At 57.3% G+C, this 56,395-nt stretch carries 56 protein-coding genes (2 of these 56 cut by a window edge); 37 read left to right on the top strand and 19 right to left on the bottom strand.

What is annotated here, in order from left to right; all coding sequences use genetic code 11:
• From AC2FFB_RS04145 to AC2FFB_RS04065, 17 genes are all read left to right on the top strand, one after another.
• A protein-coding gene (locus AC2FFB_RS04145; RefSeq protein ID WP_496688433.1) for a class I SAM-dependent methyltransferase crosses the window boundary here: on the top strand, positions 1-698 show its 3' portion. It extends 115 nt beyond the left edge of the window; only the last 698 of its 813 coding nucleotides appear in the window; its start codon lies beyond the left edge, outside the window; it ends in the stop codon at positions 696-698.
• Positions 699-865: 167 nt separating this feature from the next.
• A complete protein-coding gene (locus AC2FFB_RS04140) occupies positions 866-2,029 on the top strand; it encodes a phage portal protein (protein WP_496688431.1) in 1,164 nt (387 codons plus the stop codon).
• Positions 2,022-2,240: a GTA head formation protein, RCAP_rcc01685 family gene (locus tag AC2FFB_RS04135; protein ID WP_142633175.1), complete on the top strand. Its 219-nt coding sequence runs from the start codon at positions 2,022-2,024 to the stop codon at positions 2,238-2,240. The genes AC2FFB_RS04140 and AC2FFB_RS04135 overlap by 8 nt, the downstream gene beginning before the upstream one ends.
• 26 nt (positions 2,241-2,266) lie before the next feature.
• Entirely contained in the window at positions 2,267-2,812 is a 546-nt protein-coding gene (locus AC2FFB_RS04130; RefSeq protein WP_185956631.1) for an HK97 family phage prohead protease, read from the top strand.
• 35 nt (positions 2,813-2,847) lie between these two features.
• A complete protein-coding gene (locus AC2FFB_RS04125) occupies positions 2,848-4,026 on the top strand; it encodes a phage major capsid protein (RefSeq protein WP_281971923.1) in 1,179 nt (392 codons plus the stop codon).
• Between the two features lie 171 nt (positions 4,027-4,197).
• Positions 4,198-4,797 (top strand): head-tail connector protein, encoded by a 600-nt coding sequence (locus AC2FFB_RS04120; protein WP_496874528.1) that lies wholly within the window; start codon positions 4,198-4,200, stop codon positions 4,795-4,797.
• Entirely contained in the window at positions 4,794-5,132 is a 339-nt protein-coding gene (locus AC2FFB_RS04115) for a phage head closure protein (RefSeq protein WP_496693397.1), read from the top strand. The genes AC2FFB_RS04120 and AC2FFB_RS04115 overlap by 4 nt, the downstream gene beginning before the upstream one ends.
• A complete protein-coding gene (locus AC2FFB_RS04110; RefSeq protein ID WP_496751574.1) occupies positions 5,129-5,542 on the top strand; it encodes a DUF3168 domain-containing protein in 414 nt (137 codons plus the stop codon). The genes AC2FFB_RS04115 and AC2FFB_RS04110 overlap by 4 nt, the downstream gene beginning before the upstream one ends.
• Positions 5,543-5,562: 20 nt before the next feature.
• Complete coding sequence (locus tag AC2FFB_RS04105; protein WP_496688422.1) at positions 5,563-5,976, top strand: phage major tail protein, TP901-1 family; 414 nt, start codon at positions 5,563-5,565, stop codon at positions 5,974-5,976.
• A gap of 2 nt (positions 5,977-5,978) precedes the next feature.
• On the top strand, positions 5,979-6,299 hold the full coding sequence (locus AC2FFB_RS04100; protein ID WP_496688420.1) for a gene transfer agent family protein: 321 nt from the start codon (positions 5,979-5,981) through the stop codon (positions 6,297-6,299).
• Positions 6,296-6,505 carry a rcc01693 family protein gene (locus AC2FFB_RS04095; RefSeq protein WP_496688418.1) on the top strand — a complete coding sequence of 70 codons (210 nt, stop codon included), beginning with the start codon at positions 6,296-6,298 and terminating at the stop codon, positions 6,503-6,505. The genes AC2FFB_RS04100 and AC2FFB_RS04095 overlap by 4 nt, the downstream gene beginning before the upstream one ends.
• The gene (locus AC2FFB_RS04090) at positions 6,492-7,154 is read left to right on the top strand and encodes an RcGTA-type gene transfer agent tail tape measure protein (protein ID WP_496688416.1); all 663 of its coding nucleotides are present in this window, start codon (positions 6,492-6,494) and stop codon (positions 7,152-7,154) included. The genes AC2FFB_RS04095 and AC2FFB_RS04090 overlap by 14 nt, the downstream gene beginning before the upstream one ends.
• A gap of 15 nt (positions 7,155-7,169) precedes the next feature.
• Positions 7,170-7,802 (top strand): DUF2460 domain-containing protein, encoded by a 633-nt coding sequence (locus AC2FFB_RS04085; RefSeq protein WP_271947592.1) that lies wholly within the window; start codon positions 7,170-7,172, stop codon positions 7,800-7,802.
• Positions 7,802-8,689 (top strand): phage/gene transfer agent baseplate hub protein, encoded by an 888-nt coding sequence (locus AC2FFB_RS04080; RefSeq protein WP_496712863.1) that lies wholly within the window; start codon positions 7,802-7,804, stop codon positions 8,687-8,689. The genes AC2FFB_RS04085 and AC2FFB_RS04080 overlap by 1 nt, the downstream gene beginning before the upstream one ends.
• Positions 8,686-9,132 carry a C40 family peptidase gene (locus AC2FFB_RS04075; RefSeq protein ID WP_271947589.1) on the top strand — a complete coding sequence of 149 codons (447 nt, stop codon included), beginning with the start codon at positions 8,686-8,688 and terminating at the stop codon, positions 9,130-9,132. Before AC2FFB_RS04080 ends, AC2FFB_RS04075 begins: the two co-directional genes overlap by 4 nt.
• Complete coding sequence (locus AC2FFB_RS04070; RefSeq protein WP_496874527.1) at positions 9,133-13,095, top strand: baseplate multidomain protein megatron; 3,963 nt, start codon at positions 9,133-9,135, stop codon at positions 13,093-13,095.
• 5 nt (positions 13,096-13,100) lie between these two features.
• On the top strand, positions 13,101-13,397 hold the full coding sequence (locus tag AC2FFB_RS04065) for a DUF7742 family protein (RefSeq protein ID WP_496688410.1): 297 nt from the start codon (positions 13,101-13,103) through the stop codon (positions 13,395-13,397).
• On the opposite strand, the gene AC2FFB_RS04060 is transcribed toward AC2FFB_RS04065, so the two are convergent.
• Entirely contained in the window at positions 13,378-13,716 is a 339-nt protein-coding gene (locus AC2FFB_RS04060) for a TraR/DksA family transcriptional regulator (RefSeq protein ID WP_496874526.1), read from the bottom strand. The genes AC2FFB_RS04065 and AC2FFB_RS04060 overlap by 20 nt on opposite strands.
• Before the next feature lie 84 nt (positions 13,717-13,800).
• Here AC2FFB_RS04060 and cysE point away from each other — a divergent pair, with 84 nt between their 5' ends.
• Positions 13,801-14,610 (top strand): serine O-acetyltransferase, encoded by an 810-nt coding sequence (gene cysE / locus AC2FFB_RS04055; protein WP_142633207.1) that lies wholly within the window; start codon positions 13,801-13,803, stop codon positions 14,608-14,610.
• Between the two features lie 60 nt (positions 14,611-14,670).
• Here the strand turns inward: cysE and AC2FFB_RS04050 are convergent, their stop codons facing one another.
• The 5 genes from AC2FFB_RS04050 to AC2FFB_RS04030 all read right to left on the bottom strand — a co-directional run bounded on the left by AC2FFB_RS04050 (position 14,671) and on the right by AC2FFB_RS04030 (position 20,158).
• Positions 14,671-15,975, bottom strand: a complete 1,305-nt coding sequence (locus AC2FFB_RS04050) for a pyruvate dehydrogenase complex dihydrolipoamide acetyltransferase (protein WP_496712869.1) — start codon at positions 15,973-15,975, stop codon at positions 14,671-14,673.
• A 15-nt stretch (positions 15,976-15,990) separates the two neighbouring features.
• Positions 15,991-17,361 carry a pyruvate dehydrogenase complex E1 component subunit beta gene (locus AC2FFB_RS04045; RefSeq protein ID WP_271947583.1) on the bottom strand — a complete coding sequence of 457 codons (1,371 nt, stop codon included), beginning with the start codon at positions 17,359-17,361 and terminating at the stop codon, positions 15,991-15,993.
• Positions 17,362-17,376: 15 nt separating this feature from the next.
• Positions 17,377-18,366, bottom strand: a complete 990-nt coding sequence (gene pdhA / locus AC2FFB_RS04040; RefSeq protein ID WP_142633213.1) for a pyruvate dehydrogenase (acetyl-transferring) E1 component subunit alpha — start codon at positions 18,364-18,366, stop codon at positions 17,377-17,379.
• Positions 18,367-18,541: 175 nt separating this feature from the next.
• Complete coding sequence (locus tag AC2FFB_RS04035) at positions 18,542-18,841, bottom strand: FtsB family cell division protein (RefSeq protein ID WP_185956602.1); 300 nt, start codon at positions 18,839-18,841, stop codon at positions 18,542-18,544.
• A 126-nt stretch (positions 18,842-18,967) separates the two neighbouring features.
• Positions 18,968-20,158 (bottom strand): phosphoglycerate kinase, encoded by a 1,191-nt coding sequence (locus AC2FFB_RS04030; RefSeq protein WP_496874525.1) that lies wholly within the window; start codon positions 20,156-20,158, stop codon positions 18,968-18,970.
• A gap of 133 nt (positions 20,159-20,291) precedes the next feature.
• On the opposite strand from AC2FFB_RS04030, the gene AC2FFB_RS04025 reads away from it, so the two are divergent.
• A complete protein-coding gene (locus tag AC2FFB_RS04025; protein WP_496874524.1) occupies positions 20,292-20,798 on the top strand; it encodes a peptidylprolyl isomerase in 507 nt (168 codons plus the stop codon).
• Entirely contained in the window at positions 20,791-21,339 is a 549-nt protein-coding gene (locus AC2FFB_RS04020; RefSeq protein ID WP_142633219.1) for a peptidylprolyl isomerase, read from the top strand. The genes AC2FFB_RS04025 and AC2FFB_RS04020 overlap by 8 nt, the downstream gene beginning before the upstream one ends.
• A 59-nt stretch (positions 21,340-21,398) precedes the next feature.
• On the opposite strand, the gene aqpZ is transcribed toward AC2FFB_RS04020, so the two are convergent.
• Positions 21,399-22,085 carry an aquaporin Z gene (gene aqpZ, locus AC2FFB_RS04015; RefSeq protein WP_496874523.1) on the bottom strand — a complete coding sequence of 229 codons (687 nt, stop codon included), beginning with the start codon at positions 22,083-22,085 and terminating at the stop codon, positions 21,399-21,401.
• Between the two features lie 177 nt (positions 22,086-22,262).
• Between aqpZ and AC2FFB_RS04010 the strand changes: the two genes are divergently transcribed.
• The gene (locus AC2FFB_RS04010) at positions 22,263-23,036 is read left to right on the top strand and encodes a hypothetical protein (RefSeq protein ID WP_496693404.1); all 774 of its coding nucleotides are present in this window, start codon (positions 22,263-22,265) and stop codon (positions 23,034-23,036) included.
• Between the two features lie 77 nt (positions 23,037-23,113).
• On the opposite strand, the gene AC2FFB_RS04005 is transcribed toward AC2FFB_RS04010, so the two are convergent.
• From AC2FFB_RS04005 to AC2FFB_RS03990, 4 genes are all read right to left on the bottom strand, one after another.
• A complete protein-coding gene (locus AC2FFB_RS04005; protein WP_271947570.1) occupies positions 23,114-23,614 on the bottom strand; it encodes a bactofilin family protein in 501 nt (166 codons plus the stop codon).
• On the bottom strand, positions 23,604-24,929 hold the full coding sequence (locus tag AC2FFB_RS04000) for a M23 family metallopeptidase (protein WP_281994469.1): 1,326 nt from the start codon (positions 24,927-24,929) through the stop codon (positions 23,604-23,606). The genes AC2FFB_RS04005 and AC2FFB_RS04000 overlap by 11 nt, the downstream gene beginning before the upstream one ends.
• Before the next feature lie 210 nt (positions 24,930-25,139).
• Positions 25,140-25,976, bottom strand: coding sequence for a ferritin-like domain-containing protein (locus AC2FFB_RS03995; protein ID WP_496874522.1), 837 nt, complete (start codon positions 25,974-25,976; stop codon positions 25,140-25,142).
• Between the two features lie 65 nt (positions 25,977-26,041).
• Positions 26,042-26,503, bottom strand: a complete 462-nt coding sequence (locus AC2FFB_RS03990) for a peroxiredoxin (RefSeq protein ID WP_496688394.1) — start codon at positions 26,501-26,503, stop codon at positions 26,042-26,044.
• A 68-nt stretch (positions 26,504-26,571) separates the two neighbouring features.
• Between AC2FFB_RS03990 and AC2FFB_RS03985 the strand changes: the two genes are divergently transcribed.
• From AC2FFB_RS03985 to AC2FFB_RS03970, 4 genes are all read left to right on the top strand, one after another.
• Positions 26,572-29,955 (top strand): YhdP family protein, encoded by a 3,384-nt coding sequence (locus AC2FFB_RS03985; protein WP_496874521.1) that lies wholly within the window; start codon positions 26,572-26,574, stop codon positions 29,953-29,955.
• A 44-nt stretch (positions 29,956-29,999) separates the two neighbouring features.
• Entirely contained in the window at positions 30,000-31,046 is a 1,047-nt protein-coding gene (queA, locus tag AC2FFB_RS03980; protein ID WP_496688390.1) for a tRNA preQ1(34) S-adenosylmethionine ribosyltransferase-isomerase QueA, read from the top strand.
• A gap of 111 nt (positions 31,047-31,157) precedes the next feature.
• Positions 31,158-32,432, top strand: a complete 1,275-nt coding sequence (locus AC2FFB_RS03975; RefSeq protein WP_271947562.1) for an MFS transporter — start codon at positions 31,158-31,160, stop codon at positions 32,430-32,432.
• 108 nt (positions 32,433-32,540) lie between these two features.
• A complete protein-coding gene (locus AC2FFB_RS03970) occupies positions 32,541-33,119 on the top strand; it encodes a DUF924 family protein (RefSeq protein WP_142633241.1) in 579 nt (192 codons plus the stop codon).
• On the opposite strand, the gene AC2FFB_RS03965 is transcribed toward AC2FFB_RS03970, so the two are convergent.
• Positions 33,116-33,550 (bottom strand): hypothetical protein, encoded by a 435-nt coding sequence (locus AC2FFB_RS03965; protein ID WP_281994473.1) that lies wholly within the window; start codon positions 33,548-33,550, stop codon positions 33,116-33,118. The two genes, AC2FFB_RS03970 and AC2FFB_RS03965, sit on opposite strands and share 4 nt — an antisense overlap.
• A gap of 214 nt (positions 33,551-33,764) precedes the next feature.
• Between AC2FFB_RS03965 and lpdA the strand changes: the two genes are divergently transcribed.
• Complete coding sequence (gene lpdA, locus AC2FFB_RS03960; RefSeq protein WP_271947557.1) at positions 33,765-35,159, top strand: dihydrolipoyl dehydrogenase; 1,395 nt, start codon at positions 33,765-33,767, stop codon at positions 35,157-35,159.
• A 109-nt stretch (positions 35,160-35,268) separates the two neighbouring features.
• On the opposite strand, the gene AC2FFB_RS03955 is transcribed toward lpdA, so the two are convergent.
• Entirely contained in the window at positions 35,269-36,654 is a 1,386-nt protein-coding gene (locus AC2FFB_RS03955; protein ID WP_496693408.1) for a M20/M25/M40 family metallo-hydrolase, read from the bottom strand.
• Positions 36,655-36,978: 324 nt separating this feature from the next.
• On the opposite strand from AC2FFB_RS03955, the gene hemA reads away from it, so the two are divergent.
• From hemA to AC2FFB_RS03935, 4 genes are all read left to right on the top strand, one after another.
• Positions 36,979-38,202 (top strand): 5-aminolevulinate synthase, encoded by a 1,224-nt coding sequence (hemA, locus tag AC2FFB_RS03950; RefSeq protein ID WP_496693409.1) that lies wholly within the window; start codon positions 36,979-36,981, stop codon positions 38,200-38,202.
• Positions 38,203-38,330: 128 nt separating this feature from the next.
• Complete coding sequence (locus AC2FFB_RS03945) at positions 38,331-39,542, top strand: helix-turn-helix domain-containing protein (RefSeq protein ID WP_142633252.1); 1,212 nt, start codon at positions 38,331-38,333, stop codon at positions 39,540-39,542.
• Positions 39,543-39,612: 70 nt separating this feature from the next.
• A complete protein-coding gene (gene ispG / locus AC2FFB_RS03940) occupies positions 39,613-40,734 on the top strand; it encodes a flavodoxin-dependent (E)-4-hydroxy-3-methylbut-2-enyl-diphosphate synthase (RefSeq protein ID WP_496688384.1) in 1,122 nt (373 codons plus the stop codon).
• Positions 40,735-41,039: 305 nt separating this feature from the next.
• Positions 41,040-42,461 carry a pectate lyase family protein gene (locus AC2FFB_RS03935; RefSeq protein WP_496712875.1) on the top strand — a complete coding sequence of 474 codons (1,422 nt, stop codon included), beginning with the start codon at positions 41,040-41,042 and terminating at the stop codon, positions 42,459-42,461.
• Between the two features lie 39 nt (positions 42,462-42,500).
• Here AC2FFB_RS03935 and AC2FFB_RS03930 read toward each other — a convergent pair whose 3' ends face one another.
• Together AC2FFB_RS03930 and AC2FFB_RS03925 are read right to left on the bottom strand one after the other, a co-directional pair.
• Positions 42,501-43,259 (bottom strand): DsbA family protein, encoded by a 759-nt coding sequence (locus tag AC2FFB_RS03930; RefSeq protein ID WP_271947549.1) that lies wholly within the window; start codon positions 43,257-43,259, stop codon positions 42,501-42,503.
• Positions 43,256-44,638: a M48 family metalloprotease gene (locus AC2FFB_RS03925; protein WP_496693505.1), complete on the bottom strand. Its 1,383-nt coding sequence runs from the start codon at positions 44,636-44,638 to the stop codon at positions 43,256-43,258. Before AC2FFB_RS03925 ends, AC2FFB_RS03930 begins: the two co-directional genes overlap by 4 nt.
• On the opposite strand from AC2FFB_RS03925, the gene AC2FFB_RS03920 reads away from it, so the two are divergent.
• The 3 genes from AC2FFB_RS03920 to AC2FFB_RS03910 all read left to right on the top strand — a co-directional run bounded on the left by AC2FFB_RS03920 (position 44,637) and on the right by AC2FFB_RS03910 (position 49,672).
• Positions 44,637-45,800: a pyridoxal phosphate-dependent aminotransferase gene (locus AC2FFB_RS03920; protein WP_496874520.1), complete on the top strand. Its 1,164-nt coding sequence runs from the start codon at positions 44,637-44,639 to the stop codon at positions 45,798-45,800. The two genes, AC2FFB_RS03925 and AC2FFB_RS03920, sit on opposite strands and share 2 nt — an antisense overlap.
• Before the next feature lie 66 nt (positions 45,801-45,866).
• The gene (locus tag AC2FFB_RS03915) at positions 45,867-47,087 is read left to right on the top strand and encodes an N-acetylmuramoyl-L-alanine amidase (RefSeq protein WP_496676059.1); all 1,221 of its coding nucleotides are present in this window, start codon (positions 45,867-45,869) and stop codon (positions 47,085-47,087) included.
• Positions 47,088-47,182: 95 nt separating this feature from the next.
• The gene (locus tag AC2FFB_RS03910; protein WP_496688377.1) at positions 47,183-49,672 is read left to right on the top strand and encodes a penicillin-binding protein 1A; all 2,490 of its coding nucleotides are present in this window, start codon (positions 47,183-47,185) and stop codon (positions 49,670-49,672) included.
• Here AC2FFB_RS03910 and AC2FFB_RS03905 read toward each other — a convergent pair.
• On the bottom strand, positions 49,666-50,499 hold the full coding sequence (locus AC2FFB_RS03905) for an aminoglycoside phosphotransferase family protein (protein ID WP_496874519.1): 834 nt from the start codon (positions 50,497-50,499) through the stop codon (positions 49,666-49,668). The two genes, AC2FFB_RS03910 and AC2FFB_RS03905, sit on opposite strands and share 7 nt — an antisense overlap.
• Before the next feature lie 77 nt (positions 50,500-50,576).
• Between AC2FFB_RS03905 and prfB the strand changes: the two genes are divergently transcribed.
• From prfB to AC2FFB_RS03885, 4 genes are all read left to right on the top strand, one after another.
• Entirely contained in the window at positions 50,577-51,704 is a 1,128-nt protein-coding gene (gene prfB / locus AC2FFB_RS03900; protein ID WP_142633271.1) for a peptide chain release factor 2, read from the top strand.
• Between the two features lie 14 nt (positions 51,705-51,718).
• Positions 51,719-52,411, top strand: a complete 693-nt coding sequence (locus AC2FFB_RS03895) for a M50 family metallopeptidase (RefSeq protein WP_496693413.1) — start codon at positions 51,719-51,721, stop codon at positions 52,409-52,411.
• Positions 52,412-52,506: 95 nt separating this feature from the next.
• Entirely contained in the window at positions 52,507-53,901 is a 1,395-nt protein-coding gene (locus AC2FFB_RS03890; protein WP_496712884.1) for an amidase, read from the top strand.
• A 29-nt stretch (positions 53,902-53,930) separates the two neighbouring features.
• On the top strand, positions 53,931-54,710 hold the full coding sequence (locus tag AC2FFB_RS03885; RefSeq protein WP_496874518.1) for a DUF2189 domain-containing protein: 780 nt from the start codon (positions 53,931-53,933) through the stop codon (positions 54,708-54,710).
• A gap of 16 nt (positions 54,711-54,726) precedes the next feature.
• Here AC2FFB_RS03885 and AC2FFB_RS03880 read toward each other — a convergent pair whose 3' ends face one another.
• The 3 genes from AC2FFB_RS03880 to AC2FFB_RS03870 form a co-directional block, all read right to left on the bottom strand.
• Positions 54,727-55,431, bottom strand: a complete 705-nt coding sequence (locus AC2FFB_RS03880) for a helix-turn-helix domain-containing protein (protein WP_246097160.1) — start codon at positions 55,429-55,431, stop codon at positions 54,727-54,729.
• A 324-nt stretch (positions 55,432-55,755) separates the two neighbouring features.
• Positions 55,756-56,316 (bottom strand): acetolactate synthase small subunit, encoded by a 561-nt coding sequence (gene ilvN / locus AC2FFB_RS03875; RefSeq protein WP_142633282.1) that lies wholly within the window; start codon positions 56,314-56,316, stop codon positions 55,756-55,758.
• A 6-nt stretch (positions 56,317-56,322) separates the two neighbouring features.
• Positions 56,323-56,395, bottom strand: the 3' portion of a protein-coding gene (locus AC2FFB_RS03870; RefSeq protein ID WP_496691088.1) for a hypothetical protein. 320 nt of this gene lie beyond the right edge of the window; 73 of the gene's 393 nt are visible here — the last part of the coding sequence; its start codon lies off the right edge, out of view; the stop codon is at positions 56,323-56,325.

Here is a 56,395-nt window from a genome sequence, read left to right as displayed (position 1 = left end):
CCAAACCCAAAGCTGTTTTGGAGACCGCCGCAGGTAGCGGAGTAGTAACACGTGCGTTGGCCCCGCTGCTGAGCGACGAAATTCGTTATGTGGTTACTGATTTAAATCAACCGATGTTGGACAGAGCGTCAACGCAGCAACCGAAAGCCAATCGAATAGAATGGAAGCAGGCGGATGCGTTGGCGTTGCCCTTTGAGGCAAATACATTTGACGTTGTCTGTTGCCAGTTTGGGGTGATGTTTTTTCCTGACAAAGTAGCTGGTTACAAAGAAGCCCTTCGTGTTTTGAAGGATGGCGGGTGTTTTATCTTCAATGTTTGGGACAGTATCGAAGAGAATGAGTTTGCGCATAGCGTGACGAAGACGGCATCTCGGTTTTTCCCGGAAGATCCCCCAGTGTTTTTAGCAAGAACGCCCCATGGGCACGGCAATATTGATTCAATTGTCGATGATCTTAAGGAAGCTGGTTTTACGGATATCGAAACACTGACCATTTCCGAGCAAAGCCGAGCGAGCAATCCGCAAGCTCCGGCAGTGGCTTACTGCCAGGGGACACCGCTTAGAAATGAGTTGGAAGAACGTGCTGCGGGCTCATTGACTGAAATTACAGACGCCGCCGCCGCCGACATCGAAAAGCTGTTTGGTAAAGGGCCGGTGTCCGGCAAAATTCAGGGGCATGTTTTTCTTGCGAGACCGTAAACGCCAAATTGATTTTTCTACCCACTCTATTCGCTTCTGCGTTGTGAATTAGTAAGAATTCCAACCCGTTGCCCTACCCCCGTACGTTCTATTCCCGAGGCATAAACTTCTCTGCGTCATAACTCCTTTCAACAAGCCGGGCAGAGCGGCGGCAGAAAGGAGCACAGATGGTATTCGATTTCTTGCGTCGTGGATCGGCTGAGGCAGCACCTGAAGCGAAGGCGAGCGCGGCTGGGCCTGTGGTGGCGTGGCAGACGGGTGGACGCGTGGCGTGGAGCCCTCGGGATGCTGTGACGCTGACGCGGACGGGGTTTTCGGGGAACCCGGTGGGGTTTCGCTCGGTCAAGCTGATTGCCGAGGCGGCGGCGGCTTTGCCTCTGGTGCTGCAGGATCAGGCGCAGCGGTTCGATGTGCATCCGATCCTGTCGCTGATGCGCCGTCCGAATGCGGCACAGGGGCGGGCGGAGTTGATGGAGGCCCTGTTCGGGCAGTTGCTGCTGTCGGGGAATGCTTATGTTGAGGCTGTGCAGGCTGATGAGGGCCTGCCGGTTGAGCTGCATGTGTTGCGATCCGACCGAATGAGCGTGGTGCCGGGGGCGGATGGGTGGCCCAAGGCGTATGATTACGCGGTGGGCGGTAAAAAGCACCGGTTTGCGGCGGAGAACATCTGTCATATCAAATCGTTTCACCCGCAGGATGACCATTACGGGTTCTCGCCGATGCAGGCGGCGGCGATGGCGATTGATGTGCATAACAGCGCGTCTAGGTGGTCGAAATCGCTGCTGGACAATGCGGCGCGGCCTTCGGGGGCGCTGGTGTGGAAGGGCGGTGATGGCCATGGGGTGATGGCCGAGGATCAATTCCGGCGCCTTTCGGACGAGATTGAGCAGAACTATCGCGGGGCGCGCAATGCGGGTCGCCCGATGGTTCTGGAGGGGGGCTTGGATTGGAAGCCGATGGGTTTCTCGCCCTCGGACATGGAGTTTCAAAAGACTAAAGAAGCCGCCGCCCGCGAGATCGCGCTGGCCTTTGGGGTCCCGCCGATGCTGCTGGGGATACAAGGCGACGCGACCTATTCGAACTATCAGGAGGCCAACCGGGCGTTCTATCGCCTGACAGTGCTGCCTCTGGTGACGCGGGTGGCGGCGGCGGTGTCGGAGTGGCTGGCGGGTTTTTCCGGTGAGGAATTGGTGCTGAAGCCCGATCTGGATCAGGTGCCTGCGCTGTCGGCGGAACGGGACGCGCAATGGGCGCGGGTCAATGGGGCCGAATTCCTGAGCGATGCCGAAAAGCGCGCCTTGCTGGGGCTGCCGGAGCGTGCGGATGGCTGAAGGATATCCGCCATTCGATTGCGCGCCAGGCTTGCGGCTGGCCGCGCATGAGCGGGTGGCCGAGATCCAGCATGAACATCTGTGCAGGCGGCTGGATCAGATCGAAGAGATGATGGAGCGGCTGGAGAGGCGGTTGTGGCTGACGGTGTATGGCGTGGCAGCGGTGATCCTGGCGCAGGCGTTTCAGTCATTCCTTTCAGTAACACCATGAATTCAGCAGGTTACATGGAGAAGAATATGGATTTGGAGCATAAGTTCGCACGGTTCGGAGAGGGCCTTTCGGTGACCGAGGACGCGGTGATCGAAGGTTATGCCAGCCTGTTTGGACAGGTGGATCAGGGCAGTGACGTGGTGCAGAAAGGTGCGTATCGCGGTTCCCTTGAGGGGCTGGCTACAGCGGGCCAAAGGGTCAAGATGCTGTGGCAGCACGATCCGGCGCAACCCATCGGGGTTTGGGACGAGGTGCGCGAGGACGACCGGGGCCTGTGGGTCAAGGGCCGTCTGCTGAAAAGCACGCAAAAGGGCCGCGAGGCGGCCGAGTTGATCCGGGCGGGCGCAATGGATGGCCTGTCGATTGGCTATCGTACCAAGCGCGCCGTGAAGAATGACAAGGGCCAGCGGGTCCTGACCGAACTGGAGCTGTGGGAGGTGTCGCTGGTGACGTTCCCGATGCTGCCCAGTGCGCGGGTGGCGGCAAAGGGGGTGGACCCCGAGGCCGAGAACACCTGGCGCAGTATTGCCGAGGTGTTTGATCACGCCCGGCAGGAGCTGGCGCGAACCTAGCGCGCCGAAACCTCACCCCCAAAAAGGAAGTGCTGATGAGCAAGACCGAAACCCCGGCCTTGACCGGAGAGGGTGTGCCCCTGGTTCAGGAGGTGAAGCAGGCGATGACTGGCTTCGTGAACGAATTCAAGGGCCTCAAGGCTGAAGTTAAGACAAAATTGCAACAGACAGAAGAGCGACTGACCATGCTGGATCGTAAATCAACCATCGCGGCACGCCCGCATCTTGCGGCCTCAATCGAGGACGGCGCACCGCATCAGAAGGCCTTTGATGCCTATGTGCGTTCGGGTGAGGATGACGGCCTGCGTGGTCTTGAGATGGAGGTGAAATCCCTCTCGAGCGCTGTGAACAGTGACGGTGGGTACCTGATTGACCCGCAAACCGCCGAGATCATCAAATCGGTGCTGAAATCTACGGCCTCTATCCGCTCGATTGCTTCGATCGTAAATGTCGAGGCGAACTCGTTCGATGTTTTGATCGACCACACGGATGTCGGTGCGGGCTGGGCAGATGAAAATGCTGCGGCGAGCGAAACCAGCACCCCGTCGATTGACCGAATCTCGATCCCGCTGCACGAGCTGAGCGCACTGCCCAAAGCCTCGCAGCGACTGCTGGATGACAGCGCGTTCGATGTCGAGGGTTGGCTGGCCGGCCGTATCGCGGACAAGTTTGCACGCGCCGAGGCCTCGGCCTTTATCAACGGCGACGGTGCGGACAAACCCAAGGGTATTCTGAACCACGCCAAGGTCGACAACGATGTTTGGGATTGGGGTAACATTGGTTATGTCCCCACCGGCATCGATGGCGGTGTCGAGGCGGATGCCATTGTGGACGTGGTTTATGCGCTGGGTGCGCAGTACCGGGTCAACGGAACCTTCGTGATGAACTCGAAAACTGCTGGTCTGATCCGCAAGCTGAAAGACAGCGATGGCCGCTTCTTGTGGTCGGACGGTCTGGCGGCGGGTGAGCCGGCACGTCTGATGGGCTATCCGGTGCTGATCGCCGAAGATATGCCGGATGCGGGAACCGACAGTTTCTCGATTGCCTTCGGTGACTTCCAGGCGGGCTATACCATCGCCGAGCGCCCGGACCTGCGCGTATTGCGCGATCCCTTCAGCGCCAAACCGCATGTTCTGTTCTATGCGACCAAGCGCGTCGGCGGTGATGTCAGCGACTTTGCTGCGATCAAACTCGTGAAATTCGGCACCGCCTAAAGCGGGCTGAAACCCGGGGGGCCTTCGCCCCTCGGGGCGGCGGGCGCGGGTCGGGGTGAGACCCCTGCGTTGTCTAGCTGCTCCCCTCCGTCCGAGCAACGTGGGGCGGCGCGTGCCCGTCAATTCCTGAAGTTACGGCCCCGGAGGGGTCCGAGATTGCGGAGTGAATGGATGATGTTGATCGAAGAAACCGCCATCGCGGATGCGGCGCTGCCGGTGGATCAGTTCAAGGCGCATTTGAGGCTGGGAACAGGCTTTACTGGTGCCAGCGTGCAGGATGAAGTGCTCAAGGGCTTCTTAAGGGCGGCGATTGCTGCGATTGAGGCGCGTACCGGGAAGGTACTTATCACGCGTGAGTTTTCCTGGAGCCTTAACAGTTGGCGTGACCCTGCGGGCGAAGTGCTGCCTGTGGCGCCGGTCTCGACCATCAATACGGTCAGTTTGACGGATGCAGCGGGTACTGAAACCGCCGTTTCGTCTGACAGATACAGATTGGATCGCGATAGCCAGCGCCCGCGGATACGCCCTGCCGGGGCTGTCTTGCCCGCTATTTCGACCGGCGGATCCGTGAAGATCGCGTTTATCGCCGGTATTGCCGGGGAATGGTCAAACTTGCCGGCAGATCTTGGGCAGGCGGTTCTGTTGTTGGCCGCGCATTACTATGAATACCGGGATGAGACCACGTTGGGTGCCGGCTGTATGTCCTTTGGCGTGACCAGCCTGATCCAACGCTATCGTGTGGTTCGTTTTGGTGCAGGGGTGGCCCAATGAAGGCGCCCCGGCTGAATAGAAAACTGTTGCTTGAATCCTCTGTGCGCACCGCTGATGGCGCCGGTGGGTATCTGGAAACATGGGTCGCCTTGGGCTCGGTTTGGGCCGAAGTCACTGCGCGCAGCGGGTCAGAGAGAAATGTTGCAGGGTTGCCGGTTTCGCGTGTCGGCTACCGGATTGTGGTTCGTGGCACGCCAGAAGGATCGAGCATGCGCCCCTCGCCGGATCAGCGGTTTGCGGAAGGCACACGCCGTTTCGTTATCCGCGCCGTCGCCGAGCGAGACCCGCGCGGCCAGTACCTGATCTGCTTTGCGGATGAGGAGGTGGCGGTATGAGCTATGGCGTTTCAGCCGCGTTGCAGGCGGCAATCTACCAGAAATTGTCGGAAGACACACAGATCAGCACTCTTTCAGGTGGAGCGATCTATGACGCCGTTCCAGCGGGTTCAGTGCCGCAAACCTATGTGACGCTGGGCCCGGAAGAGGTGCGCGATGCCTCGGACCGATCGGGGACCGGTGCCGTCCATCGTTTCACGGTGTCTGTCGTGTCCGAAGCTGCCGGGTTCGGTGCAGCAAAAACGCTGGCGGGGGCGGTTTGTGACGCCTTGGACAGTGCGGGGCTGACCCTGGATCGAGGCCGATTGGTCGGGCTGTGGTTCGAACGTGCCTCGGCCCGTCGGACCGGAACGGGCGGCGCGATCCGCCAGATCGACCTGAGATTCCGCGCCCGCGTGGAAGACGATTAAGTAATCAACGGAGAGAGCAAATGGCTGCCCAGAACGGAAAAGACCTGTTGGTCAAAGTGGATATGAACGGCTCAGGCCTGTTCGAGACCATTGCGGGGCTGCGTGCCACGCGGGTCAGTTTCAACGCGGAAAGTGTCGATGTGACCAGCCTGGAAAGCCAGGGTGGCTGGCGCGAGCTTTTGTCTGGCGCGGGGGTCAAGTCGGCCTCGATTTCGGGCTCGGGCGTATTCAAGGACGCAGGAACGGATGAGCGCGCGCGACAGCTGTTCTTTGACGGTGAGACACCGGGTTTCCAGATCATCATCCCGAATTTCGGGATTGTTGAGGGTGCGTTCCAGGTGACCGGCATCGAATATGCGGGCTCTCACAATGGCGAAGCGACCTATGAAATGAGCATGGCAAGCGCCGGTGCTCTGACCTTTACGGCGCTGTAACGATGGCCAATCCGTGGACGGGAGAGGTGGCACTGACCATCGATGGAGAGCAACGGGTTCTGAAGCTGACGTTGGGCGCTTTGGCGGAACTGGAACGGGAGTTGGGCACAGGGACACTGGTTGAACTGGTGCAACGGTTCGAAGGCGGCGCCTATTCCAGCGGTGATGTTCTGGCGCTTATCGTCGCCGGGCTGCGGGGGGGCGGGGCCAATGTCACCCGCGCCGATCTGCTGAGTGCCGAGATTGAGGGCGGGCCAATGCACGGCGCACGTGCAGCGGCCGAGCTGTTGGCAAGGGCCTTCATGGTGCAGGGGCAGGCATGAGCGGGTTCGACTGGCCCGCATTGATGCGGGCCGGATACCTCAGCCTACGCCTGACACCGGATCAATTCTGGAGCCTTACCCCGGCCGAGTTGCGGCTGATGCTGGGGCAGGGCGCGGGCATGCCTTCGATGAACAGAATGGGTCTGGATGCGTTGCTGGCGGCCTATCCGGACAAGACAATAGGAGAGCGTGATGACGGATCGTGACGGGTTGGACGACCTGCAGGAGCGAGGCGAGGCGCTTGGCGACTCGTTGGGTGATGCGGCGTCGATGGCCGCGGCATTTGATGGGCAGATGAAGCGCATCAAAGCAGCCTTTGAGGAAACGGGCAAGGATGTTGCAACGCTGGAGCGTGGCATGTCCGGCGGCCTGCGGCGGGCGTTCGATGGCGTCGTGATGGACGGAATGAACCTTTCCGATGCGCTGGACGTTTTGAAGAACTCGATGATCCGCACCGCTTATTCTGCCGCGATCAAACCGGTCACGGATCATTTCGGCGGCCTTCTAGCCAATGGGATCGGAGGTTTTGTGAAGGGCATTCTTCCTTTTGCTGACGGCGGCAGTTTCAGTCAGGGACGGGTGATGCCCTTTGCCAACGGCGGAGTGATCAGCGGTCCAACCACGTTTCCAATGCGTGGCGGCACCGGGCTGATGGGCGAGGCTGGCCCCGAGGCCATCATGCCGCTGGCCCGCGGTACCGATGGGAAGTTGGGCGTGCGCATGTCTGGCGGAGGCTCTGCGGTGAACGTGGTGATGAACATCACGACCCCGGACGTGCAGGGTTTCCGTCGAAGCCAAAGCCAGATCGCGGCCCAGATGAGCCGCGCGCTGGGCCGTGGCAATCGCAATAGGTAGATCAAGGAGCAGACCATGAATTTCCACGAGGTGAGATTTCCGGCCAGCCTGAGTTTTGGTTCGGTCGGTGGGCCCGAGAGGCGCACGGATATTGTGACGCTGGCGAATGGGTTCGAAGAGCGCAATACCCCCTGGGCGCATTCGCGGCGTCGCTATGATGCCGGTCTGGGTATGCGATCCTTGGATGACATCGAAACGTTGGTCTCGTTCTTCGAGGCGAGGCAGGGGCAGATGTTTGGATTTCGCTGGAAAGACTGGTCCGATTTCAAATCCGGTGCGGCTACGGGCGAAGTTGCCCAAGGCGACCAGATCATTGCGGAAGGTGATGGCGTAGCGACAGAATTCCAGCTGGTAAAGACCTATTCCTCGGGTGGATTCAGTTATGTAAGGCCGGTCGTCAAACCCGTATTGGGAACCGTCCGCGTAGGCGTCGAGCAGGATGAGATGCGTGAAGGTGTCGACTTCGAGGTGGATCTGAACTCGGGGTTGGTCACGTTCTATTCGCCTCCGCCTGAACGGGTTGATATCACCGCCGGCTTTGAATTCGATGTGCCAGTGAGGTTTGACACCGACAAGATCCAAACAAGTGTCGCGAGTTTTCAGGCAGGGGACGTTCCGAACGTGCCAGTGGTCGAGGTGCGTGTCTGATGGCTGGTGACAAACAGGCCCTGCAGGCCCATCTGCAGAGCGGCCTGACAACGACCTGTCGGTGTTGGGCGATTACGCGCACAGACGGTGTTCAGCTTGGCTTTACCGACCATGACCTGAAGCTGAGCTTTGAAGGCCTGGACTTCAATGCAAGTTCGGGTCTGACGGCGGCCGCGATCGAGCAGGCAACGGGGCTGTCCATTGATAACTCGGAAGCAATGGGTGCGTTATCGGATGTCGCAGTAACCGAAGAGGATATCGAATCCGGTCGCTTCGACGGGGCCGAGGTGCGGGCATGGCTTGTGAACTGGGCCGATCCATCGCAGCGAATGTTGCAGTTCCGCGGATCAATTGGTGAATTGCGACGGGCAGGTGGGGCTTTTCATGCCGAACTGCGGGGCCTGACAGATAAGTTGAACCGACCTTTGGGCCGGATTTACCAAAAGCCCTGCACAGCCGTGCTGGGCGACAAGGCGTGCGGGTTCAACACCGATGCCCCGGGATATTCTGACGAAGCCGAAATCGTCGGTTTGACGGGGGGCAGTATTTTGCAGCTGCGAGGGGCGGAAACTCACCTTGAGGCATGGTTTGAACGTGGGCGGCTTGATGTGCTGACAGGCCGTGCGGCTGGGCTGTGGGGGGCGGTCAAGAAGGACCAAAAGACCGACACAGGTCGATCGGTCGTTCTGTGGTCTGCAATCAGCGGAGGATTGGCCGAGGGCGACAAGGTAAGGCTGACCGCGGGTTGTGACAAGCGCATGACGACCTGTCGTGCGAAGTTCAATAATATCAATAATTTCCAAGGTTTTCCTGACCTGCCTTCCGAAGATTGGGTGATGGCCGTTCCCAAGAACAACGGGGCGAACCGCGGAGGCAGCAGACGATGATCCCGATAAAGCAAAGCATTGTTGATGAGGCCCGAAGCTGGCTTGGTACCCCCTATGTTCATCAAGCTTCTGTCAAAGGGGTCGGGACAGACTGTCTGGGCCTGCTGCGCGGCGTATGGCGGGCGGTGCTTGGGCACGAACCTGAGGCCGTCCCGATCTATAGCATGGATTGGTCTGAACCACAGGGCGAAGAGCGTATGTGGGCCGCAGCACGCCGCCATCTTATCGAGAAAGACCCGGCATGGTTTTCTGTCGGAGACGTGTTGCTGTTTCGTATGCGGGAAAGTGGCGTTGCCAAGCATTTGGGGATTGTCAGCACCTGTCGAGACATCCCTCGGTTCATTCACGCTTATTCCGGACATGGCGTTGTTGAAAGCGCCCTGAGCGACCCGTGGCGACGGCGGGTCGTTTCTTGTTTTGAGTTCCCCACGGAGGATATCTAGATGGCGACGATATTACTGTCTGCGGCGGGTGCCGCTGTTGGCGGGGCCATTGGCGGGACGGTTGCGGGGCTGTCCATGGCAGTTATCGGCCGTGCCATTGGTGCCACTCTTGGGCGTGTCATCGACCAGCGTTTGATGAGCCAGTCGGTCATGGGCAGCGGCAGCGAAGTTGTAGAAACGGGCCGATTGGACCGTTTTCGCCTTACTCAGACGGGCGAGGGCGCCGCTGTCGCCAACATCTTTGGTCGGATGCGTGTCGGGGGGCAGGTTATCTGGGCTTCGGATTTTCTGGAAGCCCGCAGCACCAGCTCTACCACGCAATCGGTTGGGGGTGGCAAGGGATCCCCCAAGCAGCCCGAGGTTACAACGACCACCAACAGCTACAGCTATTCAGTTTCATTAGCGGTCGCGTTGGGCGCGGGGCAAATATCTGACGTGCCGCGTGTCTGGGCAGATGGCGAAGAGATTGAGCGCAGCAGTTTGAATATGCGCGTCTATCCTGGCACCGACGATCAGCTGCCCGATCCGTTGATCGAAGCAATCGAAGGTACTGGAAATGTCCCGGCCTATCGTGGCACCGCCTATATTGTGATCGAAGATTTGAAGCTGGGCGCTTTTGGAAACCGCGTCCCGCAGTTCTCGTTCGAGGTCGTGCGGCAAGAGCAGCCTGGTTTGCCTGATACCGAAAATTCCTTGTCACGTATTGTACGAGGCGTGGCGCTAATGCCTGGGACCGGTGAATATGCACTGGCGTCCCAGCAGGTGAATTACACAAAAGGCCGCGGCCGCAGTTGGGCGGCCAATGTGAATTCAACCTCTGGTTTGCCTGATCTCGTGACGTCCACACAAGCCTTGAAAAGTGAACTTCCGGGCTGTGAAGCCGCCTCTTTGGTTGTGTCCTGGTTCGGAAGTGATCTGCGATGCGGTCAATGCAAGATACAACCAAAGGTTCTGCAAAATGGTATCGAAGGCAAAAATATGTCCTGGGGTGTCGCGGGGCTGACAAGGGCAACCGCCCAAATCGTTCGTCAGGAAAATAACGAGCCCGTCTATGGCGCGACACCAGCGGACGCGTCGGTCATTCAAGCGATCCAACACCTTAAGCAAGAGGGGAAGCGGGTCATGTTCTACCCGTTTATCCTGATGGATCAGATCGGTGGAAACGGATTGCCCGATCCGTGGTCAGACGCCAGCGATCAGCCCCACCTTCCCTGGCGCGGTCGCATCACCCTGAGCGTTGCGCCTGGGCGGGACGGGTCTCCGGACCAGATGGCTGAGGCCGATGTTCAGGTGTCCGATTTCTTTGGTCAGGCGCGAGCGGATGATTTTGTTATCGGAAACGGCACGGTTTCCTATTCTGGCCCGCAGGAATGGGGGTTGTGCCGATTTATTCTTCACTACGCTGCCTTGTGTAAGGCGGCAGGTGGGGTGGACTCCTTCTGTATCAGTTCGGAAATGCGCGGTCTTACCCAGATTCGTGGCCTAAACGGATTTCCGGCCGTTGAGCAGCTGCGCGTTTTGGCAGGGCAAGTGCGTAGTATTCTGGGGCCAGACACAAAGATCGGTTATGCGGCGGACTGGAGCGAGTATTTCGGCTACCAGCCAAATGATGGCAGTGGGGATCGCTACTTCCACCTCGATCCGCTTTGGGCGGATGACAACATAGATTTCGTCGGTATCGACAACTACATGCCTCTGTCCGACTGGCGGGACGGTGAAGATCACGTGGATGCGGATGCCGGCGCAAAATCCATCTACGATCTTTCCTATCTGCGTGGGAACATCGAAGGTGGCGAAGGCTATGACTGGTATTATGCCTCGCCCGAAGAAGAGGCGGCACAAATCCGTACGCCGATCGGAGATGGTTCACATAACGAGCCGTGGATCTGGCGTTATAAGGACATTCGCAACTGGTGGTCACAACCGCATCACGAGCGAATCAATGGTGTGCGTAGCGATAACCCGACTCTTTGGTTGCCAGAGTCCAAGCCCATCTGGTTCACTGAGCTCGGTTGTGCGGCAGTAGACAAAGGCACCAACCAGCCCAACAAGTTTCTAGACCCTAAATCTTCAGAATCCGGGTTGCCGAAATATTCAAACGGGCTTCGGGACGACTTTCTGCAGACGCAATACCTCAGGGCGGTTCTTGGCTATTGGTCGGACGCAGATATCAATCCAGTTTCATCCAGCTATGGCGGCCCGATGGTGGACGTGTCCAATGCCTATGTCTGGGCGTGGGATGCGCGGCCCTATCCGACCTTTCCAAACCTGCGCAGCCAGTGGAGCGATGGGGCCAACTATGCCCGCGGCCATTGGCTTAATGGGCGTTCCGGCTCACGAACGCTGGCCTCTGTTGTAACCGAGCTTTGCCATGCTGCCGGTGTTACCGAGATTGATGTCTCGGGCCTTTACGGTTCCGTTCAGGGCTATGCGGTTGAACAGGTTTCGGATGCCCGTTCGGCATTGCAACCGCTCATGCTGCGGTATGGTTTCGATGCGCTTGAACGCGAAGGAAAGCTGATCTTTCAGATGCGGGATGGCGCACGTGCCCTGACCCTGAATGAAGAGCAGTTGGCCATCACTTCGGACATTGACGGACACGTGGAATATCGCCGCGAGGCTGAGGCGGAAATGTCTGGCCGTGTCAGGCTGCGCTTTGTTCAGTCTGATGCTGACCATGAAATAGCCTCGGAAGAGGCTGTGTTGCCTGATGATGAAACCCATTCGGTATCGGTAAATGAGATGCCGTTGTCCATGACGCGGGCCGAGGGGCGTCAAACGGTGGAACGCTGGCTGAGTGAGGCGCGTGTCTCGCGTGAAACGGCTAGGTTTGCATTACCGCCTTCGCTTTTGAATGTCGGGGCAGGGGATGTTGTGCGGCTGGTCAGTGGTGGGCAGGACGCGCGCTATCGCATTGACAGGCTTGAACAGGTCGAAATGCAACTGGCCGAGGCTGTCAGGATCGAGCCCGGCGTTTACACACCGCCAGATGCCCCCGCTGATGAAGTTACGACGAAGCCATTTGTCGCTCCGGTGCCGGTGCTGCCGGTATTCTTGGACCTGCCTCTGATCACCGGTTCCGAAGTGCCGCATGCGCCATATCTTGCGGTTGCAGCAGACCCCTGGCCAGGAAGCGTTGCGGTGTACGCCGCATCAAGCGATGAGGATTACGCGTTGCAACAGGTGATAACAGGGCAGGCCATTTTAGGCTTCACCGAAAGCCCGATGCGAAGGGCCAGTGTCGGACTTTGGGACGAGGGCGATGCCTTACGTGTCAATCTTGTAGATGGCGTCCTGGAGTCCCGTCCACGGTCTGCCTTGTTAAGCGGGGCAAATCTTGCGGCGATTGGCGACGGAACGCCGGACAACTGGGAGGTGTTCCAATTCGCGGATGCGGCTTTGCAATCGACAGGTGCCTACTCCGTGTCCGGGCGGTTGCGCGGTCAGCTGGGGACAGATGCGATTATGCCCGATCTCTGGCCCGAAGGATCAATGTTCGTGTTGTTGGACGAACGTGTCTTCCAGACAGGGTTGTTGCGGTCGGAACGTGGCCTGACCAAACATTATCGCATTGGCCCTGCAACCAGAGGGTATGAAGATCCCTCTTACGAGCATCTGGTCGAGGCCTTTGAAGGCAATGGTTTGCGGCCCTATGCCCCCTCTCATCTTCGCGTGCAGCAATCCAGCTCGAGGGACGTGTTCTCATGGGTGCGGCGGACACGTCTGGATGGCGATGACTGGTCCGGGCTGGATGTGCCGTTGAATGAAGAAACCGAAGCCTACCTTGTTCAGGTTCGGCAGAATGGTAGCCTGATCCGCGAAGAGGTCGTTGCCCAGCCGGATTGGCACTATACGTCATCCATGAAGGCCACGGATACTGTTACAGGGTCTTATGAGGTGTCGGTTTCGCAGATATCTGCGGCTTACGGACCCGGATTGCCTGTCAGGCTGCAGGTCGGATAGGCGCGGTGCGGCCCGTATTGCACGGAGATGTCAGCGCGGCGGCGCGTGTTTTGTTGAACGCGCCGCCCGATCAGCGTGACCGTTTATGCCGACGTATGATTGCCGAAGCTGAAACGGCTGATGGCCATGTAAGTAAAACAGGGCGGCTACACCCGTTGTTCGGCAACGGTTCGTTAATGGCTGCGGCGCGAAACCGGCACCTTGCCGCCGAACCCTCATTCGATGATCTGCAGTATTGCCGGTGTTTTGAGACGGTGCTGCGTCATTTGATCCGGTTCCGCATTAACCAGAAGCACAGCTGACACATCTGGTTGCGGCGAGGTCCAATTCAAGTCGGCCATTTGGAATCGGCTCGCCGCAATCTTCGCAGAATCCGTATTCTTGACTTTCAATCCGCTTCAGCGCGGCCAAAAGGCGTCGGTATTCCAGGTCCCGATTGACTTGGTGCGCCTTGGCCATGGCCTGGTTCTGTAGCGCATCCATCCGGCTCAGACGACCGATAGATTGTTGATCCAGTTTAACAACAGATTGCGCATCTTTCCCGGCCTGCGACTGGCGCTCCAATTCGTCCATCCTGGCACGGATTTTCTCGTTGATTTGCTTCAGGTCAGCCTCATTCATTTTCGTTGCTTTGCCGATCACGGGTTTGCGTTTGGCGTTTTAGCCACTAAATGGCATTCTAGGCGCAGCAAAGGATCAAAAGCCATGTTGGAAAAGCGCAGTCATGTCACACCTGTAGATCCCGTTTGGGATCGCATCACGACCGAGGCTCAGGCCGCGGTCGAGAATGAACCACTGATGGGTGGATTGGTGCACGCCTGTATTCTGCATCATCGCAGCCTGACCAGAGCATTGTCCTATCGCGTTTCCGCTAAACTATGCTCGAACGAAATGTCGATGATGGTTCTGCGCGAGATCGTGGACGAAGCTTATGCTGACGATCCCCATTTGATTGAGGCCGCCCGCGCAGACCTGATGGCGGTCTACGAGAGGGACCCGGCCTGCCACCGTCTTCTGCAACCGATTCTGTATTTCAAGGGTTATCAAGCGATGCAGGCCTACCGCGTCGCCCATTGGCTATGGCTCAAGGGGCGATATGATCTGGCCTATTTCTTCCAGATGCGGTCCTCCGAAATCTTCGGCATCGACATTCACCCGGCTGCCAAAATCGGTAAGGGGATCATGATCGACCATGCTCATTCCATCGTGATCGGTGAAACGGCCATCGTTGGCGACAATGTTTCGATGTTGCATTCGGTCACGCTGGGCGGGACCGGAAAAGAAGAGGAGCAACGTCACCCCAAGATTGGTGATGGCGTTTTGATCGGCGCCGGCGCCAAAGTCTTGGGCAATATCAAAGTGGGCCATTGTAGCCGGATTGCCGCCGGTTCGGTGGTGCTGCAAGAGGTGCCACCATGCAAAACTGTTGCCGGTATTCCGGCCAAGATCGTCGGTGAAGCAGGATGTGACCAGCCCTCGATCTCGATGGATCATATGCTGGGCAAAGATCACTAGATCTGAAGGTTCTTAAAGAAAAAGGCCGCCCAGTAGAGGCGGCCTTTTTTTAGCCAGATATCAGGCTAGCATGACCATCGGGTTTTCCAGATTGTCGACGATCGCCTGCAGCAGCTGCGCACCGAGGGCACCGTCAATGACCCGGTGATCGACCGACATCGTAACCGACATGACTGTTGCAACCGTCAGTTCGCCATCGTCACCAACAACTGGTTTCTTTGCGCCAGTGCCGACGGCCAGAATGCCCGCATGCGGTGGGTTCACGATAGCGTCGAAATTGTCGATGCCGAACATGCCTAGGTTCGAGACCGCAAATGTACCGCCCTGATACTCATGCGGGGCCAGCTTGCGTTCGCGGGCACGGGCAGCCAGGTCCTTCATCTCGGTTGAAAGCGCTGACAGCGACTTGGTGTCGGCGTCTTGCAGGACCGGCGTGAACAGGCCACCTTCGATCGCGACGGCAACGGCCACGTCCGAGGGTTTCAGCTGCAGAACCCGATCTCCCGCCCAGACGGCGTTGCATTCGGGTACCTGTTGCAGCGCATTGGCCAGGGCCTTGATGATGAAGTCATTGACGCTGAGTTTGACGCCACGGGCCTCAAGTTGCTTATTCAACTGACCGCGGAATTTCAGCAGTGCGTCCAGCTTGATATCCCGGCGTAGATAGAAATGCGGGATGGTTTGTTTGGCCTCGGTCAAGCGCGCGGCGATGGTTTTGCGCATCCCGTCCAGCTTGACCTCTTCGTAATCGCGGGATTCGTACATCCGCATAACCATATCCGTCGAGGGGCCGGTTGGCGTAGCTGAGGCTGCGGGTGCTGCTGCGGCCTGTACCGGGGCAGCCGCCACAGCAGGGGCTGCGGTTGCGCTTTCGACATCCGCCTTGACGATACGCCCATGTGGGCCGGATCCACTGATTTGTGCTAGGTCGAGACCTTTTTGCGCAGCGATGCGACGAGCCAGGGGCGAGGCGAAGATACGACCGCCATCTGCCTTGACCGGCGCTGCCGGGGCGGGGACGGGCGCTTCGGACGCCGCTGGAGCGGAGGCCTCGTTGCCCGTGGCGGCTGGCGCCGCCGCCGGAGCCGCTGCAGGCGTTGCACTGATATCATCAGCGCTTTCGCCTTCTTCCAGCAAAACCGCGATGGCGGTGTTGACCTTGACCCCTTCGGTTCCTTCAGGGATCAGGATTTTGCCGATTGTGCCTTCGTCAACGGCCTCGAACTCCATCGTGGCCTTGTCGGTTTCGATTTCGGCGAGCAGATCTCCGGAGGAGACTGTGTCGCCCTCTTTGACCAGCCATTTGGCAAGCGTGCCTTCCTCCATGGTCGGCGACAGGGCGGGCATCAGAATTTCGGTGGGCATCTGTCTGTTGCTCCCTTACCGGTAGGTCACTTGTTTGACGGCTGCGATCACCTCGTCGGTGGTCACCAGCGCCAGTTTTTCGAGGTTCGCTGCGTAGGGCATCGGAACATCCTTGCCGGTGCAGTTGATGACAGGCGCGTCGAGGTAATCAAACGCTTCCTGCATCACCACCGATGAAATGTAGCTGCCGACCGAGCCTTGCGGCCAGCCTTCTTCGACGGTCACAAGACGGTTGGTTTTCATCACCGAATTGATGATTGCGCCTGTGTCCATCGGGCGGATGGTGCGCAGGTCGATCACTTCGGCACTGATACCGTCCTCGGCCAGCTTGTCTGCAGCTTCCAGTGCGAACTGCATGCCAATGCCAAAGCTGACGATGGTCACGTCTGTGCCCTCGCGCCAGATGCGGGCCTTGCCCAACGGAATGCTCAGGTCATCCACCTGCGGCACTTCGAATGAGCGGCCATAGAGGATTTCGTTTTCCAGGAAGATCACCGGGTTCGGGTCACGGATCGCGGATTTCAGCAAGCCTTTGGCGTCGGCCGCTGAATAGGGCATGACGACCTTGAGGCCGGGGATCTGCATATACCAGGCTGCATAGTCCTGGCTGTGCTGCGCGGCAACGCGGGCGGCGGCACCGTTCGGACCCCGGAACACGATGGGACAGCCCATCTGACCGCCGGACATATAGAGCGTTTTCGCGGCCGAGTTGATGATCTGGTCAATCGCCTGCATGGCGAAGTTGAAGGTCATGAACTCGACAATCGGTTTCAACCCGCCAAAGGCCGAACCAACTGCGATCCCGGCAAAACCATGTTCGGTGATCGGGGTGTCGATTACGCGCTTGGCGCCAAATTCATCCAGCAAACCTTGCGAGATTTTATAAGCGCCCTGATACTCCGCGACTTCTTCACCCATGAGGTAGACGTCACCGTCATTGCGCATTTCTTCGGCCATGGCGTCGCGCAGGGCTTCACGCACAGTTTCGGACTTCATCTCGGCATCAGCTGGCCAATCTGGGGACAGATCTACCTTAGGTGCGGCTGGGGCAGAGACAGGAGTAGGGGCCTCAACCGCAGCAGGGGCGGCTTCGGTCGTCGCTGCGGCTGCGGGTGCAGCCGCGGGCAGGGCGGAGGCGTCTTCGCCTTCTTCGACGAGGATGGCGATAGGGGTATTTACTTTGACCCCTTCGGTGCCTTCAGCGATCAGGATCTTGCCCATGATCCCTTCATCAACGGCTTCAAACTCCATCGTGGCCTTATCTGTTTCGATTTCGGCCATGATATCGCCGCTTGATACGGTGTCGCCTTCCTTGACCAGCCATTTGGCCAGGGTGCCCTCTTCCATCGTGGGGGAAAGGGCGGGCATGAGAATTTCGGTTGCCATGTCTTAATCGTCCTCTCAGGCGTAGATATCTGTCCAAAGCTCGTCCAGCGACGGCTCGGGGCTTTCTTTCGAGAATTCAGCGGCTTGATTGACGATCTCCTTGATCTCTTTGTCGATCGCCTTCAGGTCATCCTCGGTCGCGTGTTTGCCGGAAAGCAGCAGCTCGCGGACATGTTCGATCGGGTCGCTTTGTTCGCGCACCTTCTGAACCTCTTCGCGGGTGCGGTACTTGGCCGGGTCGGACATCGAGTGTCCGCGATAGCGATAGGTTTTGATTTCCAGAATGTACGGACCTTTGCCCGCGCGGCAATGGGCAACAGCCTTTTCGCTGGCCTCTTTGACCGCTAGCACATCCATGCCGTTGACGATCTCGCCAGGGATGCCGAACGCCTCGCCCCGGTGGTAGATATCCTTGGTCGAAGTCGACCGCGCCTGGGATGTCCCCATCGCGTATTGGTTATTCTCGATCACGAAGATCACCGGCAGTTCCCAGATGGCGGCCATGTTGAAAGTCTCATAGACCTGACCCTGGTTGGCGGCACCGTCCCCGAAATAGGTGAAGGTGACGCGGCCGTTTTCCTGATACTTGTCGGCAAAGGCCAGACCGGCACCCAGAGGAACCTGCGCCCCGACGATGCCGTGACCGCCATAGAAATGCTTCTCTTTCGAGAACATATGCATCGAACCGCCTTTGCCCTTGGACAATCCGCCCTCGCGCCCGGTCAGTTCTGCCATTACGCCGCCCGGATCCATGCCGCAGGCCAGCATATGCCCATGATCGCGATAAGAGGTGATCCGCTTGTCACCTTCTTCGGCGGCTGCTTCCAGTCCCACAACAACTGCCTCTTGACCGATATACAGGTGGCAGAAACCACCGATCAGACCCATGCCGTATAGCTGGCCAGCCTTTTCTTCGAATCGGCGGATCAGCAACATTTCACGGTAATAGGTCTTGAGTTCTTCCGCAGAAACGTTTGGTTTCTTTGTGGTTTTTCGCGCAGCCATTGTGGCGATCTCCCCCTCTCGGCAAGATAGTTTAGCGTTAAACTATCTAATAGAACATTTGAGGCTTTCTGGCGAGTGGAAATATTGCGCTGTGGTTTGACACGCGGAAAACCGTTCAGGTAGGGACGTATGCGTTACCACAGCAAGGATTTCCGACGAAGAATTTTGGTCCCGCTCAGCGGATGACAATCTCATCCGAGCGGATCATACCAAGGATCGAGCGCGCCTGCTGATCCAGTAAATCGAGGTCAAGATAGGTGTCTGAAAGCCTGCGGGTCAGATTTTCCATTTCGGCGATTTCGGTGCTCAACGCTGCAAGGTCGCGCGACAGAGCATCCCGTTCCGCTGCAATCTCGACCCGTCGAAACAGGCCATAGTCTCCCTGGACGGCAGCAAAGGTGAAATACACACCCAGCATGAAAGCCACCGAGAAAAAAGCAACTGAGCCCAAACCGGGCCGATGGGAACGGGACACTCTGTTTACCGCCGTATGAAGTCTGCCTCAATGTCGTGCCATTATGCTTGGCATCTGACTGCACTATGTCACAGGTGATTCGGCTTGTGAATCCCCCGATTCGCAAAATTACCCGTGCAGCTGAATTTATTGTTCCAGCGCGGCGACGCCGGGCAGGGTTTTTCCTTCCATCCATTCCAGGAATGCGCCGCCTGCTGTCGAGATATAGGTGAAATCCCGCGCCGCGCCGGACGCGTTCAGGGCGGCTACGGTATCACCACCGCCCGCGACCGAGACCAACTGGCCCGAACGGCTGAGCGCGGCAGCCTTCAGTGCGGCCGCATTCGTTGCGGCATCGAAGGGTTCCAGTTCAAAGGCGCCCAAAGGGCCGTTCCAGATCAGGGTTCGGCTTTGGCTGATGATTTCAGTGATAGCGGCGACACTCTTGGGGCCTGCATCCAGGATCATGCCGTCTTCGGGGCATTGGTCTGCGGGCAAAACTTGATGCGGCGCATTGGCCTGGAAGGCTTTTGCGACAACCACGTCACACGGCAAAACGATCTGGCATCCAGAGTTTTCCGCCTTGGCAAGAATCTCTGCGGCAGTGTCTTTCATCGCGGTTTCGGCCAGCGATTTGCCGACACTGATACCTTGTGCCACCAGAAAGGTGTTGGCCATGCCACCGCCGATGATCAGGTGATCCACCTTGTCGATCAGGTTGCCCAGCAGCTCTAGCTTGGTTGACACTTTTGCCCCACCGACCACCGCTGTCACCGGACGCTCGGGCGCGCCAAGGGCGCTTTCAAGTGCCTGCAGCTCGGCCTGCATCAGCCGACCAGCGCAGGCAGGCAGCAGGCGAGCGATAGCTTCGGTTGAGCTGTGGGCGCGGTGCGCAGCGGAAAAGGCGTCGTTGCAATAGACCTCGCCCAGTTTGGCCATGCCAGCAGCCAGATCAGGATCATTCTTGGTTTCAGCAGCATGAAAACGGGTGTTTTCCAACAGCAATACTTGCCCGGCTTGCAGAGTGTCTGCGACAAGCTCGGCCTCGGTTCCGACGCAATCGGCTGCGAACAGAACCAGCGCGCCAAAGGCGCTTTCCAGTGTGGGAATAAGTTGTTTCAGCGACAGGCTTTCGCGCCGCTCTCCGCCCGGGCGTCCGAAATGGGCCAAAAGGATAGGCTTGCCGCCTGAGGCGAGAATATCGCGTACTGTGGGAACGATGCGCTGAATCCGGGTAGCGTCGGTCACGACCCCATCCACCACGGGCACATTGATATCCACGCGCACCAGCACGCGTTTACCGTTCAGGTCCATATCGTCCAGCGTTTTCCAGCCCATCGCGCGATCCTCGTGTTTGGCAACCGATCTAGGCGGTTCTTTTCCTGCATTTTGCCCTCAGGTCAATGCGTCACTTGGCTTTCGCGTGCGTGGCGCATAGGTATTTGCGCAAGACAAACGACAGGAGGGCCACATGGCCGAGATCAAGGATCCCGAAAACACAATCATTATCGAGCTGAAGGGCGGCAATGTTGTCATCGAGCTGCTGCCAGAAGTGGCTCCGCAGCATAGCGCTCGGATGAAGGAACTGGCGCGCAGCGGTGAATATGACAACGTGGCATTTCACCGTGTGATCGACGGTTTCATGGCGCAAACCGGTGACGTGCAGCACGGCGATATGGAAGACGGATTCAATCTGCGCAGTGCAGGCACAGGCGGGTCATCGCTGCCGAATGTTCCGGCAGAGTTTTCGAAACTGCCGCATGATCGCGGTACGTTGGGCGCGGCTCGGTCGCAGAATCCGGACTCGGCCAATTCGCAGTTTTTCATCAACTTTAGCGACAACCATTTCCTGAACGGCCAATACACGGTCTATGGCCGTGTCATCGACGGGATGGAGCATGTGGACGCCATCGTTCGGGGCGAGCCACCCGCAAGCCCGGATCGTATGATCAGCGTCAAGGTGGCTGCCGATGTATAAGCTGGCCGCCGCATTTGTCCTGCTGGCCGGTCCTGCACTGGCCACGGGCCTTGAGATCGAGATTGAGGGCGAGGGGGCCAATGGCACCGTAACCGTTGATCTGTTTGACGATATTGCCCCCAAGCATGTTGAACAAATTAGCGCCCTTGCCGCTGCTGGTCAGTATGATGGCGTGGTGTTTCACCGCGTGATCGACGGCTTCATGGCTCAGACCGGTGACGTTGAACACGGCCGGGTCGGTGGCGATATGCGTCGTGCCGGTACTGGCGGTTCGGATCGGCCGGATCTGCCAGCTGAGTTCTCGGACTATAACTTTGATCGTGGTGTTATTGGCATGGCGCGGGCGCAGGATCCCGACAGTGCCAACTCGCAATTCTTCATAATGTTTGAACCTGGGCCGTTCCTGAACGGTCAATATACGGTTGTCGGTCAGGTTACTGACGGTATGGACGTTGTTGATGCGATCAAGCGAGGCGAAGGCCCGAACGGAGCCGTAATCGGCCAGCCGGATGCGATGAAAAAGGTCACCGTGACCGAATAGATAAAAGGACCCCGGTGCCTGGTCAGGTGCCGGGGTCTTTTTGTAAGCGTGCGCTTGGGTCAGTCGTCAGACATGGCCTTCCAGATCAGCGCACCAATCGCGCCACCAATCAGCGGGGCAACCCAGAACAACCATAGCTGAGCCAGCGCCGGCCCATCGGCAAACAGGGCAACACCGGTTGACCGTGCCGGGTTGACAGATGTGTTGGTCACCGGGATCGAGATCAGGTGGATCAGCGTCAGCGCCAGACCGATGGCAATCGGCGCGAACCCTGCCGGAGCACCGCTTGAGGTCGCGCCCAGAATGATCAGGATGAAAAATGCCGTCAGCACGATCTCGATCACCAAGGCGGACATCATCGAATAGCCCATGGGTGAAGCCTCGCCATAGCCATTGGACGCAAAGCCTCCGACCCCGGCGAAATCTGGTGCGCCGCTGACGATCAGATACAGAACAGCCGCTGCTGCAATGGCTCCGATGACCTGAGCAATCCAATAGGGCAGCAGATCCTTAGCCGGGAACCGTCCGCCGATCATTAAACCCAGACTGACTGCCGGATTGAAATGCCCGCCTGAAAGGTGGCCAACGGCAAATGCCATAGTCAGCACTGTTAGGCCAAAGGCGAAAGATACGCCCAACCAGCCGATACCGACATCCGCGACGCCAGCCGCTAAAACAGCGCTGCCGCAACCGCCAAGCACCAACCAGAATGTACCGAAAAATTCAGCCATGAGTTTTGTTGACATGAAAAGTCCTCCGAAAACCAACGGGCTGTAGTGTAATCCAAAACACAGAAATATCGAAGCTACTCATCACACATAGAAATTCGGCGGAGAATGAAGGGGTATTTGAGCGCGCTTGCCACGTCAAAAGTGGGCAGATAGACCTATGGGTGTGGCATGGAAATATGGGTTCAGCCTACGATGACGTCAAAGACGAATAAGCCGGTTAAGGCCAAGTTATTGCCGGATGATCCGTTCTTCCCGCTCATTCAGGATGCTTATCGCGTTTTTAAACGTCCAAAGCCAAGCAATATCGAGGTCTGCGAAGGGTGCTGCATGGAACCGGATATCGAGGCTGATTTCTTTCACCCGCCCATTCAGGAACTGCCGTTGCACTATCTTCAGGACTGGTATTTTGCAGCGAGTGATCCGGGAGGGATTGCCAAGAATACCTGGGCCTATCTTTTGCCGCGTGTGCTAGAGGTCTTGGCCTGTGGCGAAGAGGTAAGCTCTGTCGGGATCGAAGTCAGCCTGAGCCGGTATCCGACGGGACAGGCCCGGAACTGGTCGTCGGAGGAGTGGCGTGTCCTGGACGATTTCCAGAAACGTTTTCTTCTGAAGGCGATCGAAGGGGGCTCAGAAGAATGTCTGGACGATACGCTTTGCATGTTTCGCCTCGGGGGTTGGCCAATGGATGGCCTTTTGGCGCAAGTAGCCGCAGTTAAAACGGCGACTTTGGCAGAACGGTTCTGGCAGGACTGGTGTTACGGGTATGCACCCTCGGTTTGGATCACGGCCTTCTGGGAAAGCCCGGACGGCACGGCTGCATTTGATTTTTACACGTCTGAAGTCATGTATCGAAGAATGCAGCAGCTTGCCTTTGATGATGGCACGCCACCAGAATTGTCCGAAAAGGCGCTGATGGTCGCAGAAGTGATCGAGGCCAATGCGACCTGGAACCAACCTGATCAGTGAAAGCCTTTCGGTCAGAATTGCAAAAGAAAACGCCGCAGGCTGTCCCGCGGCGTTTGTTTCCTGTCAGTCTGTCAGGATTACTGTTTGACGTCAGCAGCCGGGTTAGCACCCGGTTTTCCGCTGCGGCCAGGGTTCAGAGGATCGTCCTGACGCTGAACGGAGCCTTCGAAATGCGCGCCGCTTTCGATGGCGATTGTCTTGTGAATGATGTCGCCTTCGACCCGTGCGGTCGAGGTCAGGCGCACTTTCAGGCCACGCACGCGGCCAACGATACGGCCGTTGATGACAACGTCATCTGCAGTGACTTCGCCCTTGATGGTCGCCGTTTCACCGATGGTCAGCAGATGCGCACGAATGTCACCTTCCACCGTACCTTCGACCTGAATGTCACCCGAGGTTTTCAGGTTTCCGGTGATGTGCAGATCCGAAGACAGGACCGATGCGGGTGGCTTGGGTTTGGGCGCGGTGCTGGCCTTGGTTTCCGTCGGTGCAGGGGTTGCCGGAGTGGCCGGAGCGGCAGGCTTGGCGGCCTCTGGGGCATTGGTTCCGGGCTCGTTGATTTTGCTCTTAGAAAACATTTCTTGCAGCCTTGATGTAAGTCATTGGGTTAACTGGTTTTCCGTTTACGCGGACCTCATAGTGCAGGTGCGTTCCGGTCGACCGTCCGGTGTTACCCATATCAGCAATATGATCCCCGCGCGAGACCCTTTGGCCAACCTTAACCCGTAACTTGGTGTTATGAGCGTAAAGTGTCTCAATTCCGAAGGCGTGCCGGATTTTGACCAGACGCCCGAAACCCGATTGCCAGCCCGCATGGGTGACTACGCCGTCGGCGGTCGCAAAGATATCAGTTCCAAGTGCACCGGCGAAATCGGAACCGTTATGCATGCGGCGACCGCCCGTTTTTGGGTCACGGCGCGTGCCGAAGCCACTGGTAAAGCGGACAGCCGCTTTCACCGGGCTGGCAAACGGGGCCTTTTCTGCTGCGATACGATAGAGGTTCAGCTGGTCCATCTGTTGCAACAGAGTGTTCGCGCGGATCTCGTCGGGGGTCAGGTCCTCACCGCGCGTGCTGAAGGAAATTGGGGTGAGGGGGCCACCCATGCCGCTATAGCCACGCCGTACTTCTTCAATGATACGGTCAGTTGGCATACCTGCCTGTCGGAACATCTTGTCGAGCGGTTCAACCGAGATGATCATTGCTTCTTCTAGCTGACGGAAAATCTCGTCGCTGCGTTCCTGCATCAGCCGGATCTCAAGCTCGAGATCGTCCCGCTGATCCAGTGCGTTCCGGGCGTCGGCTGCGATCTGATCACGCTCCTGCGCGGTGCGGGTCAGAGCAACGGTCATAAATTCCATCTGTTCGGGGCTGGCAGTGTTTGCCAACGTGAGCCCATCATCGGAATCTGATTGTTGCAGCGCCGCAAGCTCCTGACGGGCAGATTCCCGTTGTTTCATGGTGGTGCGCAGGGTGGACTGGATTACCTCGATCCCCGTTTCCAACTCACGGCGGCTGTTTTCGGACGCCAGCAGCTCGGATTGCATCGCAGAGATCTGTTCAAGCGCGGCGTTGAACCGGTCCTGAGCCATCAGAGCCTCATGAGCGCGCACGTCACGCTCTGCTGACAGAATATTCAGCCGCTCCTGATATGTCGCCTGATCGCGCTTGGCCTGTTCTCGGAAGTTGCCTGATCCGATGCTGTCCATCAACAGGATTGCCGTAGTGACCGCAGTCCAGCCAACAAACAGGGCAACACCAGCAACTGCAAAGATCTGTGTCTCTGAGCTGAGCCGGATGAACCGTGTGTCATTGTCAGATTTCAGAAAGACCCGGCGTTCCGGGAAGTGCTGCTCAAGCAGCGAATGTAGTTTGATTGCCAGACGTGCTCGCACGCGCCTTACCTCTCGATCCCCAAATTCGGGATCGGTTGTGAGTGGTCTCCGTCCCTTGGGGCAACTGAATAGAGGGGACGTCCGATTTGGGCAAGATTGTTAACTAGTTCACACAACAAACAGGGTTAATCCCGCCAATTCTCGGCGAGAAATTGCCGATTACATCAACTGGAGGATGATTCAAAGACCGCTATGACCGTGCATGCCGACCTAGCGGGCAGAGCCGGGCGGCGGCAGGCCTTCGGTCAGCGGCCAATAGAAATCCGGCGGTAACCCGGCTTCGGCCCGCTTTTCTTCGTTGAAGGGCGGTTTAAGAACGCCATGAAAATAGCGCCGGACCAGATCGTGAAAGATACCCTTTGGGTCAGCGTTCTCGCGTCCGCAAAGGAAATGGAACCACTTGGACCCGTAAGCAACATGCCCGACTTCTTCGGCGTAGATCACCTCGAGCGCGGCAATGGCCTGTTCAGCCTTGGCCTTGCGGAAGATGTCAATCATGCCGGGGGTCACATCCAGACCCCGCGCCTCAAGCACCATCGGCACTACGGCCAAACGGCCCATCAAATCTACTGCTGTATCTTCGGCAGCGCGCCACATACCCGCATGGGCGGGCAGGGCGCCGTAATGACTGCCCATCTGTTCCAGGCAATCACAGACCATTTCGAAGTGGCGCGATTCCTCTTCGGCGCATTTGACCCAGTCGTCGTAGAAACCGATAGGCATAGGGACATGGCCAAATCGGGCGATTAAATCCCAATGCAGATCAACCGCGTTCAGTTCGATATGGGCGACCGCGTGTAGCAGGGCGATGCGCCCAGCCTCGGAGCCGGGGCGGCGCCTTGGGACATCCCGGGGGGACAGCAAATCTGGTTTGTCCGGTCGGGCGGGATTCAACGGCGGTGTTGCGGTGCCCACTTCAATCGCAGGAGCGTCCCCTGATCGCGCCGCAAACCAAGCTGCGGCATGGCGCTTGGACAGGGCGGTCTTTTCGCGCCCGTCTGCTGTGGTCAGAACTTCGGTCGCCATTTGGGTCAGTGTTTTCGACACCGGGATATCTCCGCTTTCAAGATTTGTTCGGGTAATAATCCGGATGACGACCGCGGTGAAGAGGGTTACAGCGCGCGCACGGCTTCCAGTACCTCTTCCACATGGCCGGGCACTTTGACCTTTCGCCAGATGCGAGCGATCTTACCGTCGGCGTCAATCAGAAAGGTTGAACGCTCGATCCCCATCGACTTGCGCCCGTACATGTTCTTCTCGACCCACACACCGTAATCCTCGCAAACGGTCGAGCCTTCGTCGGACAAAAGTGGCGTCGTAAGACCGTGTTTGGCGACGAATTTGTCATGCTTAGCCACCGTGTCGCGCGAGATGCCGAAAACCAGGGCGCCGGCATCAGCAAAGGCTTGAAGTTGTTCCGAGAAACCGATGGATTCCTTGGTGCAGCCCGGCGTATCATCACGGGGATAGAAAAACAAAACGACGGCGCTGCCTTGCAGGTCTGACAGCGTAACCTCACCACCGCCGTCGCGGGGCAAAGTGAAACCGGGGGCGATGTCTGTAACGTCGGGCATTGGAAACTCCGCTAAAGGTTTTTAAGTGCTGCCTGACATCATGGTGCGGTGCAAGCAGGTAATAGGGCGTGGGTCGGAATTTGGCGCGGCAAGAAGATACACAAGAAGGCCCGGACGGGAAACCCCGCCGCCGTCGGTCACGCCGCCGCATCGCTGCGTGGGGGATCGTCGGAACCTTCCTGTTGCTTTGCCTGCTGGCCTTTGGCGGCTGGTTCTTTCTGATTGGCAAACAACTGCACGCGCCCGACTGGATGCGGGCGCAGGCCGAAAAACGGCTGGATGAAAGCCTTGGAGGGATCAAGATCCGCTTTGGCGACGCCAGCTTTATCGTCAACGAAAACTGGCTGCCACGTTTGCGGCTGACGGATGTGACGATCAGCGACGCGGCGGGACAACAGATCGCGCAAGTGGCGGATATGCGCACACGGTTGTCGATGCGGTGGCTGCTACGGGGGAAAATCCGGCCGCGCACGATTACCCTGCGCGATGCCCAAATCGCATTGACCCGCGGATTGGACGGGGCGCTTTCGTTGACAGTCGGTTCTGGCAGTGCACCGGTTCAGCGGGCGCGGACATTGATCGAGTTGATCGAGGAATCTGACGATGTCTTTTTGTCACCGCTGCTGTCGGGGCTGAGGTCGGTCGAGCTTGAGTCGTTGACGCTGGACTATCAGGATTTGCGCCTGTCGCGCGCCTGGGTTTTCGACGGCGGACATATTTCGATCATCCGTACCGGTGACGAAATGCGCATGTCCACCGGGTTCTCTGTTCTGACAGGGCGCGATTATGCCAGTTCGATTGAGGTAAATTATACCAGCGTACTTGGAACGCCCCAGGCAAGCTTTGGCTTTGCGATAACCGACCTGCCTGCCGAGGATATTGCAAGTCAAAGCCTAGCCTTGTCATGGTTGCAGGTCCTTGACGCTCCGATCTCGGGCGCGGTGCGCGGCAGTGTTGATGGCAACGCGGCGCTGGGGCCGTTATTTGCGACCCTAAACCTTGCGGCAGGCGCGGTGCAAGCCAACCAAGAGACAAAACCGATTCCGTTTGAATCCGCCAGGGCTTATTTCAGCTATGACCCAAGTCGGCAGGAGCTGGATTTCGACGAGGTTTCTGTAGTCTCCGCCTGGGGGTCCGTTCAGGCCGAGGGAAGGGCCTTTTTGAGAGGTATCGAGAATGGACTGCTGGAAAGCCTGACCTCTCAACTCCGTCTCAGCAGCATCGACATCAACCCGGCTGGTCTGTTTCCGGAACCCCTCAAGTTGGCGCGTGCCGACCTTGATCTGAAGATGAAGCTGGCCCCGTTCGAGTTGCGCCTCGGACAGATGACGGTTGAAGACGAAAACCTAACGCTGCGTGCTAGGGGTAATCTGAATGGTGAAGCCGAAGGTTGGTCGGGGTACCTCGAGGCCCATCTGGACGAGTTGGAGTCAGGCCAGTTGCTGAGATACTGGCCCCAATTACTTGCCGAAAAGCCGCGTAAATGGGTGTCCGACAATTTATATGAAGGCCGGCTCTCGGATGTCGATTTTGCATTGCGGTTGAAGCCGGACACCAAGCCGGACATTTACTTGGACTTCGGGTTCGACGACGCCAAAGTCCGCTTTGCCAAAACTTTACCGCCGGTCCAGGACGCTCAGGGGCAGGCCAGCCTGATCAACCAACGGTTTACGGTGACAGCCGAGAAAGCGGTTGTCATTGCCGATCAGGGCGGCCCGATAGACGGGTCAGGAACATCCTTCATAATTCCAGATACGTCGATCAAAAAGCTTTCGCCGGCGATTGTGCGCGTCAAGGCCAAGGGCTCGGCAACGGCCGCCTTGTCTTTGATGGATCGTCCCCCTTTGCAGCTGATGACAAAGGCAAATTTGCCCGTGGATGTGGCCTCTGGCGATGTGGAACTGTCAGGCACCTTATCTCTGCCGATGAAGAAGGGGCTGAAGTTCGATGAAACCCAGTTTCACTTTACTGGTAAGATTGGTGATGTGCACAGTGATCGCTTGGTCAAAGGTTTTGTCGTCAGCGCGCCTCAGTTGACTATTTCAGGTGATCAATCCGCTGTCGAAGTCGGCGGCGACGGATATTTCGGCGACGTGCCCCTGCAGGCAACCTGGCGCCAGCCTATTGGGGGTCGAGAACCGAAACCCAGTGAACTGAAAGGGCAGATCGAGATTTCGCCCCGGTTGGTGACCGAGCTGCGTGCCGGGTTACCAAAGGGTATGCTGACTGGAAAAGGCGTTGCCGAAATAACCTTGGGCATCGGTGCTGGCCGCCCCCCGAAACTGACGGCGACATCGGATCTGGAAGGCGTAGTGCTGTCTATCCCCGAGCTCGGGTGGCGCAAAGGCGCTGGTACCAAGGGGTCGATCGATGTCGAGGCAACGCTGGGCGATCAGATGCGCGTGGATACACTTCGGCTGGATGCGGCGGGGTTGAGAAGCCTGGCCTCCATTAATTTCAAAAATGGTGCTTTCGATCGTGTAGAGTTCAGCTCATTCGAACTGGGGAACTGGCTTGCGGTTCCGGCGGAGCTGATTTCACGGGGGTCAGCCTTGCCCGACATCAGGGTTTTAGGGGGCGTGATGAATCTGGGGGGCGCGACCTTTGGATCCTCCGAAGGTGGTGGCGGTGGTTCCGGGCAGGGGCCCGAGCTGGATGTAGTGTTGGATCGCCTCCAGATTACAGAGACGATCGCCCTGACCGGGTTCAAGGGAAAATTTGCGACAACTGGCGGTGTCAGCGGCGCGTTCACGGCGAATGTAAACGGCGGTGCTGCTGTGCGCGGGCAGGTGACCCCGCGCGGAGGGCGCAGTGCAGTCAATCTAATCTCTGGTGATGCAGGCGACGTTCTGAGATCGGCCAAAATGATAACCCAGGCGCGCGGTGGCAAACTGGACCTGCAACTGGAACCGGTCGGCGGGGCCGGGAACTTCGATGTCATCATGAAGATCGTGAACACCCGAATTCATGACGCCCCGGCCATGGCTGCCTTGCTGAACGCAATCAGCCTTGTTGGGCTTGTGGATGAAATGGCTGGGCAAGGCATCTTTTTCTCGAGCATCGAAAGCCGAATGCGGATTACTCCGACCGAAATCAAGGTTCTCAGCGGCAGCGCCGTCGGTCCTTCGATGGGATTGTCCTTCGACGGGACAATCGACACGGTTAGCGAAATGCTGAACTTGCGTGGCGCGATTTCCCCAATCTATCTGGTGAATGCGATTGGAAGTGTCTTCACCAAAAAAGGTGAAGGTGTGATCGCGTTCAATTATACTCTGACCGGCCCTTTGAAATCACCCTCTGTCTCGGTCAACCCTCTGTCAGGGCTTGCGCCATTGTTCTTGCGCAACCTTCTAAGGGAGCCCGCGCCGAAGGTTCAGGATGGGCCAAATGCACAGAAAGCCAAGCCGGATGAGCCCAAGCGCACCTTTGGATCGCCGCCAAAAGACAACTGAACAGGGATATAGCCGAATCTGATACGACCCTGTAAGGCGCGCCCATGAAACTCAGCGATTTCGATTTCCACCTGCCCGAGAATTTGATTGCCACCCGGCCTGCCAACCCGCGGTCCTCGGCGCGTTTGCTTGTGGCCGAGGGCGATGCAATCTCGGATGCGCACGTCTTTGACCTGCCAGACTGGCTGCGACCCGGTGATCGGCTGGTGTTGAATGATACGCGGGTCATCCCGGCACGCCTCACCGGGCGGCGTCATCGCGACAGTGCGCAAGGGCCGGTGTCTGCGTCGATCGAAGCGACGTTGCTTGATCCGCAGGCAGACGGCACCTGGGCCGCGTTGATCAAACCGCTCAAGAAGGTCAAGACAGGTGAGGTTATCCGGTTTTCGGATCAACTGAGCGCTGAGTTGGATAGGGTGGCGGACGGGCAGGCCTTTCTGCGGTTTAACCTTACGGGGCAGGATTTCGATGCTGCGCTGGAACAGGCCGGCGCGATGCCGCTGCCGCCTTATATTGCCGCCAAGCGTCCTGCCGATGCGCAGGACAAGACGGATTACCAGACGATCTGGGCGCGCAACTCCGGGGCCGTGGCCGCGCCCACCGCGTCGCTGCATTTTGACGAAGCGCTGATGCAGGCGCTTACCGCGCGCGGCGTTTCTGTTTCCTACGTTACGCTTCATGTCGGTGCCGGAACGTTTCTGCCAGTCAAGGTCGAGGATGTGACGACCCATAAGATGCATGCAGAATGGGGCAGGGTCAGTGCGGAAGCCGTCAGTGAAATTCGTGAAACCAAAGCCATAGGTGGCCGTGTCATTCCGGTGGGCACAACCGCGCTGCGATTGATCGAAAGCGCCGCCCGCAGTGGGCAGATCGTACCCTGGGAGGGCGATACCGACATCTTCATCTATCCGGGCTTTCAGTTTTACGTCACGGATGCGCTGATCACCAATTTCCATCTGCCGAAATCCACGCTGCTGATGTTGGTTTCAGCTTTGATGGGGCAGGATCGGATGCAAGAGGTTTATGAGCACGCGATTGCGCAGAACTATCGGTTCTTTTCATATGGGGATGGGTCGCTTTTGATCCCTTGAGCGGCGTGTTGTCGGGATCGTTGCGTTTCGATGTCGTAGACAAGCTGGTTCAAAGCCGTTTTTGATATAAAAACGAATCTCTAGTTCAGGTTAGCAATCTCGGAGGCCTCTATGCTTCAGGTCATTACCAGCGCGTGGTCACTTCTTCTTGGCATGGGCCTGCTTATGATTGGCAATGGCCTACAGGGCACAATCCTGGGCGTCCGAGGCGAGATCGAAGGGTTTTCGACCCTTCAGATGTCTGTTGTGATGTCAGCTTATTTCGTAGGTTTCCTCGGAGGTTCTCGCCTTGCACCGGAGATGATCCGGCGGGTGGGGCATGTGCGGGTCTTTGCTGCGCTCGCTTCTTTTATTTCGGCCGTGATGATCATGTATCCGATGTTGACCGAGCCAGTCGCGTGGGCTTTGGGGCGTGTCGTGATCGGGTTTTGTTTCTCGGGAGTGTATGTCACCGCCGAAAGCTGGCTGAACAACGCGGCCAATAACGAGAACCGGGGCCAGGCGCTTTCGCTTTATATGATCGTACAGATGACTGGGATCATCACCGCTCAGGGGCTTATGCTGGTTGGCGATCCTGCTGGTTACGAAACCTTTGTGATCGCATCCATTCTGGTTTCGGTTTCCTTTGCTCCGATTCTGCTGTCGATTTCACCGACACCGGCATTTGACACGACCAAGCCCATGACATTGCGTGAACTGATGGGGAAGTCGCCGTTGGGCTGCGTGGGCATGTTCCTGCTGGGCGGAGTGTTCTCGGCCCAGTTTGGTATGTCGGCGGTCTATGGCGCGCGCGCTGGGCTGACACTGGTTGAGATTTCGACCTTCGTGGCGGCTTTCTATGTCGGGGCAATACTGCTGCAATATCCGCTGGGTTGGTTCTCGGACCGGATGGATCGCCGGTTCCTGATCATGCTGGCGGGCATCATTGGTGCTTGCGGGGCGGCCACTGCGATGATGTTCGGGTCGACTTCATTTCCGTTCCTTCTGGCCTCGGCCTTTGTGATTGGCGGCATGTCTAACCCGCTGTATTCGCTGCTGATTGCGCATACGAATGACTTTCTGGAGCATGAGGATATGGCGGCGGCCTCTGGCGGTCTGGTCTTCATCAATGGACTGGGCGCCATTGCTGGCCCGCTGATTACCGGTTGGTTGATGGGCGATGACGTGTTCGGACCGTCGGGCTTTTTCCTGATCATCTTTGCACTGCTTGCAGCCACTGCTGTCTATGCGATGTATCGCATGACACAGCGTGCGGCGATTCCTGTGGATGAGACGGGCACCATGTCTCCGCTTTACCCAACGGCCTCGCCGGTGGCTTTCGAATTGGCGCAAGAGGTGGCTATCGAAGCCGCCGAAGCCGATCAGGAAACGCAAGATGTAGCCTAGGACACGAAATTATGTCGCAAGTGTTGCAAATTTTTACTGTCACAAATCTGTAAATCAGCCTTAAATGACGTTACGTCCCTGGGGAGGGCAAAACGACGGAGCAAGGCAATGGTAGGGCCTGAAGAAGTATTGAGTTTTTGGCTGGATCAAGTGGGTCCAGATGGTTGGTATATTGAGGATGAAGCGCTAGACGCAGAGATCCGCGAAAAATTTCTTTCCACATGGGAAATTGCTAATGAGGGAAAGTTCTCTCTCTGGCTGACATACCCCAGCGGGGCACTGGCCTATATAATTCTGATGGACCAGTTTCCTAGAAATATGTTCCGCGGCAGTGGTAAGGCGTTCGCCACTGATAAGGCGGCCTTGTCGGCAGCGAAATGCGCCATCGACAAGGGCTGGGATCTGAAGATTGACGAACCCGCGCGGCAGTTCTTTTATCTTCCACTGATGCACTCGGAAAATCTGTGTGACCAAGAGCGTTGTGTACGCCTGATGTGCCAGAATATCGACGAATCCAAGTCAACCAACCTGCTGCATGCAAGGGCGCATAGGGAGGTGATCCGAAAGTTCGGCCGTTTCCCCTATCGTAACGAAGCATTGTCGCGCCCCATGACCGAACATGAGGCCGCCTATGTAAACATGGGCGGGTACGGGTCCACCGTCCGAGAGCTTCAGGCCGCAGGTTAGCCTTCGACCGAACAACCTTTGATTGTGATAATACGGTCGGCCACAGTGTCGGCCGTTTTTTCTATTGCGGTGCCGATGAAGGCGTCAGGCGTTTCGGCAACCGCAACGATACGAGACTGCGCCGCCTGCAGCGTATCTTCGATTTGGCTCAGACGGTCGAGCGTTTGCGAGACCCGTTGGGCGGTGGCGGTGTCGGCAAGCGCGCCATTGACTTGTATAGTTGCGAGTTCAGTGCGAAGTGCTGCCAATTCACTGCGCACGCCTTGAACCTCTTTGCCCAAAGGGGCGACGATCTGAACCTTCTGTGAAAAATCAGACATCAGGGACTGCGCTGTTGTGGTCAGCTTCCAGCCCAAAAACAAACACAAGGCCACCAGGATAAGCGTGGCGTTGATTAGGGCGAGGGCCAGATCTTTCAGCGTTTTAGCCATGTTATGCCTTTCGCGTAAATGGATTTAGAATGGAGCAACTGGGATACTTAGCTATCTTCTAGCGTTTTGAACGGGTGCGGTATAGGCTCGAACCTCTGCAATCCGTATGGGTTTACCCTGCGTAGCTTTTGTCGCGGGGACTAAGTGTTGAAGGGTGGCTGATATTAGTTTAATGGTAAACTAATTTGGAAATGACCTGCTCCGAGAGGGAAACATGGCAGCACAATCTTTTGATCTGATCGTAATCGGCGCTGGTCCTGGCGGGTATGTCGCAGCCATTCGCGCAGCACAGCTTGGTTTGAAAACCGCCGTGGTCGAGCGCGAACATCTCGGGGGGATATGTCTTAACTGGGGCTGCATCCCAACAAAGGCGCTGCTGCGGTCTTCAGAAGTGTTTCACCTGATGGAGCGCGCAAAGGATTTTGGGCTGAAGGCCGAGAAGATCGGATATGATCTGGATGCTGTGGTCAAGCGATCGCGCGGTGTCGCCGGGCAGCTTTCAGGCGGTATCGGTCACCTGCTGAAAAAGAACAAAGTGACGGTTGTCATGGGCGAGGCGACGATTCCGGCCAAGGGCAAGGTCTCCGTCAAAACCGACAAGGGCAGCGAAGAGTTGACAGCCAAGAACATCGTTCTGGCAACCGGCGCGCGCGCCCGCGAGCTTCCCGGGCTGGAAGCGGATGGTGATCTGGTCTGGACATACAAACACGCTCTGCAGCCGCCGCGGATGCCCAAGAAACTGCTGGTCATCGGGTCGGGTGCAATCGGGATCGAGTTCGCTAGCTTCTACAATACGCTCGGTGCAGATACGACGGTGGTTGAAGTCATGGACCGGGTTCTGCCCGTCGAGGATGCCGAGATCAGCGCCTTCGCCAAGAAAGCCTTTATCAAACAGGGCATGAAGATCATGGAAAAGGCGATGGTCAAGCAGTTGGACCGCGCTAAGGGTAAAGTCACTGCGCATATCGAGGTGAAGGGAAAGGTCGAAAAGCACGACTTTGACACTGTGATTTCTGCCGTGGGCATCGTCGGCAATATCGAAAATCTGGGGCTTGAAGCGCTGGGTGTGAAAATCGACCGGACCCATGTCGTGACTGACGAATTCTGTCGCACTGGTGTCGATGGCCTATACGCCATCGGTGACATTGCCGGAGCGCCATGGCTGGCGCATAAAGCAAGCCATGAGGGTGTCATGGTGGCCGATCTGATCGCCGGGAAACATGCCCATCCGGTCAAGCCCGAAAGCATCGCGGGCTGCACCTATTGCCATCCGCAGGTTGCGTCGGTCGGCTATTCCGAGGCAAAGGCGAAAGAGCTTGGCTATGACATCAAGGTCGGCCGTTTTCCCTTCATCGGCAACGGCAAGGCAATCGCGCTTGGAGAGCCCGAAGGGCTGGTCAAAACAGTCTTCGACGCCAAAACCGGAGAGCTGTTGGGCGCCCACATGATTGGCGCGGAAGTCACTGAGTTAATTCAGGGGTATGTGGTCGGGCGCCAGCTTGAAACCACCGAAGAGGACCTGATGAACACAGTGTTCCCGCATCCGACTTTGTCCGAGATGATGCATGAAAGCGTTTTGGACGCTTACGGGCGCGTGATCCATATGTAACTCAGGGCAGGGGGTACCTCTGCCGATCTGCGGCACATTACCAAAAGTATCTTTGGCCAGATGAAGCAGCGAGCCAAGCTTCATCTGGCCTTTTGATTCCCGGATTTGCTTATCGGGTCAGCGCGTCGAGAATGCGTGCCCAGGACCGGATGCCCTTGTGAAAGCTTTTGACGTCATATTTCTCATTCGGTGAGTGAATGGCGTCGTCATCATTGGCAAAGCCCACCAGCATGGAATCCATGCCCAGCTCCGTGTTGAAATAGCCGACCACAGGGATCGATCCGCCCATTCCGGTAAAGACAGCCTCGCGCCCCCATTCATCGGACAATGCGCCTCGGGCGGCTTCGAATTCGGGGCGGTTGATATTCATGACGGATGCGGGCGAGCCTTCAAGATCGTTGTCCCACTGTACTTTCGCGTCGGGTGACAGGCGGTCTTCTACATGCTTGCGAATCTGGTCGCGCAAGGCGTCAGGGTTCATGTCACCCACCAGACGGCAGGTGATCTTGCAATGCGCCTGTGAGGGAATGACCGTCTTCGAACCGGCGCCGTTATAACCGCCCCAAAGCCCGTTTACCTCAAGCGTCGGGCGCGCCCATTGTTGCTGCAATGTCGAATATCCTTTTTCGCCATGTGGCTGAGAATACCCCACCGAGTTCAGATAATCCGCCTCATCGAACCCGCAGTTTTCCCATTGGCGCAACTGTTCGGCCGGGACCTCATGAACCCCGTCATAAAAGCCGTCGACAGCGACGCGACCGGTTTCGTCGTCATAGAACGAGGCGACAATCTTGGAGAGCTCTCGCAGCGGGTTTAGCCCCGGTCCGCCGTAATGGCCCGAGTGCAGGTCGATCCGCGGACCGATGATGGTGAATTCGTCCTTGAGCATCCCGCGCAGCTGAGACGCGATTGATGGCACCCCACGCGACACCATCGAAGTGTCGCATACCAATGCCAGATCCGCTTTCAACTCGGCCACGTTTTCACGCAGGAACGGGACCAGCGACGGCGAACCGGATTCTTCTTCGCCTTCGAAGAAGAAGGTGATGCGGCAGGGCAGGGTGCCATGGACGGCCTTCCATGCGCGGCACGCTTCGACGAAGGTCATCAACTGTCCCTTATCGTCCGAAGAGCCCCGACCCCGGATAACTGGCCCATTTTCGGTTTCTTCAATGGCCGGATCGAACGGATCCCGGTTCCACTGGTTCAGCGGGTCAACGGGTTGCACGTCATAATGGCCATAGAACAGAACATGGGGCGCGCTGTTGTCCTCACCTATATGCCCGACCACCATGGGATGTCCGGTGGTTTCACGTTTTTCAGCCTGAATTCCTATGTTTTTCAGGTCAGATACCAGCCAGTCAGCTGCCTGGTTGACCTGTTGGTCAAAGGCCGGATCGGTGGAAATTGACGGAATGCGGAGCAGTTCCATCAGGCGGTCGATTGAGGTTGGCAAATCGGCGTCGATGCGGTTCAGAACAGCGTCCAGCGACATAAGAGGGCTCCTGCTTGATTTGGATTTTCCGGAACCCTATCAGCGCCACTTTTGCCGTCTAGCCCGCAAGGACAGGAATCTGGTATAATATCGGAAACCCGGATGAGATAATGTGCTGTGCCTGCGTCGTTTCCTCGCGTCCAGGGGGCGTAACTTTACTTGTCGGTCAGGGTCAGAGCGGATATTTGATGCAAATCAAATAAGCGTTCACTGTGCTTGCGGTATCAAGCAGGCAGTGGGAAATGCTCTGGTGCAGATTCGTATCCTGCGCAGAAGAAGACGTTCGGTCGCCGTAATATCGGTCGGGCAACTAAGGAGAAACCGGTGGATTATACTGCTCAGCTTGATTCAGCGATCGCAAGGCTGCATGACGAAGGACGGTACCGGACCTTCATTGATATCGAACGTCGCAATGGTCATTTCCCGCATGCGGTGCGCACGCGCCTCGATGGATCGCAGCAAGATATCACCGTCTGGTGCGGCAACGACTATCTTGGCATGGGGCAACACCCTGTGGTGCTGGAGGCGATGCACGAGGCCGTGGATGCCGCAGGCGCCGGATCAGGTGGAACCCGCAACATTTCGGGCACCACGGTTTACCACAAACGGCTTGAGGCCGAGCTGGCCGATCTGCACGGCAAAGAAGCTGCGTTGCTGTTCACCAGCGCCTATATCGCAAATGACGCGACACTCAGCACTTTGCCGAAACTGTTTCCTGGTCTGATCATTTATTCTGACGCATTGAACCATGCTTCGATGATCGAAGGGGTGCGCCGCAACGGCGGGTCCAAGCGCATCTTCCGCCACAATGACGTCGCCCATCTGCGCGAACTGCTTGAAGCGGATGATCCCGCAACGCCCAAACTGATCGCTTTTGAGTCGGTGTATTCGATGGACGGCGATTTTGGCCCGATTGAAGAGATATGTGATCTGGCCGATGAATTTGGTGCGCTGACCTATATTGATGAGGTCCACGCCGTTGGCATGTACGGACCGCGCGGCGGTGGCGTGACCGAGCGTGATCGTCTTGCCCATCGGATCGACATCATCAACGGCACATTGGCCAAAGCCTATGGCGTCATGGGGGGCTATATCGCGGCCAGCACTAAAATGTGTGACGCTGTGCGGTCTTATGCTCCGGGCTTCATCTTTACGACGTCCCTGCCACCTGCCGTTGCTGCGGGTGCCGCAGCTTCGGTTGCCTACCTCAAAACTGCGTCCGAATTGCGAGAGCAGCATCAGACGCAAGCAAAGATCCTCAAGCTTCGGCTCAAGGGGATGGGCCTGCCACTGATTGATCACGGCAGCCACATTGTGCCCGTGATTGTCGGCAACCCCGTGCACACGAAGAAACTCAGCGATATGCTGCTGGATGACTATGGAATCTACGTTCAGCCCATCAATTTCCCCACTGTTCCGCGTGGAACAGAACGCCTGCGTTTCACACCGTCCCCGGTTCATGGACCTGGCGAAATGAACCGTTTGATCCAGGCGATGGACGAACTTTGGTCACATTGTGCGCTAAATCGCGCCGAACTTGCCGGTTAACCTAACGCTAAAGTGTGCAATTCGTATGCCGCGTGCTAAAATTACGCTAACAAAACTACGGCGCGAATCATTCTTTTAATGATTCGACCACGGCGTGAAACACGCACAGGCAGAATGGGGCAGCAGGGATGATTGGGCGCAGATCACAGCGCGGATCCGAAGGCGACACTGACGTCAGGCCCAAGGGCTTTGACGACTATGAGGTGCGGCTGGGTGACATGATGCGTGGTGAACGCGCAACAATGGGCAAATCCCTACTGGATGTGCAGCGCGAACTGCGGATCAAAGCCAACTACATTGCAGCCATAGAAGATGCCGACCCGGACGCCTTCGATACGCCCGGATTTATCGCTGGGTATGTGCGCTCTTACGCCCGCTATCTGGGGATGAACCCCGACGAAACTTTCTTTGCGTTTTGTAAGGAAAGCGGGTTTGAGGTCGCACATGGCATGTCGGCCGAGGCGTCGGTGGTTCGAAAGACCTCGGGCAGCTTGCCGGCTCGCGGTCCGATGGGGCGCGATCCGTTTATCTCGCCAAACACTCCCTATATTCCCGGACGGGAATCGTTGGTCAGCCAGATCGAGCCGCGTGCCATCGGGTCGTCTCTGGTTCTGTTGGCTGTGATCGGCGGTATTGGATATGGCGGATGGTCCGTCCTGAACCGGATTCAGCAAGTGCAGGTAAGCCCGGTTGAACAGGCTCCGGTTGTCTTGTCTGATTTGGACCCGCTTGAGGCGGCGCGTGGCACCACCGAAGATCAAGTCGCGCTGATCGACACCCCCTCGGCTGAGGCTCTGGATAGGCTGTATCGCCCACAGGCCCTGGATTTGCCGGTGCTCGTTGCCCGTGATGCACCAATTTCTACACTGGACCCGCGTACCGTTGGCACCTTCCAGCCGCCTGAGCCGCCCAAGGTTGAGGTTGCCGAAGTCCATACGGTTCTTCGCCCGGCATTGCCGCAGGTGGTTGAACAGATTGATACGACCCTGAAAATCGTCGCCGTTGATCCGGCGTGGATGCGGGTCACCGCTGCGGATGGAAGTATCATCTTCGAGGGTACGCTTGGAACCGTCGAACAGGGCAGTACATTCGAGGTACCGCTGACAGAAGAACCGCCTAACCTACGTGCAGGTGCCGCCGGATCTGTCTATTTCTCGATGAATGGTGACCATTTCGGCCCGGTCGGAGCACCAGGAACTGTCGCTAAAGGTGTCGTACTGTCCAAGGATGCGGTTTCCGAACGCTATACGGTAGCTGATCTTGAGGCCGAGCAAAACGTCGCCCTCAAGCAACTGGTGGCGGAACTTCAGGCGCAAAGCTCTGCCGCACCGACAGAATGATCTGGCCATTGCAGTGGCCAGTTAGGCTGACTATTTAAAGACCAACTCAGACAGTCTTGGACCCGTCCACATGTCCCTTAATCACGTGCGCCCATGGCGCAATATCTACCGCCGCAAATCTCGTCAGATCATGGTTGGAAACGTCCCCGTCGGAGGTGACGCTCCGATTGCGGTGCAGACGATGACCAACACGCTGACGACGGATGTGGCGGCGACTGTGGCTCAGGTGCAGGCCGCCGCAGAGGCGGGTGCGGATATCGTGCGCGTTTCGGTCCCGGATGAGGCCTCGTCCAAGGCGCTGAAAGAGATCGTGCGCGAATGTCCGGTACCTATCGTGGCGGATATCCACTTTCACTATCGCCGTGGGATCGAGGCTGCCGAGGCAGGCGCAGCATGCTTGCGGATCAACCCTGGCAACATTGGCAATGAAAGTCGGGTGAAAGAGGTCATTCAGGCCGCGCGTGACCATAATTGCTCGATCCGGATCGGGGTGAATGCGGGAAGCTTGGAAAAGCATCTGCTCGAGAAATACGGCGAGCCTTGCCCCGAAGCGATGGTTGAAAGCGGGCTAGAGCATATCCGTATTCTTCAGGACAACGATTTCCACGAATTCAAGATCAGCGTGAAAGCCAGCGATGTCTTCCTGTCGGCAGCTGCCTATCAGGGCATCGCCGAGGCCACGGACGCCCCCATCCATCTGGGTATTACCGAGGCCGGAGGACTGGTTTCGGGCACCATCAAATCGGCGATTGGTCTGGGCAATCTATTGTGGATGGGCATTGGCGACACGATCCGCGTCAGCCTGTCTGCGGATCCTGTCGAAGAGGTCAAGGTAGGGTTCGAGATCCTGAAATCTCTGGGCTTGCGCCATCGCGGGGTTAATATCATCTCATGCCCCTCTTGTGCGCGGCAGGGGTTCGATGTGATCAAAACAGTCGAGGCGTTGGAACAGCGTCTTGAACATATCAAAACACCAATGAGCCTTTCAATCATCGGCTGTGTCGTGAACGGCCCGGGCGAAGCGCTGATGACCGATGTCGGCTTTACCGGCGGCGGCGCCGGATCGGGTATGGTGTATCTGGCGGGCAAGGCCAGCCACAAGATGTCCAACGATCAGATGGTCGACCACATTGTTGAAGAGGTCGAGAAGAAGGCCGCTGAATTGGACGCTGCGCAGGAAGCCGCTGAGTAATTTTCCAGCTTGATTGGCCGTTGAATGACCAGTTCGGCAGGCATGGAGGGTCAATTCATCGGGCCTGCACGTTATTGGCCGCGTGTATCTGGTGGACCCCAATCCCAGACACCTCATTGAAAACGCGACGATGTTGGTCCACATTATTGTGAGGAATGAGATTTTCATTCCCGCTTAGATTTGTTGTTTTTGTTTCATGGGTTTCTTAGTCGTATGCCAGTAAGCGATCGTTTGAAGATTAGATTGTCTCCTGCCTCTTCGGCCCTCGGTCTTTGCGGTCTGGACTCTAACAGGGGGCTTATGCAATGCGCCGTAACTTGAAAGCCTTCGGCCTGGGTGCAGTGATCGCCGGGTGTTCGGGTTTCACGGTGGCAGATAGCGTAGTGGCCGATCAGCCCGCATTTCCCGGTGCGGTGGGATATGGGCAGAACGCTACGGGTTGGCGTGGCGGCGAAGTGTTTCATATCACAACCCTGGACGATACCGGCCCGGGCAGCCTGCGTGAGTGCGTCGAAAATGACGGCTCCGGACGGGTTTGCGTTTTCGATATTTCAGGGACGATCACTGTAGACACCCAGATGAAAGTGGCTTCGAACACCTATATCTCCGGACAGACCGCGCCGGGACAGGGGGTGCAGATCAAACTTGGCAAGGTTCTGGATTCACCCCTGATGATTTTTGAGGCGCAGGACGTTTTGCTGCGGAACCTCAAATTTCGGCCTGGACCCAGTTACAAGCCCTCGTCGAACGTGGACGGGCTTTCCATAGAGAGCAGTTCGAATATCTACGTTGACCGTGTCTCGATCCAATTTGCCACGGATGAAAATCTGGGCGTTGGAACGGAAAACCTGCCAAGCGAAGATATCACGATAGCCCGCAGCATCTCAGCCCTGGCTCTGGATAAGTCCACCCATACAAAGGGAAAGCATTCAAAAGGGGCTCTGCTGTGTTCCGATGATGGAACGGCAAGGCAATGTGGGCGGGTCACCCTGTATCAAAACCTGTTTGCCCATAACCGCGACAGAAATCCAGACATCCAGTCGTCACCATCTGGGCAAGTCGACATTATTAACAACGTATTCTACGACGCGACCTCGCAATTCGGTGAGTTCTGGAACCATTACGGCGACACATGGATCGCCTATGTGGGAAACGTGGTCCTGCCGGGCCCCAGTACACGGAACAGGCCGCCCCCTGCCGCATTCGAGGTGTTCCCTTATGGCGCGGACAAAGGGTTCAGCATCTCGGTTTTCGAACAAGATAACCTGCATCTGGACAGCCGTATTGAGCTGCTATGCGACAGATCAGTGAAGGGCAAGATTGCGGATGATGCGGCGGTCGAATTCCTAGTGGCTGAACCTCACCAGCCGCTGTCGGTTGAACCTGCCGAGGTGAGCACGACATACGAAACCGTTCTTGGAACCGTGGGGGCCCGGCACGGGGATGACCAAGCTTTGGACAGTCTGGATGCGATGGTGATCGAAAACGTCCGCGGCTGTGATGGACATCGGATAAACGATCCGGGCGAGGTGGGCGGTTGGCCGGATTTGCCCATTGTTCACGCGGCAGTTGATACTGACCGGGACGGAATGTCTGATACTTGGGAAACAGGGCGGACTGGCCTGGACCCGAATGATCCCTCAGATGTCTGGGCGGACCGGGACGGCGATGGCTGGTCTAATCTAGAGGAATATCTAAGCCACCTTGCTGGCGACCCGATGCCCTGACGGAATGGCCGGCTCCTGTTGCGGAACCGGCCTGCCAAATCAGCCTTGCTCGGCGCGAACGGCATTCGCAATTTGCTGCATCTGATCTGCTTTCAGGTACCCGCGCAGCATTTCGGTGCCCAGCACAAACGAAGGCGTGCCCGAAATCTGCATCCGCTGCGCCAATTCACGGGTCTTTTGGATTTCCTCGGTGACCTGTTCGCTGTCCATTGCCGCCAGAATCGCGTCACTGTCTAAACCCAGCCCGTCCGAGATACGGCGCAAAGTAACCGGCGACGGTTCCCCGGTGAATTCGAGCAGGGCATCGTGAACCTGTTTATAGGCATCGTCCCCGGCAACATGTTTGGCGGCAACGGCAAAGCGGGATGAGATCATCGACGCGTCTCCGAGGATCGGAAACTCTTTGATCACAAGCCGAATATTGCCATCCTCGGCCAGCAGGCTGGCCACTTCGGGAACCGCACGGCGGCAATATCCGCAGCGATAGTCCATGAATTCGACCAGAGTAATATCTCCGTCCGGATTGCCGCCCACCCAGCTGTACCCGTCGTTGAAAAGCTCATCAGCATTGCTGGCGACAAGCTCTTTATCCGCCTGCGCTTCTTCCACGGCGTTGCGTTGTTCCAGAATGTTGATCGCTTCGATGATGACTTCGGGGTTTTCTAGGAGGTATTCGCGTACCTGCTCTCCGAATTGTTGTTTTTCGGCGTCGGTCAGCTGGCTCAGGTCCAGGGCCTGCGCCGATCCTGCGATCAGGGAAAGCCCCAGAAGGGCTGGTGCAGCGTGTCTGAGGATCATTTCCGTTTCCTTTTCGAATTACTCTTGTTTGCTTGTTCAAACGCAATCAACACATCTTGGGCCCGTTGCCAACCCGGTGATCCGACCGGCAACTGCGCAACCGCGCGTTTCGCGTGAATACCGGCGTCATCCAAACGGCCCTGCAGGGCATATCTTTCGGCTGTAACCGCCGATGCCATGCCAGTATTGCCTGTTTTGGCATAAGCTGCACCCAGGTCTTGCATCAATCTTGCGTTACGAAAATCTCTGGCCCGTGCTTTTTCAAGAATGGCCAAGGCTTCCAATGTCTTACCTTGAACCAACAGGGACCGCCCGAATCCGGCTAGGATAAGTGGGTTATTCGGCGCCAATTCAACGGCTTTGCCATATGCTGCTACCGCATCAGCCACTTGACGGTTTTCAAGCATGATCTGGCCTTTGAGGTCATAGTAATAGGGGTCATTGGGCCGGATTGCCAAAGCACCATCAATCGCAGCGCGCGCTTTGGTCAGATCACGGTTTTGATGGTGGGCTGCTGCCTCGCGCATCAGTCGTATGTCCTGGGCGGTTTCTTCTTTGGCGCGCCGCATCGTCCATGTGGGCGAGCGGATGAAGGCCGAAAGCTTACCTTTCGCCCTTGCGAACCAGTAATCGGCATTCTGGCTGGGTTTGGCTTTATCGCCGAACTCTTCCAGAAACGCCTCGGCGGCGCGCAGCCTCTCGCGGCTGGTGGGGTGTGATCGCATGTATGGGTCCTGGTTGACCGTGTTTAACAGCTCTTGCCCCGCGAATTTACGGTGCAGAGACACCATGCCACTGGGCGAGATGCCGGCCCAACGTAAATAGCTTGCTGCGCTGCGATCCGCCGAGGACTCTTCAGCGCGGGTGTGGCCAAGAAAGCTGCGCAGGGCTGCCGAATTAGTACCGGCTGCAATTCCGAATGCGGCCTCGCCGCCGCCAGCAGCTGCAGCAATCAGTGCCAAAGCCGTCCCAAGCCCGGCTTTTTGCCGTGCTGCATTCAGGTTTTCGTAACGGCGCGATAAGTGCCCGTTGGCGATATGGGCCGCCTCATGTGCGATAACCGCTTGCAACATCTCGGGGCTTTCAACTGAAAGAATTAGCCCATAGTTCAGATAGATCGCATTGTAATCCAGAACGAAGGCATTGAACGTGCTGTCATTGACCACCAGTATCTGGACCCGGTTGGTATTCAGACCGGCGGCGCGCAGAACGGGAAAGGCCAACTCTCGCAGACCGTGTTCAATATCTGGATCACGGATCAGGCTTTGGGCCTGAACAGCGCCTACGAGCCAAGTCACTGCAAACAGCAACAGGGCTGGGATTGACGCCAGCCTGGATACGCGTTCAAAAGCCATGATTGCAACATGGGAGATGGCCATGCGAAACTCAACCCGGTCCGGGGTCGATCCGTTCATCGTGATGGACGTGATGGAGGCTGCCCGCAAAGCTGAAGAAGCCGGCCGTCACATCATCCACATGGAGGTCGGCCAGCCTGGAACCGGCGCACCCAAAGGGGCGACCGAGGCATTGGCTAAGGCAATGGAGCAAGGCCCGCTGGGATATACCGTTGCATTGGGTCTGCCAGCACTGCGCCGCCGGATCGCGCAGATGTATGGCGAGTGGTATAATGTCGATCTCAATCCCGAACGGGTGGTGGTAACCCCCGGTTCGTCAGGCGGATTTCTGCTGGCGTTCACCGCGCTGTTCGACAGCGGGGATCGCGTGGGTATTGGGGCCCCCGGCTATCCGTCATATCGGCAGATATTGCGGGCCCTGGGGCTGGTCGCGGTTGATCTGCCCACCGCTCCGGAACACCGCCTGCAGCCGGTGCCAGCCGATTTCGCCGGGCTAAATTTGCAGGGGCTGATGGTGGCCTCGCCGGCCAACCCGACAGGCACCATGCTGGATCGCTCCGCAATGGGGACGCTGATCGAGGCCGCTCAGGGGCAGGGTGCGTCTTTCATCAGTGATGAGATTTACCACGGTCTGGAATACGAAGCCAAAGCCGTCACCGCGCTGGAGCTGACAGATGAGTGCTATGTGATCAACTCATTCTCCAAGTATTTCTCTATGACAGGTTGGCGTGTGGGCTGGATGGTTGTGCCCGAGGATCAGGTGCGCGTTGTCGAACGGATCGCGCAGAACATGTTTATCTGCGCGCCCCATGCCAGCCAGGTGGCGGCGCTGGCTGCGATGGATTGTGATGAAGAATTGCAGGCAAATTTGGATGTCTATCGGCGGAACCGCGCGCTGATGTTGGACGGTCTGCCCAAAGCCGGTTTCACCAATATCGCGCCACCTGATGGGGCATTCTATGTTTACGCCGATGTGTCTGACCTGACCGACGACAGCCGTGCCTTTGCGGCTGAGATTTTGGATAAGGTCGGCGTGGCGGTCACTCCGGGGCTGGATTTCGATCCTCAGCGCGGGCATGGCACTATCCGTTTTTCCTATGCACGTTCGACCGGGGATATCGAAGAGGGGCTTCGGCGACTTCAGCGTTTCACGGCTGATCGGGGCTTGATTTCTGCCCAAGCCTAAAGCGTTCACATCCAAGTGCGGGTCGGGTAGGCTGCGCTTCAATCGATCTCGGGAAAACTTGAGGCCATGAGCAGAATTATCTACGCCATCGCGCTGATCTGGGCGCTAGGCAGTACCGCAGTTGCGCAGGATTTCAGCGCACTCGCCCGTGTTTTGCCAGACCAAAGTTCGATTGTTGATGACGGGCGGTCCGGTGTAAGCATCCAGCTTGGGCTTAGCCAGGGGGTGCCTTATCGCGTTTTTACCCTGCGCGACCCGTATCGGATGATCCTGGATTTCCAGGAGGTAGACTGGACCGGTCTTGATCGTGACCGCTTTCTACAGACTGGCCGTATCAGCGGTGTGCAGTTCGGCTCTTATGTACCGGGCTGGTCCCGCATGGTACTCGAACTGGGCGCGCCTCTGGCGGTTGAGACGGCGGATATGCGAGTGGACTCTGCGACTGGGGCCGCGCATTTGACGCTTGGGCTGCAAGGGACAGATTTCGACAGTTTCGCAGCCAGCGCCGGAACGCCCCGGCAAACCGGCTGGGATTTGCCCGAACCAGCAGAGACATCGGTCGCTCCGGTGGGGCAGGGCAACGGAACTTTGCGTGTCATGTTGGACCCCGGGCATGGAGGAATTGATCCCGGCGCCGAAGTTGACGGTGATGATGAGAAAACGCTGATGCTGACCTTTGCCCGAGAGCTGCGCGAGATGCTATTGCGCACGGGCGGATACGAGGTTGAGATGACGCGGACCGATGATCAGTTCGTTTCTCTTGAACGTCGTATTGCATTGGCACACCGTGCAGGTGCAGATGTGTTCATCTCTTTACATGCCGACATTCTGACAGAAGGGCGGGCTCATGGCGCGGCCGTTTATACGCTGTCTCAAGATGCCTCGGATGTGGCAAGCCACAAACTGGCTGAGCGGCACGACCGCAGTGATTTGATTTCGGGCGTCGATCTGAGCGGTGCGGATGATCAGGTTGCAGATGTTCTGCTGGACCTTGCGCGTCAGGAAACCAGGCCGCGTACGGATGCGTTGGCACAAATGCTGGCGAATGGAATGACGCAACAGGGTGGTCCGATGAACAACAAGCCAATTCGCACAGCCTCATTTTCGGTTCTGAAGGCAGCGGATATTCCTTCCGTTCTGATTGAGCTTGGCTTCCTTTCCAGCCCTAGAGATTTGAAAAACATACGAAATCAGGAATGGCGCATGGGAATGGCGCGCGGTATTCGGGATGGGCTAGAGAAATGGCGCCAGGACGATATGGTAAAACGATCCCTGATTGGACAGTGACCCCGTGGCGCAAACCGGCTATTATTGGCCATGGTGTTTTGACCCTGCACAGGTGCGACACTATATAGGCGGCACCGCGAGCAAAAGGCAGTAACGTGATCCGTTTCATTCTTTCGATTTTCGGGGCGATATTCAGCCTCGTGACCCTGGGTATTTTTATGGCTGCGCTGGTTATCGGCGCGGTGTTCTGGATGTATGGGCGCGACCTGCCCAGTCACGAATCCCTGGCGCAGTACAAACCGCCCACGATCAGCCGGATTTATTCTGGCGAGGGTCAGCTGATCGACGAATTTGCGCAGGAACGCCGTCTGTTCACCCCGTCAGAAGAAATCCCCGAACTGGTTAAGCAGGCCTTTATTTCGGCCGAAGACAAGAATTTCTATAACCATAAGGGCTATGATCCGCGCGGGATTATTGCCGCTGGTGTCGAGGCAGTGAAATCCAAGGGCGAGAATGTACGGGGTGCATCGACGATCACACAGCAGGTAATGAAGAACTTCCTGTTGTCGGGGGACCGTCGGGCCGAGCGCAAGATCAAAGAGATCATCCTGGCCACACGGCTTGAGAATACGCTGGATAAGGAACAGATCCTAGAACTGTACATGAACGAGATTTTTCTGGGCCAGAACTCGTATGGTGTAACCGCAGCAGCGCAAACCTATTTCAACAAGACCCTTCAGGAATTGGCTCCGCATGAGGCCGCCACTTTGGCGGCTATGCCCAAGGCGCCGTCGGATTATCACCCGGTTCGGCAGAAAGAACGCCTTGTGAACCGGCGCAATTACGTGCTGCGCGAGATGAACCAAAACGGTTATATCGACACGGCGACCTATGAGGCCGAGGTCGAGATGCCTTTGCGGTCTGTCCAGAATGGTGATTTCGAAAGTTTCCGCACCGCCTTACCGCCGCGGGATTACTTCACCGACGAAATCCGCCGCCAGCTGAGCGAAGATTTCGGCGAGGGCGAGTTCTTCACAGGTGGTTTTACTGTCCGCGCCTCTGTGGACGAGGAAATGCAAGTCAAAGCCGCGCACGCCCTGCGCGAGGCGCTGCAGAAATACGACCGGTCTCGTGGAAAATGGCACGGGACTGACGAAGTGATCGCCGAAGAAATTCTGGCGGATGAGGTGCAGTGGCGTGAGGCCTTGGCGATTTTGGAAATCCCCCGTGATGTGGTTCTGCCAACGCAGTGGTATCCCGCCGTAGTACTGGATGTCGGTGAGCAGGCCCTGACCGTCGGCATTGAAAATGGTCCGGCTGACGGCATCATCCCGCGCTCGGACATCAAGTGGATGCAGGGCAGCTTCTTCGACAACTTCAAACGCGGTGACGTCATTCTGGTAATGGCCGGGGAAGAAGGCCAATGGTCGGCCCGTCAGGTCCCCGAGGTTCAGGGCGGCTTTGTTGCGATGGATGTGAACTCGGGCCGGGTTTTGGCGATGCAGGGCGGATTCTCGTATCAGGATTCTGTGTTCAACCGTGCCACGCAGGCGCAGCGTCAACCCGGGTCAAGCTTTAAGCCTTTCGTCTATGCCGCTGCGTTGGACAGCGGGTATAGCCCTGCGACCATTGTGGTCGACGCTCCGATCGAAGTGAACACACCGCAGGGCCTGTGGCGACCCAAGAATTCGACCAACAAATTCTACGGGCCGACGCCATTGCGTACCGGGATTGAACAGTCGCGGAACCTGATGACTATCCGTCTGGCGCAAGAAGTCACGATGCCCGTGGTTGCCGGATACGCGGAACGCTTTGGCGTTTATGACCGGATGGGTGCTTTCCTGGCCAACTCGCTGGGGTCCGAAGAGACGACGCTGTACAAGATGGTTGCGGCCTATGCGATGTTCGCAAATGGCGGCGAGCGGGTTGAACCCACTCTGGTTGACCGTATTCAGGATCGGTTCGGCAAGACAATCTATCGCCACGATGACCGCCAGTGCCTGGATTGTAATTCGGCCTGGCTGGAACCTGATGAATCCCCCACGATCGAGACAAACCGCAGTCAGGTCATGGATGCGATTACCGCCTATCAGCTGACGTCGATGATGAAAGGTGTCGTAGATCGCGGCACGGCATCCAGCGTTATCAATCTGCCTGTGCCCACCGCTGGGAAGACCGGAACAACCAACGAATCCAAAGACGCCTGGTTCATCGGCTTTACCTCGAACATTGTTGCAGGCTGCTATATCGGCTATGACCGCCCCCGCCCGATGGGCCGGGGCGCGTATGGCGGCACTTTGTGTGGACCTGTGTTCCAAAGCTTCATGGAAACCGCAGTCGAGAAATACGGTGGAGGCCCGTTCGAGGTGCCCCCAGGTGGTCACTTTATCAAAATCGACCGGTTCAGCGGCGCGCGCTTGCCATCTGATGCGTCCGGAGACTTTGTCGTGGCCGAGTATTTCCGCGATGGCGCCGACGGCTTTATCGACCGCATCTATGACGGTGGTTTTGCGATGGGTTCCGATCTGCCGCTGTTTGAAGAGGTCAACAGCTCGGGCCGTCAGGTGACCACGTCGACCGGCGACACCATCACCGTTGGCCCAAATGCCAGCCAGGGCGATTTGCAGGGCGGCGGGCTTTACTGATCCGCCGCGCGCAACAATAGGTTCAAGAGCGTCGCCTCGGGCGCAGCTGAAACTATCCCATGGCCGCGCCACATGATGGATAGCGCACATTTTGCAGCGGCCCATTGGGCAAGACGTTTCCGCGACACACCTAACGCTCCGGAGTAAAGCTGGAGGCAACGTTCGATCTGGTCGCGGCTGCGAACCAGATCGGGCATACCTTTGGGATGCCGCAGTGCGTTTGCAAGTTCAAAAGCAGGATCGCCCAGATACCCCTTTGCATCAATTACCTGTGCCCCTGAAGGCGTTTGAATTACGTTATCGGTGTGAAGGTCACCATGCAGCGGCACCACCTGCGGTTGGCTCGTCAGAAGGTTTGATGCCAGTTCCGTTGCGCGGATCACATCGCGTTGTAGTGCATCAGGGCAATCGCGGGCAAACGTGCAATCAAACAGTGGATTGAATACCTCGTGCAATGGTCGCAGCTCGTCGAACGCAACCGTGGGCTTTTGGTGAAGGCGGTGGGCCATCTCCGAGAAAACCTGCAGCGCGCTTTCAGCGTTTCCGTCACGCGCGATGTCACCCAGTGTCGGACCCTCCAACCACTCCATCAATACGGCTTTGCCCGCTTCGGCATAAATGGCAACCGCGCCACGATCCTGCCAAAGCGACAAAAGCCTGGTCGAAGCAGCTTCGTTCCCGCGATCTGCGCGGTGGTATAACTTTAGCGCGGCCGGCCCATAATCCCGCGCGTGAACTTTCCAGACTAACGCATGCTGGGCTTCGGCGATCAGAGTGGCACGGCATAATCCCCAGCAATCCATGATATCACCCGGAACAATATGCATTCAGGTCTCCGCTGTCTTGTGGTGGCCCCACGCTCTTGCTATCACGCAGGCCTGATTGAGCAAGTTGGGACGTAACCATGCGCGCCGAAACCCAGAATACCGTGGCGGAAATTGAAAAGTCGCTAGAGCTGCTGGCGCAGCGCATGGACTATGAAACCGCACCCCATCGCCTTGAGGAATTCAATGCCCGGGTAGAGGATCCCAACCTGTGGGACAACCCCGAGAATGCGCAAAAACTGATGCGAGAGCGGCAGATGCTGGTCGATGCTATTGAAATCTATGAATCCATCAAAACCGACCTCAGCGACAATATGGAATTGATCGAACTGGGCGAGATGGAAGAGGACGAAGAAGTCGTCACCGACGCTGAAGAGGCGATCAGAAAGCTAAAAGCCAAAGCCGCCAAAAAAGAGCTTGAGGCGCTGCTGGACGGAGAGGCCGACGGCAACGACACCTTCCTCGAGATCAATTCGGGCGCAGGCGGCACCGAAAGCTGCGACTGGGCTTCGATGCTGGCGCGGATGTATGTCCGCTGGGCCGAGAAAAAGGGCTATACGGTCGAGCTGCAATCCGAGACCTCGGGCGAAGAGGCGGGTATTAAATCCGCGGCGTACAAAATTTCTGGCCACAACGCCTATGGCTGGCTGAAATCGGAAAGCGGCGTGCATCGGCTGGTGCGAATTTCACCTTATGACTCGGCGGCCAAACGGCATACCTCGTTCAGTTCGGTCTGGGTTTACCCGGTGGTGGACGACAATATCGAGATCGAGGTCAACCCGTCCGAGATTCGCATCGACACCTACCGGTCCTCGGGGGCCGGGGGTCAGCACGTGAACACGACAGACTCAGCCGTGCGGATCACGCATATCCCGACCGGGATCGTTGTTACATCATCCGTGAAATCCCAGCACCAGAACCGTGATATTGCGATGAAAGCGCTGAAATCCCGCCTGTACCAGCAAGAGCTGGACCGCCGCAATGCTGACATCAACGCAGCCCACGAGGCCAAGGGCGATGCGGGCTGGGGCAACCAGATCCGGTCGTATGTTCTGCAGCCTTACCAAATGGTGAAGGACCTGAGGACCAACCATGAAACCTCGGATACCAAGGGGGTTTTGGATGGGGATCTTGACGGGTTCATGGCCGCCACGCTGGCCTTGAACGTGGCCGGAAAAAGCCGTTCCGAAGCGCAGGGCGAAGGCTGATAGCAGCGCGTTCGATGCCCATGATGAAGCTGATCAAAGGACATTGGCAACTGATTGCGCTTGTCGCTTTGGTGTTTGTGTTCTGGTCTACGCCGATTGTGGTGCCTCTGAAGATACTCATCGTTTTCCTGCACGAGCTGTCGCACGCGATAACCGTCGTCCTAACCGGTGGTTCGGTCGAGAGCTTCTCGATCTCACCGCAGCAGGGTGGTCTTGTCACAGCGCGTGGTGGGCAAAGATTCTTCAGCCTGTCCGCCGGTTATCTCGGGTCGCTGGCGCTAGGGATGGGGTTGTTGCTGATAGCATTGCGCACGCATTGGGACCGGGCGGTGCTGGGTGGATTTGGCGGCGTGATGCTGTTGGTAACAGCGCTTTATGTTCGCGATCCCTTTGCCATGGCGTTTTGTGCAGGTGTTGGGGCGGTAATGATCGGCATGGCGTTCTATCTAAGTCGGCCGATCTGTGATCTGGCTTTACGCGTGATCGGGCTGACCAGCGTGATCTATGTGCCTTATGATATCTTTGATGACACGATCCGGCGCTCGGGTGTCCGCTCGGATGCCTACATGCTGGCCCAAGAATTCGGCGGCACGACCATGATGTGGGGCGGGATCTGGCTTGTGTTAAGCGTCCTTTCCATCCTTTTGTGCGTAAAACACTTTCTTGGGCACGACAGCAATTTGCATTTTGAGTCTCGATCCAAGTGACTTCGGGTGGTCTTTGCTAAAAAAGATGCATTCAAACTGAGGGTTTAAATGAGGATACGCTCCGGCTAGGCTGACCAAAAAGGTGGAGCCCAGGGATGGATCTAGGCCAAATAACAGCTGCGGAATTGTTGAGTGCATTGTCCTCTGGGCGTTTATCGGCGGCTGAGCTGATGCAACTGACGCTAGAGCGGATCGCCGCAGTGAACGAGCGCCTGAATGCAATCGTGGCAATGCGTGATCCTGATGATTTGATGGCCGAGGCCCGTGCTGTTGATGCCGGACCAAACCGTGGTCCGCTGCATGGTCTGCCGATTGCCGTCAAAGACTTGGTGAATGTTGCGGGCGTCGTTTCGTCCCAAGGATCACCAATCCTGAATGGGTTCATTCCGGAAACAGACGATCTGTTAGCCCAGCGGATGAAAGAGGCCGGGGCAATCCTGATCGGTAAAACCAATACCCCGGAATTCGGGTTGGGCTCACATACGTTCAACCCTGTATATGGCGTCACATGCAACCCATATGACCCCGAGCGTACCTGCGGCGGTTCATCCGGTGGGGCAGCAGTTGCGCTGGCGTCTGGCATGGTGGCGCTGGCCGATGGGTCTGACATGATGGGCAGCCTGCGCAACCCTGCGGCATGGAACAACGTCTATGGCTTCAGGCCCAGTTGGGGGCGGGTGCCAAACGAACCCGACGGTGACGGATACTTGCACCAGCTTTCTACATTGGGCCCGATGGCGCGGAGCCCCGAAGATATTGGTCTATTGCTTGATGTGATCAGCGGCACTCATCCGTCTCAACCTTTGGGTCATCCGGGGGAAACCGTGTCTCCGGTCCAACCCGCAGATCTGACCGGAATGCGTATCGGGTGGTTGGATGACTGGGGCGGAGCCTTTCCATTCGAACCTGGTATCCGCGAGATTTGCCGTGACGCGCTCGAGGTGTTCACTCAACTCGGGGCCAAGGTCGAACCCCTCACACCACCCTTTGACGCAGACCAGATGTGGAATAGCTGGATTACATTGCGTTCGTGGAGCGTGGCCGCCGGTCTTGCGTCTCTGACAGAACACCGCGCGTCACTGAAGGATACTGCGCAATGGGAACTGGACCGTGGTCTGGCGCTGACAGCGATGCAGGTCCATCGTGCCAGTGTTGTGCGAACCGAGTGGTTCCGACGTGCGACCGAAGTTTTCCAGGACTATGATGCGCTTATCCTGCCGTCGGCCCAGGTCTGGCCATTCGACTTGCAGCTTGCATTTCCCACCGAAATCAACGGCACCCGGATGGATACCTATCACCGTTGGATGCAGGTCGTGGTGCCGGTCAGCCTGATCGGACTGCCTTGCCTCTCGGTTCCTGTTGGATTTGGATCCGAAGGCTTGCCGATGGGAATGCAGATCTTTGGTCCGCGCGGAGCGGACTCTCGCATTTTGTCCATCGGATCTGCTTATCATTCTGCCACCAGTTGGCCGCAAAAACGACCCGCCTGAAAATCGACCGGATACGAAGGATAAAAGCCATGGACAAACAGTTTGGTGTTCCGAACATGGGGCGGGTAGATGTCGAAATGCTGCACGAGGCCCTAAGGCGAGGCTGGAGCGATTTTCGCCGCGCTCCGCTCTTTGGGCTGCTCTTTTCCGGGTTCTATGTATTGATGGGCTGGCTGATGGTTTGGGTCACTCTCACGACCGGAACGACCTATTGGCTGATTTTGGCCGCAATCGGTTTCCCGATGCTGGGCCCCTTTGCCATGGTGGGGCTGTATGAGGTATCGCGGCGCATTCAAGAGGGTGAAGGTTTGGATTCTCGGGCCATATTTGGCGTAATCCTGAGTCAAAGCCGCCGTCAGTTACCTTCGATCTGCGCCATCATCGTTGTGATGTTTCTGTTCTGGTTCTTTCTTGGCCACATGATCTTTGCCCTTTTTATGGGGCTATCGACCATGACCAATGTGTCTTCGTCCCTTGAGGTGTTCCTTACATCAAACGGGTTGACGATGTTGGCGGTTGGAACAGCTGTTGGCGCGATTTTTGTGACCATCCTCTACATGATCACGGTGCTTTCAATTCCGATGCTTTTGGACCGAGAGCTGGATTTTGTGACCGCAATGATTGCCAGCTATAGCTATGTGGCCGCAAACCGCAGATTGATGCTGGGGTGGGGCGCGCTGATTGCGGTTCTGACGTTTGCCGCAATGATTCCCTGGTTTTTCGGCTTGTTGATCGTACTGCCGCTATTGGGGCACGCCAGTTGGCACCTATACTGGCTGATCTCTCAGGGCGGGGAAATCGCGGGTTAACACACCAGGATCGTTGTCAAGCGCGGGCCATGACTTCTGGTCGGCGTGCAATGCGCGCGGCGGCCAGGACTGTCGAGGTGTCGTCCCCTAAATGTCTGAGCAATATCCGCCGTGTCGTCGTTGCTGTAGCTGTAGTTTTTGACAGGCAAATTGCGACACCGCGCCAACAGTTTGTTTGATTTTCAATTCCACGTGTAACCAGATAGATCCTACTTTTCTGAGACGCACGACAGGACATGAGCATATAAATCTGCCGCCCGGCACAAGCCACGATACCCTGGACTTCGCGCTCTGCGACTGATGCTCCGGGTGTCTCGGAAATTGGTTCAAACCCTCTCACCAAAGTACATTGCGGTAACCTTCGGGCGTGAAAAAGCCTGTGCCTCAGGGGTTTTGTGCCATCAAGTTCTGTCTCGGTCGCATAATAGAACCCGCCGGGAAACAGAATTTCAGTCAAGGTGGCTGGGGTGGATCCTAGAAACTCAGTCAGGGCGACGGCAGCCGGGTGCTTGGACGGTTGGTCAATCTGATCCAAGGGATGGAGCAAAATCCGAGCATCAACATCAAAAAAGCGGCATATTCGGTCAAGGACATCGGGTCGGGGAAAGCTTTCGCCGCCAAGATAGCGATTGAACTGAGTTCGGTTCACTCCAAGCTGGCGGCACAGCTCGGAAACTGAATTATATTGTCCAGCAAGAGTTCTCAGATTGGCGCCGAACATCCTGCGTAGGTCGTCGGGGCTGCGGCTGTCGTTCGTCATTTTCGTCCCGGTACTTGTGTGTATTCCGAATAACCGCGACACAACTGGCCAACAAACCAGGCGCTGTCTGAAATCGTACAGATGTCCCAGCGGACGCATCCCAACGCCGCGCTACCCTTGAAGGCTAACGCGATGATGCACAGACGCAATAGGTTAATTCTGATTTAGCTTAAACTTTTTAGGCAAATGTGACGTTGATGTTCACGTTTGGCGTATTGTGATCTTGCAAATTGGGTATTGCCGATACCCCGCCGCCAACTGGATGCGCCGGCGGGGCAGTTTTGGTCAATCGCCGCGCAACAGGGCTGCAACGCCGGTTCGGGCGATTTCGATCAGACCCAGCGGGCGCATGAGATCGGCAAAGGCGTCGATCTTGTCAGGTGCGCCAGTGATCTCAAAAATGAACGAATTCAACGTGCTGTCCACGACATTGGCACGGAAAATATCGGCCAGACGCAGCGCCTCGACCCGCTTGTCGCCGTCGCCGACCACCTTGATGATGGCCAATTCCCGCTCGACCGACGCGCCTTCGACCGTCAGGTCATGCACGTCGCGTACCGATACGATCCGGCCCAGCTGCGCCTTGATCTGTTCGATCACCTGCGGTGTGCCGGTGGTGACGATGGTGATGCGACTGAGGTGGCCGGTATGGTCAACCTCGGCCACGGTCAGGCTTTCGATGTTATAACCACGGCCCGAGAACAGGCCGATGACGCGGGCTAGAACCCCCGGTTCATTCTCGACCAGAACTGCAATGGTATGGCGTTCCTGCACGTCGGAAAACGTGGGTCGTAGGTTATAGGCCGAATGGCGGGTGGAGCCTTTTTTGATATGTAGGGCAGACATGCTGAGCTAGTCCTCTTCGTAGCGAAGGTTCGATACACCTTCGGCATTCTCCAGAATTTTCCAAATTGCGCCACGCAAT

This window comes from Ruegeria sp. YTSA219, assembly GCF_059609985.1.
The sequence above is the reverse complement of the archived record's forward strand: the minus strand, read 5'-3'. Positions and strand labels throughout refer to the sequence as shown.

Bases quoted from the DNA above. Each gene is read 5' to 3' on its own strand.
- AC2FFB_RS03895 (WP_496693413.1), top strand. From the start codon at position 51,719: ATGCCCATGATGAAGCTGATCAAAGGACATTGGCAACTGATTGCGCTT.
- AC2FFB_RS04120 (WP_496874528.1), top strand. From the start codon at position 4,198: ATGATGTTGATCGAAGAAACCGCCATCGCGGATGCGGCGCTGCCGGTG.
- queA (WP_496688390.1), top strand. From the start codon at position 30,000: ATGAAACTCAGCGATTTCGATTTCCACCTGCCCGAGAATTTGATTGCC.
- AC2FFB_RS03925 (WP_496693505.1), bottom strand. From the start codon at position 44,638: ATGGCCATCTCCCATGTTGCAATCATGGCTTTTGAACGCGTATCCAGG.
- AC2FFB_RS04050 (WP_496712869.1), bottom strand. From the start codon at position 15,975: ATGCCCACCGAAATTCTGATGCCCGCCCTGTCGCCGACCATGGAGGAA.
- AC2FFB_RS04060 (WP_496874526.1), bottom strand. From the start codon at position 13,716: ATGAATGAGGCTGACCTGAAGCAAATCAACGAGAAAATCCGTGCCAGG.
- AC2FFB_RS04135 (WP_142633175.1), top strand. From the start codon at position 2,022: ATGGCTGAAGGATATCCGCCATTCGATTGCGCGCCAGGCTTGCGGCTG.
- AC2FFB_RS04080 (WP_496712863.1), top strand. From the start codon at position 7,802: ATGGCTGGTGACAAACAGGCCCTGCAGGCCCATCTGCAGAGCGGCCTG.
- AC2FFB_RS04025 (WP_496874524.1), top strand. From the start codon at position 20,292: ATGGCCGAGATCAAGGATCCCGAAAACACAATCATTATCGAGCTGAAG.
- AC2FFB_RS03885 (WP_496874518.1), top strand. From the start codon at position 53,931: ATGGACAAACAGTTTGGTGTTCCGAACATGGGGCGGGTAGATGTCGAA.
- AC2FFB_RS03970 (WP_142633241.1), top strand. From the start codon at position 32,541: ATGGTAGGGCCTGAAGAAGTATTGAGTTTTTGGCTGGATCAAGTGGGT.
- AC2FFB_RS04090 (WP_496688416.1), top strand. From the start codon at position 6,492: ATGACGGATCGTGACGGGTTGGACGACCTGCAGGAGCGAGGCGAGGCG.
- AC2FFB_RS04075 (WP_271947589.1), top strand. From the start codon at position 8,686: ATGATCCCGATAAAGCAAAGCATTGTTGATGAGGCCCGAAGCTGGCTT.
- AC2FFB_RS04085 (WP_271947592.1), top strand. From the start codon at position 7,170: ATGAATTTCCACGAGGTGAGATTTCCGGCCAGCCTGAGTTTTGGTTCG.
- AC2FFB_RS03880 (WP_246097160.1), bottom strand. From the start codon at position 55,431: ATGTTCGGCGCCAATCTGAGAACTCTTGCTGGACAATATAATTCAGTT.
- AC2FFB_RS04115 (WP_496693397.1), top strand. From the start codon at position 4,794: ATGAAGGCGCCCCGGCTGAATAGAAAACTGTTGCTTGAATCCTCTGTG.
- lpdA (WP_271947557.1), top strand. From the start codon at position 33,765: ATGGCAGCACAATCTTTTGATCTGATCGTAATCGGCGCTGGTCCTGGC.
- AC2FFB_RS04095 (WP_496688418.1), top strand. From the start codon at position 6,296: ATGAGCGGGTTCGACTGGCCCGCATTGATGCGGGCCGGATACCTCAGC.
- pdhA (WP_142633213.1), bottom strand. From the start codon at position 18,366: ATGGCTGCGCGAAAAACCACAAAGAAACCAAACGTTTCTGCGGAAGAA.
- prfB (WP_142633271.1), top strand. From the start codon at position 50,577: ATGCGCGCCGAAACCCAGAATACCGTGGCGGAAATTGAAAAGTCGCTA.
- AC2FFB_RS04045 (WP_271947583.1), bottom strand. From the start codon at position 17,361: ATGGCAACCGAAATTCTCATGCCCGCCCTTTCCCCCACGATGGAAGAG.
- AC2FFB_RS04030 (WP_496874525.1), bottom strand. From the start codon at position 20,158: ATGGGCTGGAAAACGCTGGACGATATGGACCTGAACGGTAAACGCGTG.
- ispG (WP_496688384.1), top strand. From the start codon at position 39,613: ATGTCCCTTAATCACGTGCGCCCATGGCGCAATATCTACCGCCGCAAA.
- AC2FFB_RS04130 (WP_185956631.1), top strand. From the start codon at position 2,267: ATGGATTTGGAGCATAAGTTCGCACGGTTCGGAGAGGGCCTTTCGGTG.
- AC2FFB_RS03945 (WP_142633252.1), top strand. From the start codon at position 38,331: ATGATTGGGCGCAGATCACAGCGCGGATCCGAAGGCGACACTGACGTC.
- AC2FFB_RS03935 (WP_496712875.1), top strand. From the start codon at position 41,040: ATGCGCCGTAACTTGAAAGCCTTCGGCCTGGGTGCAGTGATCGCCGGG.
- AC2FFB_RS04110 (WP_496751574.1), top strand. From the start codon at position 5,129: ATGAGCTATGGCGTTTCAGCCGCGTTGCAGGCGGCAATCTACCAGAAA.
- aqpZ (WP_496874523.1), bottom strand. From the start codon at position 22,085: ATGTCAACAAAACTCATGGCTGAATTTTTCGGTACATTCTGGTTGGTG.
- AC2FFB_RS03955 (WP_496693408.1), bottom strand. From the start codon at position 36,654: ATGTCGCTGGACGCTGTTCTGAACCGCATCGACGCCGATTTGCCAACC.
- AC2FFB_RS03930 (WP_271947549.1), bottom strand. From the start codon at position 43,259: ATGATCCTCAGACACGCTGCACCAGCCCTTCTGGGGCTTTCCCTGATC.
- cysE (WP_142633207.1), top strand. From the start codon at position 13,801: ATGTTGGAAAAGCGCAGTCATGTCACACCTGTAGATCCCGTTTGGGAT.
- AC2FFB_RS04020 (WP_142633219.1), top strand. From the start codon at position 20,791: ATGTATAAGCTGGCCGCCGCATTTGTCCTGCTGGCCGGTCCTGCACTG.
- AC2FFB_RS03965 (WP_281994473.1), bottom strand. From the start codon at position 33,550: ATGGCTAAAACGCTGAAAGATCTGGCCCTCGCCCTAATCAACGCCACG.
- AC2FFB_RS04125 (WP_281971923.1), top strand. From the start codon at position 2,848: ATGAGCAAGACCGAAACCCCGGCCTTGACCGGAGAGGGTGTGCCCCTG.
- ilvN (WP_142633282.1), bottom strand. From the start codon at position 56,316: ATGTCTGCCCTACATATCAAAAAAGGCTCCACCCGCCATTCGGCCTAT.
- AC2FFB_RS04105 (WP_496688422.1), top strand. From the start codon at position 5,563: ATGGCTGCCCAGAACGGAAAAGACCTGTTGGTCAAAGTGGATATGAAC.
- AC2FFB_RS04140 (WP_496688431.1), top strand. From the start codon at position 866: ATGGTATTCGATTTCTTGCGTCGTGGATCGGCTGAGGCAGCACCTGAA.
- AC2FFB_RS03920 (WP_496874520.1), top strand. From the start codon at position 44,637: ATGCGAAACTCAACCCGGTCCGGGGTCGATCCGTTCATCGTGATGGAC.
- AC2FFB_RS04070 (WP_496874527.1), top strand. From the start codon at position 9,133: ATGGCGACGATATTACTGTCTGCGGCGGGTGCCGCTGTTGGCGGGGCC.
- AC2FFB_RS04005 (WP_271947570.1), bottom strand. From the start codon at position 23,614: ATGTTTTCTAAGAGCAAAATCAACGAGCCCGGAACCAATGCCCCAGAG.
- AC2FFB_RS03890 (WP_496712884.1), top strand. From the start codon at position 52,507: ATGGATCTAGGCCAAATAACAGCTGCGGAATTGTTGAGTGCATTGTCC.
- AC2FFB_RS04010 (WP_496693404.1), top strand. From the start codon at position 22,263: ATGACGTCAAAGACGAATAAGCCGGTTAAGGCCAAGTTATTGCCGGAT.
- AC2FFB_RS04100 (WP_496688420.1), top strand. From the start codon at position 5,979: ATGGCCAATCCGTGGACGGGAGAGGTGGCACTGACCATCGATGGAGAG.
- AC2FFB_RS03915 (WP_496676059.1), top strand. From the start codon at position 45,867: ATGAGCAGAATTATCTACGCCATCGCGCTGATCTGGGCGCTAGGCAGT.
- AC2FFB_RS03990 (WP_496688394.1), bottom strand. From the start codon at position 26,503: ATGCCCGACGTTACAGACATCGCCCCCGGTTTCACTTTGCCCCGCGAC.
- AC2FFB_RS03905 (WP_496874519.1), bottom strand. From the start codon at position 50,499: ATGCATATTGTTCCGGGTGATATCATGGATTGCTGGGGATTATGCCGT.
- AC2FFB_RS03975 (WP_271947562.1), top strand. From the start codon at position 31,158: ATGCTTCAGGTCATTACCAGCGCGTGGTCACTTCTTCTTGGCATGGGC.